This is a genomic window from Alistipes onderdonkii, from assembly GCF_025145285.1.
GTDB classification, from domain to species: Bacteria; Bacteroidota; Bacteroidia; order Bacteroidales; family Rikenellaceae; genus Alistipes; species Alistipes onderdonkii.
In genome coordinates this window covers 2,015,026-2,072,696 of the sequence record NZ_CP102251.1, presented here as the reverse complement: position 1 = coordinate 2,072,696, position 57,671 = coordinate 2,015,026, and the positions used below count along the sequence as shown (strand labels likewise).

The 57,671-nt window shown below is 57.7% G+C and carries 40 protein-coding genes, 1 tRNA gene and 1 pseudogene (1 of these 42 running past the window's edge); 22 read left to right on the top strand and 20 right to left on the bottom strand.

From position 1 onward, the window contains the following. Positions 1-38: 38 nt before the first annotated feature. Positions 39-1,652, bottom strand: coding sequence for a fumarate hydratase (locus NQ559_RS08490; protein WP_018696168.1), 1,614 nt, complete (start codon positions 1,650-1,652; stop codon positions 39-41). A gap of 372 nt (positions 1,653-2,024) precedes the next feature. Here NQ559_RS08490 and NQ559_RS08485 point away from each other — a divergent pair, with 372 nt between their 5' ends. The 5 genes and pseudogenes from NQ559_RS08485 to NQ559_RS08465 all read left to right on the top strand — a co-directional run bounded on the left by NQ559_RS08485 (position 2,025) and on the right by NQ559_RS08465 (position 6,265). Then, on the top strand, positions 2,025-3,017 hold the full coding sequence (locus tag NQ559_RS08485; RefSeq protein WP_018696169.1) for a class II fructose-bisphosphate aldolase: 993 nt from the start codon (positions 2,025-2,027) through the stop codon (positions 3,015-3,017). A gap of 357 nt (positions 3,018-3,374) precedes the next feature. Then, a pseudogene (locus NQ559_RS08480) lies at positions 3,375-3,903 on the top strand (transposase family protein); the annotation flags it as partial. A gap of 119 nt (positions 3,904-4,022) precedes the next feature. Then, entirely contained in the window at positions 4,023-4,394 is a 372-nt protein-coding gene (locus NQ559_RS08475) for a DUF4372 domain-containing protein (protein ID WP_015546452.1), read from the top strand. 243 nt (positions 4,395-4,637) lie between these two features. Further along, entirely contained in the window at positions 4,638-5,489 is an 852-nt protein-coding gene (locus tag NQ559_RS08470; RefSeq protein ID WP_026318415.1) for a metal ABC transporter solute-binding protein, Zn/Mn family, read from the top strand. After that, positions 5,486-6,265, top strand: a complete 780-nt coding sequence (locus tag NQ559_RS08465) for a metal ABC transporter ATP-binding protein (protein ID WP_015546453.1) — start codon at positions 5,486-5,488, stop codon at positions 6,263-6,265. The genes NQ559_RS08470 and NQ559_RS08465 overlap by 4 nt, the downstream gene beginning before the upstream one ends. A gap of 63 nt (positions 6,266-6,328) precedes the next feature. Here NQ559_RS08465 and NQ559_RS08460 read toward each other — a convergent pair whose 3' ends face one another. The 7 genes from NQ559_RS08460 to NQ559_RS08430 form a co-directional block, all read right to left on the bottom strand. Continuing rightward, positions 6,329-9,103: a fimbrial protein gene (locus NQ559_RS08460; protein WP_248605651.1), complete on the bottom strand. Its 2,775-nt coding sequence runs from the start codon at positions 9,101-9,103 to the stop codon at positions 6,329-6,331. A gap of 5 nt (positions 9,104-9,108) precedes the next feature. Beyond that, a complete protein-coding gene (locus tag NQ559_RS08455) occupies positions 9,109-10,134 on the bottom strand; it encodes a fimbrillin family protein (protein ID WP_015546455.1) in 1,026 nt (341 codons plus the stop codon). A 115-nt stretch (positions 10,135-10,249) separates the two neighbouring features. Then, positions 10,250-11,332 carry a fimbrillin family protein gene (locus NQ559_RS08450; RefSeq protein WP_015546456.1) on the bottom strand — a complete coding sequence of 361 codons (1,083 nt, stop codon included), beginning with the start codon at positions 11,330-11,332 and terminating at the stop codon, positions 10,250-10,252. Positions 11,333-11,376: 44 nt separating this feature from the next. Beyond that, positions 11,377-12,366: a DUF5119 domain-containing protein gene (locus tag NQ559_RS08445; RefSeq protein ID WP_015546457.1), complete on the bottom strand. Its 990-nt coding sequence runs from the start codon at positions 12,364-12,366 to the stop codon at positions 11,377-11,379. Then, on the bottom strand, positions 12,363-13,658 hold the full coding sequence (locus NQ559_RS08440; RefSeq protein ID WP_229107514.1) for a DUF3575 domain-containing protein: 1,296 nt from the start codon (positions 13,656-13,658) through the stop codon (positions 12,363-12,365). Before NQ559_RS08440 ends, NQ559_RS08445 begins: the two co-directional genes overlap by 4 nt. A gap of 1,076 nt (positions 13,659-14,734) precedes the next feature. Next, positions 14,735-15,937, bottom strand: a complete 1,203-nt coding sequence (locus tag NQ559_RS08435) for a site-specific integrase (protein ID WP_026318416.1) — start codon at positions 15,935-15,937, stop codon at positions 14,735-14,737. Between the two features lie 100 nt (positions 15,938-16,037). After that, a complete protein-coding gene (locus NQ559_RS08430) occupies positions 16,038-16,448 on the bottom strand; it encodes a plasmid mobilization protein (protein ID WP_026318417.1) in 411 nt (136 codons plus the stop codon). Positions 16,449-16,903: 455 nt separating this feature from the next. Here NQ559_RS08430 and NQ559_RS08425 point away from each other — a divergent pair, with 455 nt between their 5' ends. Then, on the top strand, positions 16,904-17,401 hold the full coding sequence (locus NQ559_RS08425) for a DUF3408 domain-containing protein (RefSeq protein ID WP_014774946.1): 498 nt from the start codon (positions 16,904-16,906) through the stop codon (positions 17,399-17,401). A gap of 296 nt (positions 17,402-17,697) precedes the next feature. Here NQ559_RS08425 and NQ559_RS08420 read toward each other — a convergent pair whose 3' ends face one another. Then, a complete protein-coding gene (locus NQ559_RS08420) occupies positions 17,698-18,927 on the bottom strand; it encodes a site-specific integrase (RefSeq protein WP_026318418.1) in 1,230 nt (409 codons plus the stop codon). A gap of 505 nt (positions 18,928-19,432) precedes the next feature. Continuing rightward, positions 19,433-20,971 carry a hypothetical protein gene (locus tag NQ559_RS08415; RefSeq protein ID WP_018696179.1) on the bottom strand — a complete coding sequence of 513 codons (1,539 nt, stop codon included), beginning with the start codon at positions 20,969-20,971 and terminating at the stop codon, positions 19,433-19,435. A 587-nt stretch (positions 20,972-21,558) separates the two neighbouring features. Here NQ559_RS08415 and NQ559_RS08410 point away from each other — a divergent pair. From NQ559_RS08410 to NQ559_RS08390, 5 genes are all read left to right on the top strand, one after another. Then, positions 21,559-24,546 carry a SusC/RagA family TonB-linked outer membrane protein gene (locus tag NQ559_RS08410; protein ID WP_230322155.1) on the top strand — a complete coding sequence of 996 codons (2,988 nt, stop codon included), beginning with the start codon at positions 21,559-21,561 and terminating at the stop codon, positions 24,544-24,546. 27 nt (positions 24,547-24,573) lie between these two features. Further along, positions 24,574-26,109 (top strand): RagB/SusD family nutrient uptake outer membrane protein, encoded by a 1,536-nt coding sequence (locus tag NQ559_RS08405; protein WP_018696182.1) that lies wholly within the window; start codon positions 24,574-24,576, stop codon positions 26,107-26,109. A 69-nt stretch (positions 26,110-26,178) separates the two neighbouring features. Continuing rightward, positions 26,179-27,096, top strand: a complete 918-nt coding sequence (rbsK, locus tag NQ559_RS08400) for a ribokinase (RefSeq protein WP_018696183.1) — start codon at positions 26,179-26,181, stop codon at positions 27,094-27,096. 19 nt (positions 27,097-27,115) lie between these two features. Next, entirely contained in the window at positions 27,116-28,648 is a 1,533-nt protein-coding gene (locus NQ559_RS08395) for an ADP-ribosylglycohydrolase family protein (protein ID WP_018696184.1), read from the top strand. 26 nt (positions 28,649-28,674) lie between these two features. Then, positions 28,675-29,676, top strand: coding sequence for a GRP family sugar transporter (locus tag NQ559_RS08390; RefSeq protein WP_018696185.1), 1,002 nt, complete (start codon positions 28,675-28,677; stop codon positions 29,674-29,676). Positions 29,677-29,802: 126 nt separating this feature from the next. On the opposite strand, the gene NQ559_RS08385 is transcribed toward NQ559_RS08390, so the two are convergent. From NQ559_RS08385 to NQ559_RS08375, 3 genes are all read right to left on the bottom strand, one after another. Beyond that, entirely contained in the window at positions 29,803-30,249 is a 447-nt protein-coding gene (locus NQ559_RS08385; protein ID WP_018696186.1) for a hypothetical protein, read from the bottom strand. 73 nt (positions 30,250-30,322) lie between these two features. After that, positions 30,323-31,282, bottom strand: a complete 960-nt coding sequence (locus NQ559_RS08380; RefSeq protein WP_018696187.1) for an alpha/beta hydrolase — start codon at positions 31,280-31,282, stop codon at positions 30,323-30,325. Positions 31,283-31,643: 361 nt separating this feature from the next. Continuing rightward, complete coding sequence (locus NQ559_RS08375) at positions 31,644-32,597, bottom strand: L-threonine 3-dehydrogenase, SDR-type (protein WP_026318419.1); 954 nt, start codon at positions 32,595-32,597, stop codon at positions 31,644-31,646. Positions 32,598-32,710: 113 nt separating this feature from the next. Here NQ559_RS08375 and NQ559_RS08370 point away from each other — a divergent pair. The 8 genes from NQ559_RS08370 (at position 32,711) to NQ559_RS08335 (ending at position 41,633) form a co-directional block, all read left to right on the top strand. Beyond that, positions 32,711-32,782, top strand: a tRNA-Thr gene (locus tag NQ559_RS08370). Positions 32,783-33,004: 222 nt separating this feature from the next. Continuing rightward, the gene (locus tag NQ559_RS08365) at positions 33,005-33,802 is read left to right on the top strand and encodes a hypothetical protein (protein ID WP_018696189.1); all 798 of its coding nucleotides are present in this window, start codon (positions 33,005-33,007) and stop codon (positions 33,800-33,802) included. Positions 33,803-34,190: 388 nt separating this feature from the next. Further along, entirely contained in the window at positions 34,191-34,967 is a 777-nt protein-coding gene (locus NQ559_RS08360; protein WP_026318420.1) for a lipopolysaccharide kinase InaA family protein, read from the top strand. 216 nt (positions 34,968-35,183) lie between these two features. Further along, a complete protein-coding gene (locus NQ559_RS08355; RefSeq protein WP_018696191.1) occupies positions 35,184-36,029 on the top strand; it encodes a prephenate dehydratase in 846 nt (281 codons plus the stop codon). A gap of 37 nt (positions 36,030-36,066) precedes the next feature. Continuing rightward, on the top strand, positions 36,067-37,131 hold the full coding sequence (locus NQ559_RS08350; RefSeq protein ID WP_018696192.1) for a bifunctional 3-deoxy-7-phosphoheptulonate synthase/chorismate mutase type II: 1,065 nt from the start codon (positions 36,067-36,069) through the stop codon (positions 37,129-37,131). Between the two features lie 93 nt (positions 37,132-37,224). Beyond that, positions 37,225-37,905, top strand: coding sequence for a two-component system response regulator PhoB (gene phoB, locus NQ559_RS08345; RefSeq protein ID WP_018696193.1), 681 nt, complete (start codon positions 37,225-37,227; stop codon positions 37,903-37,905). Continuing rightward, on the top strand, positions 37,883-39,331 hold the full coding sequence (locus NQ559_RS08340) for a sensor histidine kinase (protein WP_026318422.1): 1,449 nt from the start codon (positions 37,883-37,885) through the stop codon (positions 39,329-39,331). Before phoB ends, NQ559_RS08340 begins: the two co-directional genes overlap by 23 nt. 79 nt (positions 39,332-39,410) lie before the next feature. Beyond that, positions 39,411-41,633: an inorganic phosphate transporter gene (locus tag NQ559_RS08335; protein ID WP_018696195.1), complete on the top strand. Its 2,223-nt coding sequence runs from the start codon at positions 39,411-39,413 to the stop codon at positions 41,631-41,633. A gap of 432 nt (positions 41,634-42,065) precedes the next feature. On the opposite strand, the gene NQ559_RS08330 is transcribed toward NQ559_RS08335, so the two are convergent. After that, positions 42,066-42,458, bottom strand: coding sequence for a DUF2721 domain-containing protein (locus tag NQ559_RS08330; protein WP_018696196.1), 393 nt, complete (start codon positions 42,456-42,458; stop codon positions 42,066-42,068). A gap of 197 nt (positions 42,459-42,655) precedes the next feature. Here NQ559_RS08330 and pflB point away from each other — a divergent pair, with 197 nt between their 5' ends. The 3 genes from pflB (at position 42,656) to NQ559_RS08315 (ending at position 47,296) form a co-directional block, all read left to right on the top strand. Further along, positions 42,656-44,884 carry a formate C-acetyltransferase gene (pflB, locus tag NQ559_RS08325; protein WP_018696197.1) on the top strand — a complete coding sequence of 743 codons (2,229 nt, stop codon included), beginning with the start codon at positions 42,656-42,658 and terminating at the stop codon, positions 44,882-44,884. 165 nt (positions 44,885-45,049) lie between these two features. Next, positions 45,050-45,775, top strand: a complete 726-nt coding sequence (pflA, locus tag NQ559_RS08320) for a pyruvate formate-lyase-activating protein (protein ID WP_081918718.1) — start codon at positions 45,050-45,052, stop codon at positions 45,773-45,775. A gap of 363 nt (positions 45,776-46,138) precedes the next feature. After that, positions 46,139-47,296, top strand: a complete 1,158-nt coding sequence (locus NQ559_RS08315) for an acyltransferase (RefSeq protein ID WP_033395242.1) — start codon at positions 46,139-46,141, stop codon at positions 47,294-47,296. A gap of 33 nt (positions 47,297-47,329) precedes the next feature. Here NQ559_RS08315 and NQ559_RS08310 read toward each other — a convergent pair whose 3' ends face one another. The 6 genes from NQ559_RS08310 to NQ559_RS08285 all read right to left on the bottom strand — a co-directional run. Next, positions 47,330-48,727 (bottom strand): alanine/glycine:cation symporter family protein, encoded by a 1,398-nt coding sequence (locus NQ559_RS08310; protein ID WP_018696200.1) that lies wholly within the window; start codon positions 48,725-48,727, stop codon positions 47,330-47,332. An 80-nt stretch (positions 48,728-48,807) separates the two neighbouring features. After that, positions 48,808-50,067 carry a Gfo/Idh/MocA family protein gene (locus NQ559_RS08305; RefSeq protein WP_026318425.1) on the bottom strand — a complete coding sequence of 420 codons (1,260 nt, stop codon included), beginning with the start codon at positions 50,065-50,067 and terminating at the stop codon, positions 48,808-48,810. A gap of 201 nt (positions 50,068-50,268) precedes the next feature. Continuing rightward, positions 50,269-53,646, bottom strand: a complete 3,378-nt coding sequence (locus NQ559_RS08300; RefSeq protein WP_026318426.1) for a DUF1080 domain-containing protein — start codon at positions 53,644-53,646, stop codon at positions 50,269-50,271. 12 nt (positions 53,647-53,658) lie between these two features. Next, a complete protein-coding gene (locus tag NQ559_RS08295) occupies positions 53,659-54,939 on the bottom strand; it encodes a Gfo/Idh/MocA family oxidoreductase (protein ID WP_026318427.1) in 1,281 nt (426 codons plus the stop codon). Between the two features lie 22 nt (positions 54,940-54,961). Continuing rightward, a complete protein-coding gene (locus NQ559_RS08290; RefSeq protein WP_018696204.1) occupies positions 54,962-56,269 on the bottom strand; it encodes a 3-keto-disaccharide hydrolase in 1,308 nt (435 codons plus the stop codon). Positions 56,270-56,444: 175 nt separating this feature from the next. Beyond that, a protein-coding gene (locus tag NQ559_RS08285) for a DUF6377 domain-containing protein (RefSeq protein ID WP_018696205.1) crosses the window boundary here: on the bottom strand, positions 56,445-57,671 show its 3' portion. It continues 438 nt past the right edge of the window; the window shows 1,227 of its 1,665 coding nt (coding positions 439-1,665); its start codon lies off the right edge, out of view — the gene reads right to left on this strand; its stop codon occupies positions 56,445-56,447.

Below are 57,671 nucleotides of genomic sequence, written 5' to 3'. Positions count from 1 at the left end.
GTAAACTTTTGCCCGTTAGTATATCCGCGGGCTGGTTTTTAATGCTTGAAATCGGCAAAAAAATCGTTGCCTTTGTCATCGACGATGATGAACGCCGGGAAATCCTCGACGTAGATCTTGCGGACGGCCTCCATGCCCAGCTCGGGGAAGTCCACGACCTCGACCGATTTGATGGAGTTCTTGGCCAGGATCGCCGCCGGGCCGCCGATCGAACCGAGGTAGAACCCGCCGTACTTCTTGCAGGCATCGGTCACCTGCTGCGTGCGGTTGCCCTTGGCCACCATCACCAGCGAACCGCCCAGCGACTGGAACAGGTCGACGTAAGGATCCATGCGCCCGGCCGTCGTGGGGCCGAACGATCCCGAGGCCATGCCGTCCGGGGTCTTGGCCGGCCCGGCATAGTACACCGGGTGTTTCTTGAAATATTCGGGCATCGGCTTGCCCTCGTCGATCATCTGCTTGATGCGCGCATGGGCGATGTCGCGGGCCACGATGAGCGTGCCTTTCAGGTTCAGGCGCGTCTTGATCGGGTATTTCGAGAGGATCTCGCGAACCTTGTCCATGCCTTCGTCGAGGTCGATCTCCACGGCGGGCGACATGCCGGGCGCCTCCTTGGGCAGGAAACGCGCGGGGTTCTTCTCCAGTTCTTCGAGGAAGATGCCCTCCGGGGTGATCTTGGCCTTGATGTTACGGTCTGCCGAGCAGCTCACGCCGATGGCCACGGGGCATGAAGCCGCATGGCGCGGGGCACGGATCACGCGCACGTCGTGCACGAGGTACTTGCCGCCGAACTGGGCGCCGACACCGCTCTGCTGGCAGATCCTGAGCACCTTCTCCTCCCACTCCAGGTCACGGAAGCAGCGGCCGCCCTCGTTGCCCGAAGTGGGCAACTCGTCGAGGTAGCCGGCCGAAGCCTTCTTCACGGTCGAGAGGCACATCTCGGCCGACGTACCGCCGATGCAGATGGCCAGGTGGTAGGGCGGGCAGGCCGACGTACCGAGGTCGAAGATATGGGTCTTGATGAAATCGGTCAGCGATTTCTCGTTCAGCAGCGCCTTGGTCTGCTGGTAGAGGAAGGTCTTGTTGGCCGAACCGCCGCCCTTGGTAATGAAGAGAAATTCGTACTCCATGCCGGGATGGCCGCCGTAAATGTCGATCTGTGCCGGGAGGTTCGTACCGGAATTCTTCTCCTCGGTCATCGTGAAAGGCACGACCTGCGAATAGCGCAGGTTGCGGTCTTTGTAGGTCTCGTACACGCCCTTGGCAATGCATTTCGCATCGTCGGCGCCCGTATAGACGTCCTCGCCCTTGTGGCCGATGCAGATGGCCGTGCCGGTATCCTGGCATGTGGGAAGTTCGCCCTCGGCCGCAACGACCTGGTTGAGCAGCATGGTGTAAGCCACGAACTTGTCGTTGTCGGTGGCCTCGGGATCATCGAGGATGTTGCGCAATTTCTGCAGGTGGGCGGCGCGCAGGTAGAACGACACGTCGCTGTACGCGGCTTTGGACAAGAGTTCGAGGCCTGCGGGGTCGACCTTGAGGATCTTGCGGCCGTCGCACTCGACGACTTTCACATAATCCTTCGTCAGCAGACGGTACTGGGTTTTGTCTTCCCCGACGGGGAACGGCTCCTGATAAATGAAATCAGCCATAATCGTGATATGTTTTGTGTTTGTTAATGTCCGTTTGTCCCGTGCCCGGCATGCCGCGCGGCGCATTGCCGGCACATTACAGCAAGCAGCCCCGCAGCCGGCAGGCATCCCCCCCCCTGCCTACTTGCCGCCCTGCCGACCGCAGTCGGCCGCAAGCAAGCCGCACCGGGCAAATACCCTGCCCGCACGCCGGGGGTTAAGGCCATGCAAAAATACAAAAAACTATCCGGATTGCGCAACAATTTTCCGCCGGCTGTTATTATTTTCACAAAAAGAGAATAAAATAGCCGGATCGGACGCAATTAATTAGAATTTTTATTAAATTTGTGCGGTTTTTCGAGACAAACAATTCACTGCATAAATTAAATTATTATGGTATCGTACAAAGAATTGGGACTTGTGAACACCCGTGAGATGTTCGCAAAAGCCATCAAGGGCGGTTATGCCATCCCGGCATTCAACTTCAACAACATGGAGCAGATGCAGGCCATCATCTCGGCTTGCGTGGAGGCTTCGTCGCCGGTCATCCTCCAGGTTTCGTCGGGCGCACGCAAATACGCCAACCAGACGCTGCTGCGCTACATGGCACAGGGCGCCGTCGAGTATGCCAAGGAGCTGGGCAAAAACATTCCCATCTGCCTGCACCTCGACCACGGCAACTCGTTCGAGTTGTGCAAGAGCTGCATCGACATGGGCTTTTCGTCGGTGATGATCGACGGTTCGCACCTGCCCTACGACGAAAACGTAGCCCTCACCAAGCAGGTCGTAGACTACGCACACCAGTTCGACGTAACGGTCGAGGGTGAGCTGGGCGTGCTGGCCGGCGTCGAGGACGAGGTTTCGGCCGAGCACCACACCTATACCGACCCCGCCGACGTGATCGACTTCGTATCGAAGACCGGCGTAGATTCGCTGGCCATCTCGATCGGCACGTCGCACGGCGCCAACAAGTTCAAGCCCGAGCAGTGCACCCGCAACGCCGAGGGTATCCTCGTTCCGCCCGAACTGCGTTTCGACATCCTGGCCGAGATCGAGAAGAAGCTCCCCGGCTTCCCCATCGTGCTGCACGGATCGTCGTCCGTACCGCAGGAGTACGTGAAGATCATCAACACGCACGGCGGTGCGCTCAAGGATGCCGTAGGTATTCCCGAGGAGCAGCTTCGCCGCGCCGCCAAGAGCGCAGTCTGCAAGATCAACATCGACTCGGACGGCCGTCTGGCCATGACCGCAGCCATCCGCAAGATCTTCGTAGACCAGCCCGCAGAGTTCGACCCCCGCAAATACCTGGGCCCGGCCCGCGACGAGCTGAAGAAGCTCTACATGCACAAATGCGAAAGCGTCCTGGGTTCGGCCGGACAGGCTTAATCCGGAGTTCCCGACAGAAAAATCCCGGGCCGATAAGGTGTGGGATTATAATGATGTAACGACTTGATTTATCGGGTCGTTACATTTTTGTATAGGATAATAGGTAACGAAAAGGCAACGGTTTATTTTCAGTTAATTGCACGAAAATACCGCATTTCAAATAACCTACTGCAAGATACGAAAAATTTTCCGACCGGGCAAATTTCGGGACAGCCTTTACCAATGTCAAGTTCCGGAGTGATTTGCTCCGGTATCTGATAAAAAGTTTTGGTTCAAACATAGTTAAGTTTGTTTCTCCGTAGTTCTTTGAGTAAAATTATATAAACCCGTTGGCGGAATTAAAATTACAAAAGATTTATGCATAAAAAGTTATGCATAATACTAATTATTAACACATTAATAGTTTCCGATCAATTAATAGCTAATTCATATATGCACAACCTATATGCAATATTCGCAAAATTTCGCGACATCTGCAAGCAGTTTGCAGGGAACTTGATCAACGAAGAATATACCTCGATGTGGTGTCGTTCCCAGATTTTCCGACTTGGAAGTGGTTGCTCTCAATATGGCTTCTGAATCCATTGGTATTGACAGCGAATCCCTTTTATTCGTTAAACTGAGAGAATATAAATCTGAGATTCCTCATTTAATATCTCGTCAGTAATACAATGGCAGACGAAAGTTCACGGCTTCTCTTTGTGCTGCCATTCGAGAAAAGATGGCAGCAGCTATTGATGGTGGTGAAGACTACTTCTGTATAGATTCAAAACCGATAGAAATCTGTCGTCCTGCCTGTGCCAAGCGATGTTCCATGGGCAAAAATGAAATAGAAAAAGCTCCTTCGTTTGGATATTGTGCATCACAAGGAGTTTATTACTACGGTTCATTAGTGTCCACTAAAAAATCATAAGAGTTCTTTGAAATTATTGAAATTCAAATTGTTATAGCAGATTTTGAGGCGCAACGATTTGAAATTACTTTTGCAGTCTGAATCAGGCTGTTATGAATAAAGACAAATATGTTTTCGCCCAATTAGTCGGCTTCCTGGACAATTTTAAGTTCCTCCGCATTGTAAAGAAGTATGAAGGCGACAAGTATATAAAGAGTTATACTTGTTGGAATCAACTACTTACGATGATGTTCGGACAGCTGTCAAATCGAGAGAGCCTGCGGGATCTCATTGTTGCGATGGAAGCGCATGCCGGAAAACTTTATCACCTCGGCATCGGCAAATCCGTGACCAGAAGCAATCTTAACAAGGCTAACGAGCAGCGCAACTACCGCATATTCGAGGAGTTCGCGACCGACAGTAGTGATGCCAAAGAACAAAAAAATAACATTACCTTTACGGAACGATTTCGGGATTTGCCGTGATCCCAAAATCGTCCCGAATACAACCTCTGACACAGTTTATTTTACGATCCCATCAAGTTGAAGAATTCTTGCACATTCCGCTCCGATTTAGGGCAGACACATTCCTCGAACTTCATTCCGTCATTGAGACTGCCAAGAAGCACAACCATACTTCTTTTAGTGCCATTCAAGCCTTGTTTGAGGTCTGAAACCTTGACATGCACCTACCGCTGAATAGTTACTAAAAAACATTGATTATCAATCATGCGTAAAATTGCGACATATCTGTCAGCAATCATGCTGCTGACGGCCTGCATAACGAATAACCGGCAGAATAACAGAATTTTATACGTTTCGATACAACCGCTGCAAAGTCTTGTGGACAGCATTGTCGGCGGAGATTTCGAAGTCGAAGTACTCGTGCCCGCCGGAGCCAGTCCCGAGACGTTCGAACCTACGCCCAGACAATTTGTGGAGCTAAACGAAGCGCAACTTATTTTCAATGTGGGACTTATCGACTTCGAAACCTCGCTGTTGGGCAAAATCGAACAACAGGAGAAAGTCATCGACCTGAGCCGCGGAATCGACCTGATCGAAGGCTCTTGTTCGCACAGCAGCCACGGACACAATCATACGCACGGTGTCGATCCCCATGTCTGGACCTCCCCGAAGGCGTTGCAGAAGATGGCGGCAAACGCTTTCGAAGCCATTCGCAAAGCCTATCCCGATTCGGTGAAATACGAAACCAATTATAACCGGTTGCAGAAAGAGTTACAAGCATTGGACGCTCGCACGGCGGAGAAAATCGCACGGAGCGGCATCGAATATTTCATCGTCTACCACCCCGCCCTCACCTATTATGCCCGCGACTACGGGCTGCGGCAAGTCGCCATCGAAGCAGACGGTAAGGAGCCCTCGGCCAGGCAGTTGACGGCGATCATCCGGCAAGCCCGGGAGGATGGAGTCCGCCGGATATTCTACCAAAAGCAATTCCCGGCATCGACCGTGGAGGTCATAGCCCGAGACATCGACGCCGAATACGTGGCGATTGATCCGCTGGACCGGGACGCCATAGCGAACATCGACACGATAACCGACTTAATCACCGCAAAATGAATCTGGTAACGATGCGCGACGTAAGCGTCGCATACGACGGATACGAAGCCATTCAACATGTCGATCTGGAAATCGGCGACGACGATTTCCTGGGTGTCATAGGTCCCAACGGCGGCGGAAAGACGACGCTCGTGAAAGCCATACTCGGAACCGTGCCCCATACGGGCGAAATATGTTTGGCGCCGGAGTTGTTCCGGGGCAAGGAGCGGCTGATCGGCTATATGCCGCAGTTGTCGGATTTCGACCGGGAGTTTCCGATCTCGGTGCTCGAAGTCGTGCTGTCGGGATTGCAGGGCCGCCGCGGGTTCCGCTCCCCCTACACCCGGGAGGACCGCGAAAAGGCGATGGCGCTGCTGGCCTCGTCGGGGATTGCCGAAACGGCCCGCCAGCCGATCGGAGAGGTGTCGGGCGGCCAGATGCAGCGGGCGCTGCTGGCCCGGGCCGTGATCTCGGACCCGAAGCTGCTGATTCTGGACGAACCCGCGAATTTCGTGGACAACAAGTTCGAGAAAGAGCTTTACCGCACGCTGCACGAACTGAATACGCACATGGCAATCGTCATGGTGTCGCACGACATCGGCACGATCACGAGTGTCGTGAAAGAGATCGTCTGTGTCAACCGCCGCGTGCACCGTCACCGTTCGAACGTGCTGACCGAAGAGCAGCTGCGCAACTACGACTGCCCTATTCAACTCGTTTCGCACGGCCACATTCCCCACACCGTGCTGGAGCACCACCCGGGGGACGGATGCTGCGACCACGATTCTGTCCGATAACGACCACCGCGACAATGGTCATACAGCCGGGCGCATTAGGGCGGAGAATGCCTCCCTGCGGCGTTATTCGTTTATATCTTTCACGCAGCGCACGCCGCCATAATTGCCTGTGCCGGACAACAAATACAGTACGCCGTTATTCTGGCTAACGGAAAATCCGGGGCGGCCCGAGTCGAACTGGAAGCGGGTGCGCGAAAAATGGTTGTTGAGTGTCCAGTTTCCGTCATTGCCGATTCGGGAGTGCATCAGCGCCAGTTCCCGCTGGTTGGGGATACGGTATCCTGCCGGACACGGGGAGTTGCCTGCGCTTGCCGCGCTCCTCAGCGACTCCCAATTATATCCATGGCCTCCGGATGGCGTGTTTAGAACTTCGAATATCCTCCAAGGTTTGTTGGCCGCCTCGCGTTCGTGGTGCTCGGGCAGTTCGGCGGTCTGGAAATAGCCGCGGATGGATTGCTGATCGATTCGGGCAAGCGAGATCCTGCGGGTCATCGCATCGTAGGTGGCCATATCGTCGGGCTTGACGGTTCCGGCGGCCGTGCGTGGAATTCCCAGATTACGGACACAACGATAATAAACAGGAGTAGAAATCGAACTGGAATAATTTTGGGAAAGTTTTCCGGTCGAGGAGCCTTCGGATGACCATAGGATTATGGGGTTGTCATAGCCAAGGTACTTCTCGTGAACCGTACTGCTGGCGAAATACTGCTCCTGCCCCTCTGTCCAGGTCGTTTTCCTGTAAAGCCTGGCTCGCTGGTCGAAGGACCATTCGCCGATCCATAGATCCGTCAACTGGTTGATGGCCGCCAGATACCATTGCACCTCGTTCTCGTCGATCGTGCCGTCGCCGTCGTTGTCGCGGTTCATCCGCAGACATTTGTATTTGGCAGCCTCGTAATCGGACTTCAGGGTCCAGGTCGACGTCGTGACGTAATCGCTCCAGCGTTTGGTCGTACTGCCGCCCAGCCACATCCGGAGCGTATTCGCACGTCCGTTGTTCGAGTCGTTGTATGTCGGGTTGGAAACGTCGTTCGTGTTTTTTTCGAATGCGACCGGCGTTTCTTCCTGGATCATCTCCGTGCCCCAGGCCGTGAAATTCTCTTCGTCCATGATGTTATACATGGTCTGGATTGAGGACTGGCGGATCGAATAGATGGCGTTGGTCTTCGTGCTCTGGCGATCGGGGCTGTACGCCAGATTCGAAAGGATGTTCATGACCCGCGCCTGCTGGTTGACGAATTTCTTCCACAAGCCGTTCACGGCCGTTTCCGAAGGATCGGTCGGGCTCGTCTCGTAATAGTATTCGTCGACGAATGCCGTGAAGCGCATGTAGTCGCTACTGTCGAACAGGTGGTCGGAGCCCCCGCTTCCGCTGGTACGGTAACGCTCCTTGCAGGCCTGAAGGATATTCACCAGCTGGTCGACATACAGCAGTTTGTCCGTCCCGTTCGCCACGTCAGTCATATAGGTGTCCAGCGAGACCGTCCCCGTGTAGACCGCATCGTTGCCCGGATAGGCGCGGAAATCGGTGCTACTGTAGAAGTTGCTGCTGTTCTTGCTGTTGATCCGGAACTTTATCCACTTGTAGTCGGCCGGATGTTCGCCGGCGGCGCCCCGCGAGAAGGGGGTGTTGACGTCCCAGGTCATGGTCTCGTCCACGTTGCTCTGGTGGAAACTCAGGGTGAACACCTCGTTGTACGCGTCCAGCTCCTTGATCTGCAGCGCCATCACGACATCGCCCTCGACGCCGGGACGCCGCTCGTCCTCCTCGGTCTTCTTGCTCGAATCGACCTCGATGATGATTTTGTCCACCGACACGATTTTCACGTTATAGGTATAGTAGGTGTTGCGGAGCAAGTTGTAGTCGTCGACGCCTTCCACGCCTCCGAGATGGATCGTATAGACCACATCGGTCGATATTTCCACGCCCGACGACGCGTCCTTGTAGCGTATGTCACCCCGCAACTGGACGCAGGTTCCGGTCTTCGGCGCATAGGTATAGTCGCCGTTGGCGACCTCGATTCCCGCGCCGGTCGGGGTCTTGTCTTGTTTCTCGCGCAGCGCATACTGCTCCTCATAGGTGCCCGCCGTGACGGGAATCTCGGCCCGGGGCGTCAGGACGCTCTCCAGCGAATAGAAGGCGAAGGTCTTGCCGTCCTCCTCGAAATGAGCCCACTCCGTATCGAAGCACTCCGCGGGGTCGGTGCACAGGTCGGTGCGCGAAGCCATCATCCCCGCCTTGCGTGGAACCGACACGACGCGCCAGTCGTCGGAAGTGAAGGTGACGCCCGAAGCCTCGGTGACGCGGAAGCGGATTTTGGAGTCGACGCGTGTCAGCGGCACGGTAGCCGAGACGGGACTGCCGGCCGTGACGGTGACATTCTCGGCGACGCCCGTCATCAGGAAGTTGGTGCCCCGTTCGATGAACTTGCCCCGGAGGTTCACCACGCACGAATCCAACGCCGCACGCGAGGCGATGCCGTCGAGCATCTCGCGGGTAATGTCGACGACCGTATTGTCCGTATTGGCAATGGCGGCCACGCTTTTCCCCGTGCCGCACGTCAGGCCGCCGATGGTTCCGGTCCAGCTCGATGCGCTCAGGCTGGAGATATAGTTGCGGCAATCGACCGACCCGTCCGGGTTGAATATGAAGATGTAGAGGTTGTTGATCCGCTGTTCGTCGGCATCGGCCGACACGGCGCGGGTCTTCACGTCGTTCTGCGAAGAGGCGACGCTCAGCGTCAGCGAGGCAAACTCGCCATGCGTTCCGGGCAATTCATCCTTCGAGCACGCCGCGACGGCCAGACACATCCAGGCTATATGGAATAATCGTTTCATAATCGTCAATCGAAATCGGGGACATCAATGGTTTCCTGGTTCCAGTCCTGCACCACACAGGTCAGCGCCATCTCGCCGAACGGGGTGAACTTCAGTCTGAAAACATATCGCTTGCTGGCTTCGATGCTGCCGGAGACGACGAAATCGCCGATATTCCGAACTATTGCAGATTCCCGCGTCACGCCGTTCGACGTGTAGCGGACCGTGACGGTGAGCAGGTCGTCGTCATCGATCTGTTGCGGCCAAAGCATCGCGCAGCCCGTTGCGGAGGAGACCGGCTGGTAGACGGGATAGACGGCAACCAGCGAATTGCCCTGCAACGTGCCGTCCGCCTCCGAGAGAGCGTACTCCCTGTCGGCGGCGTCCGTCGCTAAGGTCTGCGTGATGGCGTCCGGCAGTTCGTGGTGGCAGGTGGCCTTATGCAGGAACTTTCCGAGACGGATTCCGGTTATGCGTATCGACTGTCCCTCGGAGAGCGTGCCGTCGACGCTGGCTTCGAAGACCACGGCCGCCAACGCATGGCGGAATGTCAGCGGCACCCTGCCGCCCTCTTTCGTCCGGTCGAGGGCCGGGGCGCTCAGCAGCAGGTCGCGGTGATCCGCCACGGCGTCGGGAACGGCATAGGTGACGCGCGGAGCGCCTGTCCCGCATGAGACGGAGACCGCCGCATCGGTGTCATACGGAGCATAGGCGAAGAAGCTGACCTTTCCCTGGGGCCAGTATTTCGTCGGAGAATAGGTCCAGTCCCCTCCGGCGGGGCGTGTCACCCGGACATTGTACATGTAATCGGGCTTCGAAGCGGCGGCATCGTAGCTGCCCTGGGGCGAATAGTAGGCGAAAACCCCGAAGTCGGCAAAGTTGCCGTCGTCGGTCTGTACGCCTTTCGTCCATGGAACGGCCGAATCCCCTATCCGGTCGTCGAACCGGATGGCGTCGTCCGCGGGTTGCAGGGCTTCATCCCCTCCCCTGCCGCACGATATAAGAGTCGTCAGGCTGAAAACCGCCCAAAGCCAATATCTTCGTGTTTCCATATCCGTAACTTGTAAATCGTATCGGACCGCCGGGCGGTCCGGTTTGTACTCCGGGAGGGACATTCAACCCTCCCGGAATTTCGTGAGGCCGGCGCATGCGTGCGGCCAGAGCGTCTTAGATCTCCATGTCTGCGTTGGAATCCTCCCAATCCACTACCGACGTCTTGAACAGGATAGGTTCGAGGTTGCCGGTGACGGTCAGCGTATAGGTAATGCGCTTGTTCATCTTCCAGATCTCTTCCCCCTCCGTATCGCCGGTAACTTTCTTGCTGCTGAACGGAACCGTGTAGTCGGCATACGTGTCGGCCGAACCGAACAGATACTGGGGGGTTGCGTTATTATCCTTGTAATAGATCTTGCAGGAAATCGTAAGGGTGCCGCCGGTCATGTCTCCGTCACCGGTTTTTGCAGCGAACTCCTGCGGAAGCAGTATCAGTGCCTTGTCCGCATCATAGAGATTTTTTGCTTCCACATTGGTGATTTCCTTGGTCTCGGGGAAAACTGCCGTATATTCGGTCAGGTTGCCTTCAGTAATGCTCCAGCTGGCAGCGCCGGCGGCCGAGAGGGTGAAGGTGCCCTTCGACTTGAGGTTGCTCAGCTTGATGCCGTTCTCCTTCACGTCGATGAAGACACCGTCGCCCTTGGCCTTGGCCTTGAAACGCACCTGCGTCATCGCGTGTTTGAACTGGAGGGGAACCTTCACGGCCGGACTTGCCTTGGCGACATTCAGCGCCGAGGCGTACATGAGGTCCACCTGGCCGGCATCGTCGGCAGGAACGGTATAGTCCGTCATGATCATTCCGTCGCCCTTCGTATATGCAACCGGAATCGCAACGCCGTTCTTGGTGTAGGGCGCATAGGCGTAAAAACTGAGGGTTTCTCCCTGGGTCGGCCAGTAGCGGATGTCGCTCGTGTTCTTGTAGTCCCATTTCGTGCCGTCGGAAACGATCTCGGTGCCGGCATCGGCCTTGCCCATGTAGGGGCTGTCCGAGGTGCTAATAAAGGCCGTTACGCCGAAGACGTTGCCCGATGCGGCGAACTCGGGGTTGTTGTCGAACGGATTGCCGCGGGTGATGTTCGAATAGGTGTTGAAGCCGATAGCGTTGCCGGCATTGGTCAGGGCGGAGTCGACCACGCTTTCCTTTGCGCAGCCGGCCAGTGCGAAGGCCGCCAGAGCGATGAGAACAGATCTTTTCATTTTTTTCTTTTTTTTATGGTGTTTGTAAAATCATGTTTCGTCGGTTACATCGGGATGTCGACATCGATGTCCTCCCATTCCTCCAGGTCGGGGTCGAAGGCGCCGTCGCCGTTGCCGATCACCTCGGGAAGTTCGATCTCCACCTCGATATGGATGATCTTGTGCGTCGCGCCCTGCGTCACGCGGATGGCATCGGTGACATCGAGCGAGACGGGATGTTTTTCGCCATTGAGCAGCACGAACTCCATCTCCATCAGGTAGCGCACGCCCGTCTCATCGTGCAGGCCGAACGTCGCCAGCTGTCTGGTGATGGTGCCGTTGCGCGGGTCTTTCGCATCGAAGCAGCGGTTGTTCAGCACGAACTCGTGGCAGACCTGCAGCGAATGCGGCTTGTCCGAATCGAGGTAATAGCCGCCCGAAAGATTCTTCAGGTGGGTGCGGGGCGCCCCCGCGGCATATTTGAGCCCCTTGACATGCACCCTGATGTCGGCCACCGAGATGATGCGGGTCGGAGCAGTCTGATAGACTGCCGCCGGGGCGGGTTCCATGCCGTGGGGTTTGGTCCGGAAATATTCGATCATCTTGCGGGTCACCTCGATATTTCGGACTACGCTTCCGGCCACCGTGTCGGGCTCCCCGATGAAGGATTCCGCTCGGGTGCCGCCGCCGAGCGACGTGAAGTTGGGGGACACCGCCCTGCCCATCAGGGCGAAGGTCTCCAGCCGGTCGGTTCCCGCGCTTTCGATATTCCTGTATTCATCCAGCGTATTGTTCAGCACGACAACACTATAGAAGCCTTCGGGCAGTGAGAGGTCCGCTTTCCGGGAGTCGTTGCTCCGGACCACGTCGAAAGCCGCGCCGTTGCGGTCGAACACGAATGCCGAAACGCCGTTGGGCGTCAGCCGCGCCGGAGTCCAGTCGGCCTCGATACGGACGGTGGCGCGGTCGACGGTGGCATAATAAAGGTCGTCGCGCCAGCAGGAGGAGAGCGCCAGAACGCCTGCAAGAGCCGATATAATCAGTATGTTTTTCATTTTGCAACCTCCTTTTTTCTGTAATGCAACAGCCATACCAGCGAAATCCGCGCCCTCGTAGGACCGATCCAGTTCAGCCGACGGGTCTCCCACGGGTAACGGACGACCTTGATGTCGCCGTACTTCGTGTCGCGCACACGGTCGTAGGCCTCATAGTTCGAACGCAGGTAACCGACTCCCAACGTGTATTCCATACGCAGGCTGCGGCTGCGTCCGATGCGGTGCGCATAGCCCAAGCTCAGCCCGGCATCGAAGAAGTCGCCCTGGGAACCGTCGTCGTTGAAGACCTGAAAGTCGAATTTTCCGCCGCCGCCGTACAAGCCGAGGTGCCAGCCCGTCATGACATCTCGTTTGGCGCGATCGCCCAGCCAATATCTTATTTCGCCATGTCCTGCCAGAAGCTGCATCGTCAGGTCCGACTTGTTGCTCCGCCACCACGGGAACATCCACTCCCCGGCAACGGACCAGCGTTTGCCCATCGGGACTTCGAGCTCGACGTTGAGCGCCGAGGCCAGGTCGAAGAGCAGGTTGCTCTTCACGGCCAGCAGGGGCTTGCGGACGAACGTCGGTTCCATGGCCGGCGACTCCGGAACGGGTTGCGGAGCCGGCATCTGCACGGTGTCTGGTTCTACGACCGGTCCGGGTTCTGACTCGGGTTCCGGCTCGACCGTCGGTTCGGGCGCATGGGGAACCGACTGGAACACGATGATGCAGGTTGCGCCGGCCCGCAGATAACGCAGATGGTTGTTTACGATGTGCCGCCATGCCGCACCGTCGCCCACCTGTTTTAGCCGCCACTCTTTGGTCGCGGAGTCAACGTCCGAATTGATGATCTCCAGAACTCGCGCCCGATGGGGACATCGGTCGTCATCGGCAATCCGTTGGGCCAGTCCCGCCCAATCTTCGCCGATAGAACATATCTGCACCCTCTCTCGCACGATGTCGGGATGCTTCCAATACACATAAGTGCGCGTAGCCCGAGCCCGTTCTTCCGCGAGTTTGATGTTGCGTTCCAACATGCCCTCGGGAGATGCCGACGCGATGATGACAATGGAATCGAGATTATCCCTGACTTCCGGTCTGTTAAGCATGGTGTCGAGTTTGGCGAGCGACTCCTCGTTTGTCAGATACTTCTTTTCGAGCAGAGACCGGTCGAAACGGAAATACAGACGAATGATCACGCTCGTATCCCTCCGCAGGGATAAATCGGATACGGCATGTTGCGCATGGCTGTCATTCAGACAACAAACGCACGCCAGCATCAATAAGAATATCTTCCGTCGCAACTCCATTGGACCTGTTTCGATAAAGTTTCTAAAAAATTCCAATCCGTCTCTGCCTTTGAGTTTTTCCTCCGCTCTCTTTTCGCTTTTGTAGGCCCGCATGACGAACCAGCGGGCTGTTTCCGATTCCTTCCGTATTGGGCGAGACGATATCTATACATGTTTATACTTGTTTTTCAATCAATCAGGGCGCATACCCGTAGTTCATGCCAATAGGTGTATTAATATGTATTACAATCGTTTATATCACCCCTCCCGGAATATCAATCATCTATTCCGTAAATCTGTAAACAGATATTCTGCTCGTTTTACGCTCTTTCTCTCCGCAAGAGAAAGAGCGATGGATATAATAGGTTGTAACTATCTGGTAAACAAACGGAAATCACACTCAACGGGCGGTTTATTTATATAACATTGTTGGATAAAAACCTTTCGGCGAGTTCAGCAGCCGAAAATTTCATCCGTTTTATACCGTTATTTCCATTAAATTACATAACTTTGTGTTTGTCAATATTTCTCTTGCGGAGAGAAGCAGTCTGTTTCACAACATTTTTCTTTCTACTCTCCCTATCAATCAGTCGGAATCATCCATCGAAAATGTCTCTCTGCTCCATTTTTACCGGTTGCAAGCCGTTTGCGATTTCCTTTGGAGGATTCCGTCAGCCGATACATCTCTTCATGAGAGAAATAGCGAAATGATTAGCGTTTATTCCCAGCGCCCTACGCACGAAAGCCTCCGAATTAGTTCAACAAATTCTCCCGATTGCTTAACATTTCGAATTGAAATGACCGGGATAATTTTATTTTTCACCGAATTCTGTTGCCGTATTTCATATTTTTCATAACTTTGCGGCAGTGAGATATTTCTCTCATGAAGAGAAGTTGCATCTATCAGTCAATCCGTTAAATGCTATTTTGAGGATTTAGCCGTCGTTTATTTCTTCAATTATCACTACCGAACCACCTATTCCTTCCGGAGAGAGATTTTCCGGTGGATTGATCTGTCGGAAAAAATATCTCTTTCAAGAATAAGCCTTGAAAGAGATTTCCGAATGAAAGCCGGCTGAACAAAAATCTTTGTACGACTACAATGCTTTCAGAATTCGGCTGTTAGCCTTGTCCACAGCCGATGTGTCCAAAGAGGCGAGATAGATCCGCGTGGTCTTCTCCGAATCATGTCCCATCGCCTCGCTGATGATCGCGAGCGGAATGTTTCTGTCCTTGGCGATGGAAGCCCACCCGTGGCGGGCGACGTAGCTGGTCAAGGGTATGTCCAGTCCCAACCGCTCGCCTAATTTTTTCAATTTGTCATTGACCAGATGCGCCGCATTCTTGTACTGCCGGCGAGCGTCGGCATGCATGTCCCGAATTACCGGCAGCAGATAAGGAGTGGCGTTCGTATCATATTTATCGACGATCTCCTGCATGGGTTTTTCCCATTTGACGAACAACTGCTGTCCCGTTTTCTGCCTGCGGTAAGAGAGTATGCCGTTTTGCAGGTCTTTCTTCTTCAGGTAAGCCATGTCGATGAACGACATTCCACGGGTATAGAATGAGAACATGAAAATGTCGCGGGCGAAATCCATCGCCGAAAACAGCGCCAAATCCAGATCCCGGATCTGGCGGATGACTTTCAAGGGTACAGCCCGCTTGACCGTTTTGCCAATGCCCGTGTAGACATACTTGAACGGATCGCGCTGCACGGTCATTTTCTTCTCGACGGCCCGGTTATAAATGGCACGCAGTCCCCTCATATAGTAGGAGGAGGTATTCGGGCATACACCTCTCGATTTGAGATAAGTCTCGTATTCGATCATCAGGTCGGAGTCCATCTCATCCCAAGACACCTCGGTATTCCTGCGGAAACGCCCGAAGCTGTTCAAGACGGTCGTGTAACGTTCGCCCGTGCGGATTTTCCCGATCTGTCTCAACTGCCCGACAAGACTCCGAGCGAAAGAGAAAAAGCCTCCGGCATCCGAAGGCGTAAGATAGCGTGCGACCACATCCCCGGCCGTATAACTTTCGCCCGTATGCTCCAACCGGGAGATAATGCACTCCAGGCGGGCGATGTCTTCTGCAATCCGGCTTTTCAATGCGACAAGGTAAGCGTGTCGGGGTTTGCAATCCGGCCGGAGCAATCCTGCACGCAGAGCGGCCCATTCCGACGGTAACAGTTTATGGCCGCTGTTGATCTGTCGGGTTACACGGTTATGCATGATCTGATAATACAGTCGGCCTTCACGATCCGCAACGGACGAGGCCCGGAATTTTACTTTTACGCTTGCCATACGTTTGTTGTTGTTAAAGTTGCCGGGTCAAGGTAACGAGCAAGCGTACAATTCTATATTGGAATCCGATAACGCTGCCGGTCGGGCGACAATCCAACTCTTATATTCGCAATCGCTCCTTAGCCTGTTTTGCAAGGTTGAGAATCTCAAGACTCAGAGCTTTCAGCTCGCGGGTCCGTTGCTCCAGCATAGCGATCTGATGCGGGATAGCAACGTTGGAAAAGTGTGCGTTGATGGCTTTTACAATCTGGTTATAGTTGTTCCCGAACTTTTGAAATTGGAAATAAAAATCATTCAGCCGGGCGATAAACTGCGTCTTTGACGGGTCGCGTTTGATGACGACGAACTCTTCGGCGAAGATGCGTTTGACGATAAACCGACTGCGGTTATGCTCAAGTCCGGCTTTGCAGAGCAACTCGTTGAAGCGGATGTTTTGCTCTTCATTGAGCCGGAAGGAGTATTTATAACTCGGAGTTCGAAATTGTTGTGTGTGTTTTCGGTCGGTATTCATAATATCGGTTAAAAAGGCGTTCGACTTGGGAGAACGCCCGGCCTCGCAGAGCGGGCACCTTTCGTATGCCGAAAAAATTTTCGGCATACGAAGGTACAGCTCGCTCCCATCTGGCGATGGGAAAAAGCCGCGCCGGAGAACTGCTATCGAAAGTTTGAAAACTCCTCCGCTACGGCTTCCGGGACTGGGGCTGTTCCCGGTGCAATATTACAACCGTCCGGTACGAAAAAAAAGCCCGCCGAACGGACTGGAGCGGTCGTGAGCGGACATCGGAATCGAGGTATTTCTGTCGGTTGTATCTTGCAGCATGAAAGGCAAGTTTTCTTATTCCGTTCATTATCCCGATATAAACTGTATTAAACAGAAAACGGTATTTTGAATGGTTTAAAACATAAAACCAAACACACGAGCTTTATGACCGTATAACGAATATTCAATCTCAAAAACATTGTACCATGGATTCATTAAAAGAAACTGACAAACCTGCAACAAACCTTCCGAAGCATCCCCGTATCGAAGTCGATGAGGAGTTGATGCGTCAGATGATCGCCGGACAAGCTCCTTTGGACTCGAAAGTCGTCCGTAGGATTCCCGAGCCGGAAGAGGAAAATACGGACGCTCCCGAGGGAAACACATCGGCACCAACTGCTGAAAAAACAAATGTCGACACCCAAACGACTACTGTAAAGGAGCCTGCTGGATTCCGACGGAAAAAGATCATACTGCCGGATTTCGAACGCACCTTCTTCGCTCCGGTAGATTGCCGTAACCGCTCGGCGATTTATGTCAGTGCGCAAACCAAGCGCAAAGTGTCGGAAATCCTCCACCTGTTGGGGAATGAAAGCACAAGGCTTACGGCTTTGGTCGACAATATGCTGCGCTTTGTCATGGACATTTATAGCGACGAGCTGAATTATCTCCATGAAAAGAAAAATAAAAGACGGCCGTTTTGAAAAAGCAGAGGAATTTCGACGGCAGATCACAGGACGGGATGAAATCCGCCGATCGCGGCTGAACATCAGAACCGGATCGTCAGGAGCCGCAGAATGTCGCCTTTTCCGACGGTAGCGACCAGCAAAACGCCGGGGATGGAAATATGCAAGGCTCGCCCCTCGGGCGATTCGCATGGCCTTGCATATTTCCATCTCTGACGATAAATTCCCTGCCGGCGGGAAAACTTACATCGAAAATTACCCTGCTATTGACGAAGTAAGATCGGGAATCGAATTAGCTGTAAGATAGGAGGCCATTACCGTGCGACCTTGAAGACGCTGCTGAGTTTCTCGCTTAATGCCGCCATATCCTGTCCGATTTTATCATTGGTGATCTTAGCATAGATTTGGGTCGTGGTGATCCGCTTATGCCCCAGCATCTTGCTGACCGTTTCCAGAGGTACGCCCTGCGTGAGCGTAACCGTCGTGGCGAAGGTATGCCGCGCGAGGTGGATCGTGGGGTTGAACGACAGACCGGCGTGTCTGGCAACATGCCGCAAGGACATGTTCAGCGTATTATAAGTGCCTTTGAGCGGAAAGACCCGGTCGCCTGAGAGGTGCATATCCTTATAACGCTCGTAGAGCATTCCGGCAACGGGAAGAAGTTTGACACGGAACTGCGTACCTGTTTTCTGACGCCTGTCGATAATCCAGCGCTCCCCGTTATCGTCCGTATGGATGTCCGCGTGGGTGAGTTTCACCACGTCCGCATGGCTCAGGCCCGTGAAAGCACAGAAGACGAAGGCATCCCGGTTGATACCCGTTCGGTAATTGGGGAGCCTGACATCTATCACGGCTTGTAACTCCGAAGCCGAAAGGTAACGGCGTTCTGAGTATTCCGGCCTCACGTAGAAACCTGCGAAAGGATCGGCGGCAATCCAGCCGTTCTTATACGCCGTGTAGGTCATCAGCTTCAATTTCTTGAGCGTAGAATGGATCGTCCCGGAGCGCATCCCTTGTACCGAGGAGAGGTAGACCACAAACTTTTCGATGAAATCCCGCTTCAGCTCTTTGAACGCAATGTCCTTGACGCGGTACTCGTATTCGAGGAAGGAGGCCAGACGCCGGCGGCGTTTGCAGTAGTCCTCATAACTGGAATAAGCGCGGTCTTTGCCCACGCGTTCGAGGAAGCCTGCAAGGTATTCGTCGAAGGTCTGCAACAGCAGGCGGCAGTCGTCACCCATACCGAGGAAAGCATTGCGGACCTTTTCGGCCGTAACGTATGAATCACGGTCGCAGAGACGTTGGTACTGCTTGCCGATATTGGTCTTGATGTTCTCCAACTTTTCATTGAGACGCTGGGCTTCAAGACTTCTGCCTGCGGCTTTGTTGGCTTTGGCATCCCAAAGGCTGGAACGAACGGAGAGTTTGCAGCTGAACTGCGACATCGTGCCATTGATGGTGATACGGCCCATAACGGGAACCTGACCGTGTTTTTCCGACTGCCTTTTTACATAGAAAAGGACTTTGAAAGTGCTGCGTTGCATAATAACTTGAACTTTGTGGATGGGTTAAACGTTAAGTCAAGTTATTTGTTATGCGGAAATCCGATGCAACAAACTGAAAACAAACGCCTTAATGCAAACAAAAGCATTTCGGGCAGGTAACGGATAAGTAACAAAACTCACCGTCGAACCTGCCCGATTCTGCTATTTTATTGCTTCGGGCACATGCGGAAAAGAGAATTAAATACTTATAAACAAGACATTTACTCTTTTCTGCATATTCCGTTACCTACAAATACCGAACCATCGCGGCCCGGGATTTTCTTTTATACCCGCAAGCCCGGTGCCCCCGGATCGGCACAGCCCGACAGACCGGCACAGCCGGCGTCCCGCAGATCGGCATAGCCCAGCACCTCGCAGTTCGGCACATCCGGCACCCCCGGATCGGCACTGCCGCCCCCGCAGACCGGCAAGGCCGGCACCCCGCAGTATACCCCGCCGCCGCGCCAGGCTCCGCCCAGGGCCACCGGCCGGGCCGGAAGGCCGCCTACACGCTGAACCGTTCGGCCTGCTGCCGGGTATTACGCCCCAGCACATCCGACAAAGCCGCCCCGGTCAGGCACGCCTCGATCCATGCCGTAAAATCGAAGTATTTGAGTAACGGCCGCTCGTATTTATCGGCCGCAACTGCCTGCACCGCACCGTACAGCCGTTCCCACAGGCGGCCCCTCTCCCGCCGGCTCCCGGGCAGCGGAAAGAGGCGTACAAACCTGAAAACAAGTTTTTCGACCGAGCTGTTTCCGATAGCGGTACTGCGGCGTATGGATTTGATTTCGTTTTCGGCGAAATCGAACCGCCCGCATTCGGCCTGCAGGAGCAAATTCACCAGCCGCGCAATACGGAAAGCCGGGAAATTATAAAACACGAGCCCGGTCGCCTGGATCCGGGTCATGGCCTTACGGGCTTCGCCACCCCGGCCGCACACCAGATGCAGCACGACCAGATTGAGTTGCAACAACAGTTGGACATCGAGTTTCTGCTGCGATAGTTTGCGGAACAGGGTCTCCTCATGCAGCTTATAAAGTTCCTGCGCATCGGCGAAAGCCCCGCAGTTGATGAGCCGGAACGAATCGTATATATAGATATAAGCCAGCACCTTGCGGACGAACTCCTGGGGGTAATCACTTTCCGTAAGCCGGTGCAGCTTGGCGATAAAAAAGGGCATCTCATCGTAAAGCCCCGCCGAAAGCAGGCTGTCCAATACCCCCAGCACGGCATCGAGATAGTGCAACGGAGGGTTGAGCATCCGGCCCGGATTGTGGTCAAACAATTCGAGCAGTTGCTGATAGATACGGATGGCAGCCTTGTAATTGCCCGACTGCAGGAAATAGGTCGACTGGAACAGCTGGTGGAGTTTATCCACCTCAAACCCGTTGTAAGTATTATTGGCTATCAGGTGCAGCTCACTGAGCACCAAATCGTTCAGACTCTGGCATTCCTGTTCGGAACGCACCTTGCTGCGGTAAAGCGCCCGATACTTGAGGATATCGTAAAGCTGCATGTGCTGGTTGGCGCTGCGCAAATGCTTGAACGTCTCGTTGACTTTCATCTGTTTTTCGACCAGCTGCTTTTCACTCATCCCCTGAAAATCCCCGGCACTCAGGTAACGCAATTCCGTCTGCCGGATCAGCATGAGCAGGGCCGTCATCTCATACTGCCCGGCCAGTTTTTTTGCCCGGCTCAGCTCCTCGGTCGCCGCCTGCAGTAAGCCGCAGCGGAAAAGGATCTCCGCCTCGGCCATGCGGTTGGAAATGCGGGCCTGGATATCGTAACGGCTCCGTAAATGCAGCAGGCAGTCAACAACTACTTTATACAGGTGCTTGACGGCGATGTCGAAACTGCTTTCCCCGGCATCGACGCCAAAACGCCGGGCAACCTCCTCGACCGAAGAGCACTCCTCCATCAGGGCGAACAGAGTCAGATAGACCTTATCGCCCTCCTGCAGGTTGCTGTAAAGTTTGAAATAGCGTTTTTCCGCCTTCGTCATCGAATGGATAAGCACAAGCAGCGAAATAGCTTTGTTCATGGCCTTGCGGGTTAGTTATACAAAGATAGGAATTATTTGCAGGAGATGAAATCCCGGAAATTCCTTATGAAAGATCCGGGTTATAAAGAAATATTCCCGGACAATTTCGCGGATATCCGGATAATCCCAAAGAGGTTGTTTCAGCACTAAATACACGCAAGACCGGCATTTCCACCCTATCTGGCAGCCCCCCGCAGCATTTATTACAGCCACGAATCCCTATAAACATTCATTTCAGATAAAATCATTTGAAAATAACCGGATAAAACATATGCCAATATACGAAATAATACATCTATATCTATAATATACAATATTTTATATCACGAGTTACAATATATATTATTTTTAATAAATCAATTTGGGTTTATCATAATTCAAGTAAAAATACGCCTCCCCATCAGAACTATTAAACTTATATTTGTATAACAAACGGCCGGACAAATACGCCAAACGATCCGCAAAATAAGGCGGCAAACGTACATATTCAACCATTACATTAACCCAAAATACGAATAACCATGTAACCTAATGCCTCGGGGCAAAGCCATCCCACCACCAGTCTAACCAACTAAACCTGTAAAACTATGACCCTAATTCTACGAAAGCACATGCTGCGCACCTGTTGTCTGGCCGCGCTGCTCGGTACGCTGCCGGCCGTCACGCATGCAGCCGGTACCGGAGATTACGACACCTTGCAACAAAACGACACCCGCCGGATCTCCGGCCGGGTAACCGACGACACGGGCAAGCCGCTGATGGGCGTAACGGTCGTCGAGAAAGGTACGACCAACGGTGTCAGCACCACTGCCGACGGCAGCTATACGCTGCGTCTGCAAAATGCGGAAAATGCCGTCCTCGAATTCTCATTCATCGGCTACCGGAACACGGAACTTCCGGCAGGAACGAAAACAACGCTCGATGTGCAGCTCACCGAGTCAGTCACGACGATGGACAACGTAGTCGTGATCGGGTACGGTACCACCACGAAAAAAGAGCTGACCGGCTCGGTCTCCTCCCTCAAGAGCGATGATTTCAAACAAGGGAACATCACCAATCCGCTGCAACTGCTCCAGGGACAGGTTGCAGGCCTGAATATCGTACGCGCCGACGGCGGAGACCCCAACGGCGACTTTGAAATCCAGTTGCGGGGCATGACGACGATGGCCGGCGGCGCTTCGCCGCTGGTAGTCATCGACGGTGTCGTGGGCGGCGATCTGTCGAACGTCAGCCCTGACGACATCGCCTCGATCGACGTGCTGAAAGACGGTTCGGCCGCTGCGATCTACGGCACCCGGGGTACGAACGGTGTGATTCTGGTGACGACGAAAAAAGCCCATGCGGGGGAGAACCGTATCGAATTCTCGGCTTATGTCGCCATGCAAAGCGTGGACAAAAAACCCGACGTGATGTCGGCAAGCGAATACCGCAACACGATCCGGCAATATTTCCCCGACAAAGCGTCATCGTACGATTTCGGCGGATCGACGGACTGGTTCGACGCCGTCACGCGCAAACACCCTGTAAGCCAAAATTATAACGTATCCTCATCGGGCGGCTCCGCAAAACTCAACTACCGCGCCAGCGTCTCCTACACCAACGACATCGGGCTGGTGAAAAAAACCGGGAACGAGAAACTCCGCGGACGTCTGAACGTGAGCCAGTCGCTCATCCGGGATCGGCTGAAAGTGGATTATAATTTTGCGTACACCACCGGAAAAGGCTCCTATGCCGACAAGTTCATCATGCGGCAGGCCGTATTGCGCAACCCGACCGAACCCATTTACGAAACCAGCGGCAACAACCCCCAGTACGGCAAATACTTCTTCTCGCCGGGAATCGACTACCACAACCCCGTGGCGATGCTCGAACAACGTGACGACGAAGGCATCCGCAAAGAGTTCTCGGGCAGCGTCAATGCTTCGCTGCGCATCATAGACGGTCTGAAAATCAGTGCCATGGGCGCCATCATCGAGCGTTCGGAACGCTATGGGCACTATTACGGCCGCTATTACCCGGTAAATATCGGCAACAACGGGACGGCGGAAACTTACAACGACCACTACAAGAACAAGATGCTCGAAGCGACGATCGATTATTCGGGCACGTTCGGCGACCACAAACTGCAAGCCATCGCCGGTTACTCGTTCAGCGAGGAAAGTTCGGAAAGCTACGACCAGATGAACTACAAGTTCGATACGGACATCTTCGGGTTCCACAACATCGGCAGCGGCGGGGCGCTCAAGGAAGGGCTCGCCTCGATGGGCAGCAGCAAGGAAGACAACCGGCTCATCGCCTTCTTCGGCCGCGTGATGTATAATTACAAGGAAAAATACCTCTTCTCGGCATCGGTGCGCTATGAAGGTTCATCGCGTTTCGGCGACAACCACAAATGGGGAACCTTCCCGGCCGTGAGCCTCGGCTGGCGCATATCGCGCGAACCGTGGCTGAAGGACGCCAAATGGCTCAACGAGCTCAAGCTGCGCGCCGGCTTCGGCATCACGGGCAACCAGGAAATCGGCAACTACCGTTCGTTGTCGATCCTGCGCAAGGGTTCGTCGAATTTCTATTACAACAAAAAGTGGATCAGCACCTATGAACCCGGCAGCAATCCCAACCCCGACCTGCGCTGGGAGAAGAAAAAAGAGTTCAACGTCGGGCTCGACATGAGCGTGCTCGACAACCGGCTCAACGTCACGGTCGACTACTACAACCGCCGCACCAAGGATCTGCTCTACACCTATACCGTACCCGTACCGCCCAACCTCTACCCTTCGAAATTCGCCAACGTCGGCACGATCGACAACAAAGGTATCGAAGTGACGGTCAACGCCACGCCGATTTCACGCAAGAATTTCAGCTGGAACCTCGCGGCGACGATAAGCCACAACAAGAATAACCTGGTCAAATTCTCCAACGAGGATTACGAAATGGTACAGATCCAGACCGGCTACTTCCCCGACGACCTGAAAATGTATACCATGCGCATCGTCGAAGGCGGCTCGCTGGGCAACTTCTGGGGCCCGAAATTTATGGGATTCAACGATAACGGCGGTGCCATCTACGAAGACCTCGACGGTGTAGAGGGCATTACCGAAGCGGATTACCAGGTTATCGGCAACGCATATCCCGACGTGCTGCTTTCGCTGCAGAATACCTTCAGCTACAAACAGTGGAGCCTGAGCTTCCTGCTGCGCAGTTCCATCGGCAACGACGTCCTGAACCAGAGCCGTGTCTATTACGAAGGGTTCGGTTACTTCGGCACCCGCAATATTCTGCGCTCGACACTCGACCATGCCAACTACAAGGACGGCGCATACTATTCGTCGCGGTTCGTGGAGGACGGTTCCTATCTCAAACTCGACAACATCACGCTGAGTTACGATTTCAAGCTCAAATCGAAGGTCATCTCCAAGCTGCGCTGCTATGTCACGGCACAGAACCTCTTTACCATCACCGGCTACAAGGGCATCGACCCCGAAGTCAGCATCTCGGGCCTGCAACCCGGCATCGACTGGTATGATTTCTACCCCCGTACGCGTACATTCGTTCTCGGAGCAGCCATCGCATTCTAAATCATCCGACCAACAAACGAACCTATTATGAAAAAGATAGTATCAATCCTGTCCACGATATTCCTGCTAAGTGCAATACTGAGTTCCTGCACCGACCTGGAAGAGAATCCCTACTCCTCGATCCCGTCCGACGAATTCTTCAACAACGAAGAAGAATTCCTTATGAGCGCCGGGCGTATTTACGCTTATCTGGTACGCTATACCTGCTACCGCTGTATCTGGGGCACGATTTCCGTATCGACGGACGAGGCGGTCAGTCCCCTGCGCGAAGGAAACCAGTGGGTCGACGACGGCGTATGGCGCGACATGCACGCACACACGTGGAATTCGCAGATGCAGGATCTGCAAACGATCTGGGAGTTCCTTTTCGGCGGCATTTCGCTCTGCAACCAGATACTCTATGAGTTCGACCAGTCGTCGGTCGATTTCGAGGCCAAACCCAGCCTGGTAGCCGAGGTGCTGGTCATGCGCGCATGGTTCTATCTGAATGCCATGGATCTGTTCGGCAATGTTCCCTTCACCACCGACTTCTCGGACACGAGCCTGCCCAGGCAGGTGGATCGCAAGTTCCTCTTCTCGTTCATCGAACAGCAGATCAAGGATAACGTCGGCCTGTTACAGGACGTGCCTACCGCCTCGAACTACGGCCGCGTAACCAAGGCGATGGCTTACACCACGCTCGCCAAACTGTACATCAATGCGCAGGAGTGGATCGGCGAGGCCAAATGGGACGAAACCATCGCTGCCTGCGACCAGGTGATCGGCTTCGGGCAACTGGAGATAGAACCCGACTACTTTTCGAACTTCAAGGTGGACAACACCTCGTCGAAGGAGAATATATTCGTCATCCTCTATGACAAAGTTTACACGTCGCAAAACTGGTGGCACGTCTTCCGGTTCCACCAGCTGACGCTCAACAGCCTCTCGCAACAGACCTACGGCATCCTCGACTTTTGCTGGAACGGCTTTGCCGCAACCGAGTCTTTCTATAACAAGTACGATCCGAAAGACATCCGGCGCAGGCAATGGCTCGCGGGCCCCCAGTACGACATGTCGGGCAATCCGCTCCTGATGCAAAACGGGCAGCAGCTCGACTACACGCCGCATATCACCTCGCTGTTCGACTTCTCGAACCCGGCAAAATCGAACGAAGGCGTCCGCTCGGCCAAATACGAATATGCGAACGGGCTGCAAGGCGAATGCATGGACAACGACTATGTGGTCTACCGTTATGCCGACGTGCTGATGATGAAGGGCGAGGCGCTCGTGCGCCAGGGGCATGCCGATCTGGCCGTTCCCCTTTTCAACGAGGTGCGCCGCCGCACGGGGCTGGAAGACTACAAGGCCGCCGATCTGACACTCGATGAAATTTACGACGAACGGGGCCGGGAATTTGCATGGGAAGGATTACGTCGCCAGGATATGATCCGGTTCGGCAAGTGGAGCGAAGCACGCGACCTGAAACCGGCCGTCAGCCCGGCATACACGAAACTTTACCCTATTCCGGCCAACATCCGCAAGACCAACACGAACCTCAAACAAAACGACGGATATACCGATTGAACACCACCCCGCCCTGCCGGTTTGTAGGAACCGGCAGGGCGGGATAAACAGCCACACAGAAAAAACACCATGTCAGAATCAAAAATTCTCGTAATCGGCAGTTCGAACACCGATATGGTCATCTGCACCGGACACTTACCCCTTCCCGGCGAGACGGTCATCGGGGGCACCTTCTTCATGAACCCGGGCGGCAAAGGCGCCAACCAGGCCGTCACAGTGGCGCGTCTGGGCGGAAGGGTCTCCTTCATCTGCAAAACAGGCAGCGACATCTTCGGACACCAGGCCAACCAGTTGTTCAATGAAGAAGGGATCGACACTTCGTATGTATTTTCCGACACGAAAAACCCGTCGGGCGTGGCCCTGATTACCGTAGATACCGACGCTGAGAACTGCATCGTCGTCGCACCCGGAGCCAACGCACATCTCACCCCGAACGACCTCAAACGGTCGGCCGAGGCGGTCGAAGCGGCCGATATCATCCTGTTGCAACTCGAAATCCCGATGCAAACCGTGGAAGCCGCAGCCGCCATGGCATACCGGCTGGGCAAGAAGGTCGTCCTGAACCCGGCCCCGGCCTCGAAGCTCTCCGCCGGACTGCTCGAAACGCTCTACGCGATCACCCCAAATGAAACCGAAGCCGAAGCCATTTCCGGAATCCGCATCACCGATGAACACACGGCCGAAGAAGCCGCCCGTAAAATCGCGTCGATGGGCGTGTGCAACGTCATCATCACGCTCGGAGCCAAAGGGGCCCTGGTCTTCGACGGGGAACACTGCGAAGTCGTCCCGGCATATAAGATACAGGCTGTCGACACGACCGCCGCGGGCGATGTGTTCAACGGGGCGCTGGTCGTAGCCCTTTCCGAGGGGCGGACACTTCCCGAAGCCGTGCGTTTCGCCTGTAAAGCCTCGGCCATATCGGTGACACGCCCGGGTGCGCAAAATTCCGTACCTTACCGTACCGAAGTCGACGTATTCAACCTATAACGCTAAAACAGACCCGACCATGAAAAAAACCTTTTTGTTACTCTGCACGGCCGCGACCATCGTCTCGTGCAATGCCCGCCCGGCGCCCCGCGAGCTCCCGGAACAGGTCACCCTCACCAAAGAACGGCTGCTCGACAAAATCAAGGGCGGCTGGGCCGGCCAGACTATCGGATGCACCTACGGCGGCCCGACGGAATTCAAATTCAACGGCACGATGATCCAGGAATACACCCCGATCCCGTGGCCGGAACACTACATCAAATGGTGGTATGAAAACACCCCGGGACTTTACGACGACGTATACATGGATCTGACGTTCGTCGAAGTTTTCGACCGCCTGGGCATCGACGCCCCGGTGGATTCGCTCGCCGCAGCCTTCGCCAATGCCGGCTACGTACTGTGGCACGCCAACCAGGCCGCACGCTACAACATCCTCAACGGCATCCGCCCGCCCGAATCGGGGCACTGGATCAACAACCCCCATGCCGACGACCTCGACTTCCAGATCGAAGCCGATTTTGCGGGGCTCATGTCCCCGGGCATGCCCAACGCGGCCTCGGAGTTCTGCGACCGCGTGGGACACATCATGAACTACGGCGACGGCTGGTACGGCGGAGTTTACGTGGCAGCGATGTATTCGCTTTCGTTCGTCTCGGACGACATCGGATTCATCGTCGAGGAAGCCTTGAAAACCATCCCCGAACAGAGCCGCTATTACCGGTGCATGAAAGACGTCATCGCCTGGCACAAGCAGTATCCCGGCGACTGGAAACGCACCTGGTTCGAATGCGAAAAGAAATGGAGCTCGGATATCGGCTGCCCGGACGGCGTATTCGTGCCGTTCAACATCGACGCCGTGATCAACAGCGCCTACATCCTTATCGGCCTGCTTTACGGCGAGGGCGACTTCTCGAAGACACTCGATATCGCCACCCGCTGCGGACAGGATTCGGATTGCAACCCGGCATCGGCCGGCGGTATCCTGGGCGCAATGCTCGGGTACGGCAACATCCCGGAAAAATGGATGCGCAACCTGCGTGAAGTGGAAGATATGGACTTTGCCTATACCGACATCTCGCTCAACCGCACCTACGAAATGAGTTTCTGTCAGGCTTTGGAAGTGATCCGCCGCAACGGCGGTTCCGTAGGTGAAACCGACGTGACCATCGCATGCCAGCAACCCGTACCCGTCCGTTTCGAACAGTCGTTCGAAGGGCATTATCCGACCGAACGCCGTTCGATACACAAATCGCTTCCCGAAGCCGGCGGAATCGAATTCGACGGCATCGGAGCGGTATTGACGGGCGCCCTGCGCTGCCCCGACGAATCGTACGTCGCCGAAGTAACCTTCTCGATCGACGGACAACCGGTCGAACGGGTCAAGCTCCCGGCGCTTTACCGCACCCGCCGCCATGAACTGTTCTGGCGTTACCGGCTCCCGTCCGGCCCCCACCGCATCACGGCCGAATGGCATAACCCGCGCAAGGATGCATCGCTGCAAATCCGCGACCTGTTGGTATACGGCAGCACTCCGCAAGCTGCCGGGAATTAATCCGAACCCCGTAAATTCGACGCATTATGTTTATCGTTCAAAGTTATCCCCTGGCAATCGCTTTTTGCTTCATCACCATGCTGTGCTGGGGCTCCTGGGGCAACACCCAGAAACTGGCGGCCCGCACGTGGCGCTATGAACTCTTCTATTGGGACTACGTGGTCGGTGTGCTGCTCTTCTCCTTGCTGTCGGCCTTCACGCTGGGCAGTTTCGGCGCCGAAGGGCGCGGTTTCCTCGCAGACCTGGCACAGGCAGACGCAGGCAGCCTCTTCTCGGCATTCATGGGCGGCGTGATATTCAACGCTTCGAACATCCTGCTTTCGGCCGCCATCGCCCTCTGCGGCATGTCGGTAGCTTTTCCCGTGGGTGTGGGGCTCGCGTTGGTACTGGGCGTGCTGATAAATTATTTCAGCGCAGCCAAAGGCGACCCGACCTTCATTTTCATCGGGGTACTGCTCATTGCCGCAGCGATCGTCATGAACGGATTCGCCTACAAGAAAGCCCAGACCGAAAAACGCAGGCTCACGACAAAGGGCATTCTCATTTCGGTTGCGGCCGGCATCATCATGGCATTCTTCTACCGTTTCGTGGCCGCTTCCATGGATCTGAACGATTTTGCCGCCCCCGCAGCCGGCAAAATGACACCCTATACAGCCGTATTCATCTTCGCCGTCGGGGTTTTCGTCAGCAATTTCCTGTTCAACACCGTCGCGATGAAACGTCCGGTGGACGGAGAACCCGTGCGGATCGCCGACTATTTCAAAGGCGGCCTCAAAACCCACATGGTCGGCGTGTTGGGCGGTATGATCTGGTGCCTGGGAGAATCGTTCAGCATGATCGCTTCGGGCAAGGCCGGGGCGGCGATCTCCTACGGCCTGGGACAGGGTGCTACACTCGTATCGGCACTCTGGGGAATACTGATCTGGAAAGAATTCAAGGGGGCTCCCAAAATCTCCCGCAGGCTCAACCTGGGAATGTTCCTGCTGTTCCTCACCGGGCTCGGAATGCTGATCTATGCGGGCGCTTAGACGGCTGAATACCCTATTGAAAAATCCCGAAGCATCGGCTTCGGGATTTTTATTTTGGCCGGCAGCCATCGGCACCCCACGCCCGCACACCGGACGCGGCCGGGAGTAGCCAGGCGCCGTAATGAGCTACCCGACAATGACCCGGAAACGGCATTTCTCGCCGCCCGACAACACGGTCTCGAGCTCTTCCACGCGGATGTCCCTGCCGGGCAGCAGCTCCTCCAGGACATAGAGGATGCTTTGGCGGGAGCATTCGCAATGGGCCGCAGAGTCCACGAACCCGGCATCGACCTGCGGGCAGAGGCACCGGGGATACCCGACCTCGTAGACCCGCCCCGGCTCGATGACGTCCGCAAAAAAATACTCCGAACGTCCGTATTTCGTATACTGCCGGTCGAGGTCGCAGCCGCATTCTTCGAATTGCCTGCGTAGTTCCGTCAGGACGACATCCTTGACACAATCGACGGCACACGGCCGGTAAAGCGCCCCGCGCACATCGGCCGGGAGTTTTGCGATGCCCTCCTCCAGAATCCGGTAGAAGGACTTGACTTGCTGTTGATTATCGTTTTCCATAGTATATTTCATATTATCAGGAGGGGCATACTCCGAGCCGACGGAAGCGCCCGGAAGCCGCCCCGGGCCCTTTTCAAGCGGGCCCGATATATTTTCCGACGAACTCCCCGACGCGGCGCGTGTATTCCTCCCGGTTGTCGCGGTACGAAGCGGCATGTCCGGCACCCGGCACGAGCCACAGCTCCTTGTCGCCCGGTTTCGCCTCGAAAAGCGGGCGAACCATCCAGGTGGGGACATAATCGTCGGCATCGCCGTGGATGAAGAGCATCGGCAGGCGGCATTTTGCGACCTGCGCCAGCGAAGAGGCCTCGCGGAAATTCCACCCGTATTTCAGGTCGCACAGCCAACTGGCCGCATACAGCAGCGGGAATGCCGGCAGCCCGAACGACGACTTCAGTTCCTTGGAGAACTCGTCCCAGACGCCCGTATAGCCGCAATCTTCGACAAAGCACCTGACGTAGGGCCGTTGGGGCTCGCCCGAGGCCATCATCGTCGTGGCAGCTCCCATCGAGATGCCATGCACGGCCATCCGCGTATCGCCGCCGAAAATCCCGTCGGCAACCTCCATCCAGTGCAGCAGATCGAAGCGGTCGAGCCACCCCATGCGGATTGCCCGCCCTTCGCTCTGCCCGTGGTAATGCAGATCCGGCAGCAGGATGTTATACCCCAGGTCATGGTTATAGAGATAGCCGATCATCAACATCCGCACGGCGCAGTCCGTATAACCGTGGACGATAACCGCCGTGCGGTCGGTCGGCACGGGAGCCGCCGCATAGAGGGCATGCAGCCGGACGCCCCGGGGGTCGGCGATCACGGTGTCGCGCAACGCCCCGGCCGTCTGTAAACTGTCCACCCACGGGCGCAGGAAAGGGTATTCGGCATACATGTATTCATAGGCCGTGGCATTCTTTTCCCGCATCTTGGCATCGGGCCGCAGCGAGAACGCGAGCATATAGAAACTGCCGCCGATAACCGCAGCTATCGGCAACAGGATAAAAACGGCTATGATTCGCCTGATCCGCTTCTTCTTCATAATAAAAAGTTATACTGCGGTGTTCCCCGGCAGGAACACCCCAATAGTCCCCGGCACAGGATACCGCCAGTCCGGTCTCCGCATCGCCCGGAATCCCCCGTTACGAGCCGTACCGGCCAGCCGCCCCACACCCTCGCCGGCACGGGAAAACCATCCGGCAGCCGGTTCCGGGAGCGCGGTCACTCCTCCCGCAATACCGTGCCAAGATGCGTGAGCATTGCGACGTCCGTACGAGGCAGCACCGGCGTTCGCGGATCCCGCAACTTCGGCACAGCCTGCGGACAGGACGCCAACGGCGTGCCGTCCCGGCTGGCCGGGCTCCCGGCGACACGAGTTATGACAACGCCATCGTCCCCGAACGTTACTTCGCAACAGCCAGCTTCGCCCGGATATGCGCCAGCATGTCGTCCGTCATGCGCGAGAGATCCCACTCGGGTTTCCAGCCCCACTCCTCACGGGCGCAGGTGTCGTCAAGCGAATTGGGCCAGCTCTCGGCGATCTCCTTCTTCACGGGGTCGACGTCGTAGTCCATCTTAAAATCGGGCAGCCGTTTCCGGATCTCGGCACAGATGATCTCCGGGGTGAAACTCATCGACGCGATATTGAAGCTGTTGCGGTGCACGAGCTTCGCGGGGTCGGCCTCCATCAGTTCGACGCAGGCACGCAGCGCATCGGGCATGTAGATCATGTCCATATAGACGTCCGACGGCACAGGGCAGGTGAACCGGCCCGACCGGATCGCCTCGTAGTAGATCTCGACGGCGTAGTCGGTCGTACCGCCGCCCGGCAGCGTGACGTTGGAGATAATGCCCGGGAAGCGTACCGAACGGGTGTCCACGCCGTATTTATGGTGGTAGTAGTTGCCCAGCATCTCGCCCGTGACCTTGCAGATACCGTAGATGGTCGTCGGCTGCATGATCGTATCCTGCGGGGTCTTGTCCTTGGGGGACGAGGGGCCGAAGGCGCCGATCGAGCTGGGCGTGAAGAGGGAGCAATGGTGCTGGCGCGCCACCTCGAGCGAGTTGTTGAGCGCCCCCATATTGACGTTCCAGGCCATCTGCGGGTTACGTTCGCCCACAGCCGAGAGCAAAGCGACCAGGTTGAAGATCGTATCAATATGGTAACGCGCCACGACCGAAGCCATTGCCGTCGCATCGAGCGCATTGAGCACTTCGAAAGGGCCGGCCTCGCCGAGGGCCTTGCATTCGCGCATGTCTGTCGCCACGACATTGTGGTCACCGTAAATTTTGCGCAGATAGACTGTCAGCTCGGAACCAATCTGGCCTCCGGCACCTACTATTAGTATACGTTTCATGAGCATGGGTTATAATTCAAAAGTAAAGGTAGAAAATAATTGTGAATTTTTCACAATTTTTTGGTCTTTTCATTTTTCTTATGTACTTTTGCACCACTCGAACGGGAAATGTTGCTGTTGTAGCTCAGTGGTAGAGCACTTCCTTGGTAAGGAAGAGGTCACGAGTTCAATCCTCGTCAACAGCTCTGAAAATCAAGCGGTTGCCAAAACAAGGCAGCCGCTTTTTTCGTGCCGATCGGTGAAGAAATAACAGGCAGAACATACTGATTAGGCGCTTGGACTTTTGGAGGCATTAGCCGAATAATACCACTTAATACAAATAGTTACATAAATTTGCGCAGGGGGGGGGTAACTTTTGGATATCCATGGATAAAATAGTATATTTGACAGAATAACCATTCAAGAGCATGAATGACATTATTGCACAGGTAATTGCCATTATCGGATACGGCAACGATTATTTGCAAGTGGGTAACTTGCTATACGATTTCGATTCGAATTGTATTTTCCAATATTGTAAATCTGTCGACTTTATATATCAAAAGAAAAAAGGCCTGTTTTCCAAGAAAGTCGAGATGCTGGTAGCTGATAGTCCAACCGGATGGTTTAAATATCTTAACGAAAAAGGATGCTTGAAACTCAGGCTGCACTTCAAGTCGCAAAGGCCGGACGATTATATGACGGCAGGTTTTGTCGGAGGTGGAGGGATTTGGTTAATAGAAACTGTTTTCGAAGATCATTCAGACTTTTGGAATGCCGAATGGAGTAGTATAAATCAAAATGCACCCGACAATAAAATATGGCAGGTAAAATACAAGTGCATATCTAAGGATCGTCCGACGATCGACAAACAATATGACTTATTAGAAATTAAAACCCGACTTAAGGATTCTTTGACTCGAATTGAAAGTTTCGCTCTTGAAGAAAATTTGGAATATTGGGGTAAGTTATTTGAAAGCGCAAGACGGCTATTAGATGAAAAGAACCCATATAAGGATTCATATTTGCAAGATATACTACCAAAGAATAACTATTCAATCGACGCGCTCCAATTATTATTCGCGGCTTTTTCTTCCTTTGTTTTCGGAGGAATGGGGTCATGGAATGATGGAGTTGCAAAGAACCACAAGAAACATAAAGAGCTTTCAAAAATCTTATACGAAGATATTGTCGATGCAATAGTTAGCGCAGTCAATTCATTCTGATAAATAGTAAAATCCTTGTAACATGGGTTACAAGGATTTTTTCTTTTTCGGCGACAAGGTGAAGTGCCAGACCATGCCGCCGATTTACAACTAAAATGCAACCATCATTCGAACAGCGGCGCCACGCACCTTCCGATAGCAATAACGTGTAAAAACCGAAAAACAAATGACCGGGGTAAAACAGATCTCAGTCACGACCGCCGCAATTCTGCCCCACCTCTTGAATAATTAAGTAAGGAATCCGATATTACCCGGTACGATACCGGCTACGACCGGCAAAACCGACGACCGGCACGCCTTTTTCCATCTATTTCACCAATATTATTCCCAAACTGGACTATACGGGAACAGTGTTTGCCGTAACTTTGCCTGGTAAACGGACGCCATCATGAAAATAACGGTCAATCCCGCAATACGGCACGTGCAACCCTTTATCGAACGGCTCCCGGAGGTTTTCCACGTCTCGGGCGAGGTGCTCCACGACGGGCGCAACCAGATCCGGGCTTTCGACATCGGGGGCGAACGCCTTGTCGTCAAACGCTATAAGCGCCCCAATGTGTTCAACAGGTTCATGTATTCGTTCTTCCGCAAGAACAAGGCCTGCCGCGCCTACGAGCACGCCCTGCGCCTGCGCGGGATGGGCTTCGACACCCCGGAACCGGTGGCATGGAGCGAATACCGCAAGGGCGGCCTGATCGCCGACGCCTATTTCGTTTCCCGCCGGTCGGAGCTCACCCCGCTCCCGCAGACCATGAAACAGTTCCCGGCGCCGGACACGCTGCCCGTACTCGAAGCCTTCGCCCGCTTCACCGTCCGCCTCCATGAGCAAGGGATCTGCCACGAGGATTTCAACCAGACCAACATCCTCTGGGAATACGACGGTGCGACAGGCAGCTACCGTTTCCAGCTGATCGACATCAACCGCATGAGATTCCACGCCCGGCCGCTGCGCCCCGACGAATGCATGATCAACCTGCGGCGGCTGAGCTGCCCGGCCGTCCCGTTCCTGTACATATTGGATCGCTACGCCGACATACGCGGGTGGGACATCAACGACACGCTGCTGCGGGGGGTTTTCTTCCGTCTGCTCTTCGGCCGCCGCCAGCAGTTCAAAAAGCGGTTCCGGAAACGGAAATCGGCCGCCGCAGGCAAAAAACAGGGCTGAAAATTTGGATTCCGCAAATATTTTACTACATTTGCCGCTGTTAATCCCCACGAGAGATGAGACTTTACGGTTTTGCATATTACTTTTTTTACTTTTTCTTTTATAGCAAGAGGAAGAGCGGGGTTGTATGCAATTAGCTGTATGATACAATAGAGTGAAAACACGAAGGATCCCGTTCTGCAAAGAGCGGGATTTTTTAATGCCTAAAATTCGATTATGAAACGCATCACCATACAAGGACAACCCGGATGTTTCCACGAAACCGCCGCCAGGTGCAGTTTCCCCGGCGAGCAGGTCGAAATCCTGCCCTGCGACAGCTTCGACCAGCAGTTCGCCCGCATGGCCGCCGACCCGACGCTGCTGGGCATCGCGGCCATCGAAAACACCATCGCAGGCAGCCTGCTTCCCAACCACGAGCTGCTGCGGCGCAGTTCGCTCGCCGTCATCGGCGAATACAAACTCCGCATCTCGCACGTACTGGCAGCACTGCCGGGGGAGGCGCCCTGCGACATCGGCGAGGTGCACTCGCACCCGATCGCCCTGATGCAGTGCGGCGATTACCTGAAAGCCCATCCGGCGATGAAAGTCGTCGAACGCGACGACACGGCGGGCAGCGCCCGCGAAATCGCCGAACAACGGCTCCGCGGCACGGCCGCCATCTGCGGCGCCGGGGCGGCGGAGCTCTACGGGCTCGAAATCCTGGAACGGGGCATCGAGACCAACAAACACAACTTCACGCGCTTCCTCCTGCTGGCCGACCGCAGCTGCGCCGCAGGGTTCACCGACCCGGCGCGCACGAACAAGGCATCGCTGGTCTTCTCGCTGCCCCACACCCAGGGAAGCCTTTCCAAGGTGCTCACCCTGCTCTCCTTTTACGAAATCAACCTCTCGAAAATACAGTCGCTGCCGATCATCGGCCGCGAGTGGGAATACCGCTTCTACGTGGACGTCACCTTCGACGACGCGGTGCGTTACCGGCAGGCCATCGAAGCGGCGCGGCCGCTGACGAGCGACTTCCGCATCCTGGGCGAATACGCCGAATGCCCCAACCCGGTAATCTGACAAGGAACAAACGATAAAAACGAAAAACATAAAAACCATGAACGACTTACAACCCATCAATCTCCCGGGGCTCGACCCCCGTCGGCCGCTGGTCATCGCGGGGCCGTGCAGCGCCGAAACCGAAGAGCAGGTAATCGAAACAGCCCGCGAACTGGCCGCGGAGGGCTTCAAGCTATTCCGCGCCGGACTGTGGAAACCGCGCACCAAACCGGGCGGGTTCGAGGGCGTAGGCGTCGAAGGCATAGCCTGGCTGCAACGCGTAAAACGCGAAACGGGGATGTATACCGCCACGGAGGTCGCTACGCGCAAGCATGTCCTGGCAGCGATAGAAGGCGGCATCGACATGATCTGGATCGGGGCCCGCACGACGGCGAACCCGTTCGCCATGCAGGAGATCGCCGATGCGCTGCGCGGGCACGATATCCCGGTGCTGGTGAAAAACCCCGTGAGTCCCGACCTCGAATTGTGGATCGGCGGCGTGGAACGCATCTACAACGCCGGCATCCGCCGCCTGGGTGTCATCCACCGCGGGTTCACGTCGATCGACAAAAGCCTCTACCGCAACCACCCGATGTGGTCGATCCCCATCGAGCTGCACCGCCGCCTCCCGGGGCTGCAGATATTCTGCGACCCGAGCCATATCGGCGGGCGCCGCGAGCTGATCGCCCCCCTCTCGCAGCAGGCCATGGACCTGGGGCTCGACGGGCTGATCATCGAGGCCCACTGCTCGCCCGACTGCGCATGGAGCGACAAGGCGCAGCAGGTGACGCCACAGGGACTGGCCTACATCTGCCGCAACCTCGTGATCCGCGAAACCAACGCCACGACCGAAAGCCTGACCGAACTGCGGTCGCAGATCGACAAGCTGGACGACGAACTGCTCGAACTGCTCTCGCGGCGCATGCGCGTCTCGCGCGATATCGGGCAGTACAAGAAGGAGCACAACATGCCCGTGTTGCAGGCGCAGCGCTACGAGGAACTGCTGGCCCGGCGGGCGGATCAGGCCATCCGGATGGGGATGGACCGGGAATTCATGCGCTCCGTCCTGCAGGCCATCCACGAGGAGTCGATCCGGCAGCAGATGGCCGTGCTGGGTGAGTGAGAGTCTGTTACATTTCGGTTAAATATGCGGCACGGGAGGTGCAAAAAGCGGTTTGTTACGTACTTTTGAGCCGGATTCCAATCCGTAACAGTTATGACAAAGTACAAAATCCTGGTAGTCGACGACGAAGAATCGCTGTGTGAGATTCTGCAGTTCAACCTCGAGGTCGAGGGCTATGAGGTCGACGTGGCTTACAGCGCCGAACAGGCGCTCGACATGCATCCCGAACGTTATTCGCTGATTCTGCTCGACGTCATGATGGGCGAAACGAGCGGATTCAAGATGGCGCGGCAGCTCAAGTCCCGCCCCGAGACGGCAGGCGTGCCGATCATTTTCTGCACGGCCAGGGACACCGAGGACGATACGGTGGCAGGACTCAACATCGGGGCCGACGACTACATCGCCAAGCCCTTTTCCATCCGCGAAGTGCTGGCACGCGTACGCAGCGTGCTGCGCCGCACGGCACAGCCGGCCGCCGAAGAGAAGGCCGTGGCGTTCGAAGGGCTGCGGATGGATCTCACGCGCAAGGTCTGCACGATCGACGGGGAGCCGCTGGCGCTGACCAAAAAAGAGTTCGAGATCCTGGCGCTGCTGCTCTCCTCGCGCGGCAAGATATTCTCGCGCGAAGAGATCCTGCGGCAGGTGTGGAGCGACGAGGTAATCGTGCTCGACCGCACCATCGACGTGAACATCACGCGCCTGCGCCGTAAGATCGGCCCCTATGGGGAACACATCGTAACACGCCTGGGCTATGGCTACGGTTTTGAGGAATAGGTTTTCCTACCACAGGCGGCTGTTCCTGCTGCTGTTCGCCTTCTCGTGGGCGCTGGTGGCCTGCTTCGTCACCTTCCAGTACAGCCGCGAAAAGCGCTTCAAGGCCGAGCGGCTCGATGCCCGGCTGCAACTCTTCAACCTGCGCCTGCTCGACGCACTCGGCGAGGGCACCGCACCCGGGGCATTCCTCACCGGACATCCCCTTCCTTACGGCGACCTGCGCGTAACGGTCATCGACGACGACGGGCGCGTCCTGTTCGACAACTCGGCCGACTCGCTGCCCGCAGCCAACCACCTCGGGCGCCCCGAAGTCACTGAAGCGATCGCCCATGGCACCGGTTACACCATCCACCGCCACTCGGAAAGCACCGACCAATACTATTTCTATTCGGCCATGAAGGGCGACGGGATCATCGTCCGCTCGGCCGTCCCCTACTCCGTTTCGCTGCGCGAAGTACTCGCGGCCGACTGGGAATTCCTGTGGTTCATGCTGGGCGTCACGCTGCTGATGAGCATTGCGGCTTACTTCACGACCCGCCGCCTGGGGCACAACATCACACGCCTGAACGAATTTGCCGAGCACGCCGAGCGGGGCGAGCGGATCGACGACAAAGAGACCTTCCCCCACGACGAGCTGGGCGACATCTCGAACCACATCATCCGCCTCTACGCCCGCCTGCAACGCACGACGGCCGACCGCGACCGGGAACATGCCCTGGCGCTGCACGAAGAGCAGGAGAAAATCCGTATCAAGAAACAGCTCACCAACAACATCAACCACGAGCTGAAGACCCCCGTGGCCGCGATACAGGGTTATCTGGAAACGCTGCTGGCCAACCCCTGCCTGACGGCGGAGAAACGCACGGCGTTCCTCGAAAAGAGCTGTGCGCAGGTCGAACGGCTGCGGCACCTGCTCTCCGACGTGGCGACCATCACGCGCATGGACGAGGGCAGGGAGCTCATCGGCAAGGAACCCGTGGTGCTGAACGACCTGATCGACGAGGTCAGGGCCGACATGGAGCTGCGCCCCGAGGGGCAGCGGCTGCGCGTGAACTGCGATTTCCGAGGCCCGGTCGAGGTCGAGGGCAACCCCTCGCTGCTGAGTTCCGTCTTCCGCAACCTGGCGGACAACGCCGCGGCCTACTCGGGCGGGCGCGACATCTTCATCCGCCTGCTTTCGGACACGGCAGAGGCATGCACGATACTTTTCGCCGACAACGGCATCGGCGTCGACGAAGAACACCTCCCGCACCTCTTCGAGCGGTTCTACCGTATCGACAAGGGGCGCTCGCGCAAGCTGGGCGGCACGGGACTCGGGCTTTCGATCGTCAAAAACGCCGTCGTGATCCACGGCGGGACGATCACCGTACGCAACGGCGAACGCGGCGGACTGGAATTCGTCTTCACCCTGCGCAAACATTCATAAGGGCGCAACCGGACTGTAACGTTTTTGTAATATTTGTTTCAGACCTTTACGGCGGAAAAATCCAGAAACAGAACAAACCATGAGTCCCCTATTCACTTGTATCGTAATCATCATGGGCCTGCTGGCCGTGATGGGCATCGTCGTGGGCGTGGCCAACGACGCGGTCAATTTCCTCAACTCGGCCCTGGGGTCGAAAGTCGCCCCGCGGCGCGTCATACTTTGGATCGCGGCCGCAGGCATCCTCGTCGGGACGCTCACGTCGAGCGGCATGATGGAGGTCGCCCGAAGCGGCGTATTCTACCCCGGGCAATTCTCCTTCCAGGAGATCATGATGCTCTTCCTGGGCATGATGCTCGGCAACATCCTGCTGTTAGACCTCTACAACACGCTCGGGCTGCCGACGTCGACCACCGTGTCGATGGTCTTCGGGTTGCTGGGCGCCGGGGTCGCGGCGGCGCTGTTCCATATTTGGGGCGACGCCGGGGCTTCCATAGCCGACCTTTCGCAATACATCAACACGGGCAAGGCCATGGCCATCATCGCGGCCATCCTGCTCTCCGTGGCGCTAGCATTCGCCGCCGGGTCGCTGTTCATGTACGTCTCGCGGCTGATCTTCTCGTTCCGCTTCGCACCGGTGTTCCGCCGCTGGGGAGCCGTATGGTGCGGCATCTCGCTGGCGGGCATCCTCTATTTCGCCCTGTTCAAGGGACTGAAAAGCTCGGGGCTGATCCCCACGTCGGTGGCGGACTACGTCGGGGAGCACGTGCTGGTAACGCTGCTGGCATTCTGGGCCGCATCGTCGGTGGTGCTGTGGCTGTTCCAGCGCATGCGGCTCAACATCATGCGCATCACGATCCTTTCGGGCACCTTCGCGCTGGCGCTGGCATTCGCGGGGAACGACCTGGTGAACTTCATCGGTGTGCCGCTTGCCAGCTACGACGCATGGCAGATCGCCCGCGAAGCCGGCAGCGAGTCGATCATGATGGGCGAACTGGCCGAACCGGCACGCGCCAATTTCCTGCTGCTGCTGGCATCGGGGCTGGTGATGGTGCTGACACTGTTCTTCTCGAAGAAATCGCAGCATGTCACCGAGACCGAGCTGTCGCTCGCCTCGCAGCACGAGGGTGAAGAGCGCTTCGGCTCGACGTTCATTTCGCGCAGCCTGGTACGTGCCACACTGGTACTCAACACGATGTGGACGGGGCTGATCCCCGTCCGCATGCAGAAGGCCATCGACCGGAGGTTCGAGCCGCTGCCCGCAGAGGAGCGTTCGTCGGCACCGTACGACATGATCCGCGCCGTCGTGAACCTCACGGCCGCCTCGATCCTGATCGCCATCGGCACTTCGTACCAGCTGCCGCTGTCGACGACCTATGTGGTATTCATGGTGGCCATGGGTTCGTCGCTGGCCGACCGCACCTGGGGACGCGAGAGCGCCGTATACCGCATTACGGGCGTGATGGCCGTCATCTCGGGCTGGTTCATCACGGCGCTCGGCGGATTCCTGATCGCCTTCGGCGTGACACTGCTCCTGCTGTGGGGCGGCTGGATCGCCGTGACGGTGCTCGTCGCACTCTGCGCATGGCTGCTGGTTCGCAGCCACCGCAACGTCGAGCAGATCAAGGCCGCCGAAACCAAAGAATTGCCCGTCGTCAAGGCCGAGACCCCGGACGAGGTGCTCTGCGTCTGCATCGGCGAGGTCTGCACGACGATGGAGCACGTGACGCGCATCTACAACCGTACGCTGGTGGCGGTATTCAAGGAGAACCGCAAGGTACTCAAAGAGATGGTACAGTCGTCGGACAAGCTCTTCGAAGAGGCGCGCGACCGCAAGTACGGCATCATGCCTACGCTGCGGCGCCTGCAACAGTGCGACATCGACACGGGACATTTCTACGTACAGGTGGTGGATTACCTCTCGGAGGTGACCAAGGCGCTGATCCACATAACACGCCCGGCATACGAGCACATCAACAACCACCACGAGGGGCTCACGAAGGAGCAGATCGTAGACCTGATGCGCGTGAACGACCAGGTAGAAGCGATCTTCGACAAGATCAACGACATGCTGCGCACCAAGGATTTCTCCGACCTGGACATGGTGCTGGAGATGCGCGACAAACTCTTCGACACGATCGTCGAGGCCATCAAGAGCCAGCTGCGCCGCATCAACGGCGACGAGACGGTGAGCACACGCGCCAGCGTCCTCTACCTGACGATCCTCAACGAAACCAAAACGATGATCCTGCAGGCCCGCAACCTGCTCAAGTCGCAGCATTATTTTTTGGAGCACAAAAAATAGCACGGGGCTCCTATACGAAATCCACCCGAACCCTCCTTTTCGAAGGAGGGTTTTTTGAACGCCCCGGCAAACGCAGCCGGAATACGACAGGCCGCCCCGCAAAAGCGGCGCCCGGGAAAAGCGGCCGGCAATCCGCCCCGCCGGAGGATTTTCCCGGACAGGGCGGCATTTGTCGCCGGAACGTAACGGGGCCGTCATTCGCCCGTAACGACGGCCCCGTATCTTTGCAACGTGGGAACCGGAAGAAGGTTTCCAAGTTGGTTTTAGGTTACATAAGTAGGTTAGTGGGAGATGCAGTGACGGGATGTCGCGGCATCTTCGTTTTTTCAGGGATATGGCATGGGAAGCGGAACCGCTGCGGTCATAGGGACAATTCCCCGGTGTCTCCCTGTGGAAAGGGAGGCCAGCGCGCAACCGGACAAGACCGGCGAATTATTTCTCCATGTCATGCAGGTGGATCTCCAGCGCACGCACCGAAATCTGGATTTCCCAAATCGACACGCCGAGCGACCCGATCAGCAGCAACAGCGCCGCACCGAAGACATAGGCGGAAAGGAGGATCAGGCCGATGTAGAGAAGGAACATCGTCACCACGCACAGGAACAGGCTCGTGACACCCAGGATCTGCATCGTACGCGTGAGGTGCAGGCGGCGGCGCAGGTTGTCGATCTGCGCACGGGTGACTTTCGAGGGGTGTTGCAGGTGTTGTTCCTTGAGCGTGCGAACCAGCTGGGCATAAGAAAGAAACCGGTTGGTATAGGCCAGCAGGATCAGCGAAACGGCGGAGAACAGCAGCGCCGGGGTGGTAAGTGTCAGCTCTTCCATAACGGGGATATTTTACTCCCGCAAAACTACGCAATAATCCCGCCCCGTGCAAACCCGCGGGCGGAAGCTCCCTATTGTTAGGTATTTTTTAAGTTTTTTTAAGAAAATACTCCGCAGGGTTCGGTATTGTGATAAAAATAACATACCTTTGTGGCTCCCAAATACGACAATTTTAATCTCATTTTGAATAACATTCTATGGAATTGAACAAAACCTTTATCGACGGGCTTTGGAGCAAGGAGATCAACGTCACGAGTTTCGTGCAGACGAACATCACCCCCTACCTGGGCGACGCGTCTTTCCTGCAGGGCCCGACCGAACGTACCAAGCACATCTGGAACCTCTGTCTCAAGGCACTCGAAGAGGAGCGCGCCAACAACGGCGTCCGCTCGCTGGACAACGCCACCGTCTCGACCATCACCTCGCACAAGGCGGGTTATATCGACAGGGAACAGGAGCTGATCGTGGGCCTGCAGACCGACGAGCTGCTCAAGCGGGCCATCAAGCCCTTCGGCGGCATCAACGTCGTATCGCGCGCCTGCAAGGAGAACGGCGTGGACGTGGACGAGAAGGTCAGGGATATTTTCACCCATTACCGCAAGACGCATAACGACGGCGTGTTCGACGTCTACACCGAGGAGATACGCTCGTTCCGTTCGCTGGGTTTCCTGACGGGCCTGCCCGACAACTACGCCCGCGGCCGCATCATCGGCGACTACCGCCGCCTGGCGCTCTACGGCACCAACCGCCTGATCGAAGCCAAGCAGCAGGACTTGCGCAACCTGACCGGCCCGATGACCGACGCCCGCATCCGCCTGCGCGAAGAGGTCGCCGAGCAGATCAAGGCGCTGAAGGAGATCCGCACGATGGGCGAATACTACGGGCTCGACCTGAGCCGCCCGGCGCATTCGGCACAAGAGGCCGTGCAGTGGGTTTACATGGCTTACCTCGCAGCCGTGAAGGAGCAGGACGGCGCCGCGATGTCGCTGGGCAACGTGTCGTCGTTCCTCGACATCTTCATCGAATACGACCTGGCGCACGGCAACATCGACGAGGTGTTCGCACAGGAGCTCATCGACCAGTTCGTCATCAAGCTGCGCATGGTACGCCACCTGAGGATGCAGTCCTACAACGACATCTTCGCCGGCGACCCGACGTGGGTGACCGAAGCCATCGGCGGGCGTTTCAACGACGGCCGCACGAAGGTGACCAAGACCTCGTTCCGTTTCCTGCAGACGCTCTACAACCTCGGCCCGTCGCCCGAGCCCAACCTCACGATCCTGTGGAGCCCCGACCTGCCGCAGGGATTCAAGGATTTCTGCGCCAAGGTTTCGGCAGACACCAGCTCGATCCAGTACGAGAACGACGAGCTGATGCGCGAAGTGCGCCATTCGGACGACTACGGCATCGCCTGCTGCGTATCGTACCAGGACATCGGCCGCCAGATCCAGTTCTTCGGCGCGCGCTGCAACTTGGCCAAGGCGCTGCTGCTGGCCATCAACGGCGGCCGCTGCGAGAATACCGGCACGCTGATGGTCAAGGGCATCCCCGCCCTTTCGGAGGGCCCGCTGCGCTTCGAGGAGGTGATGTGCAACTACAAAATGGTGCTGACCGAAATCGCCCGCGTCTACAACGAGGCGATGAACATCATCCATTACATGCACGACAAGTACTACTACGAGAAGGCGCAGATGGCCTTCGTCGACACCGACCCGCGCATCAACCTCGCCTACGGCGTAGCGGGGCTTTCGATCGCCCTCGACTCGCTCTCGGCCATCAAATATGCCAAGGTGACCACCCGCCGCAACGCCGAGGGGCTCAGCGAAGGCTTCGACATCCAGGGCGAATTCCCCTGCTTCGGCAACAACGACGACCGCGTAGACCACCTGGGCGTAGACCTCGTGTACTTCTTCAGCGAGGAGCTCAAGAAACTGCCCGTCTACAAGAACGCCCGCCCGACGCTTTCGCTGCTGACCATCACCTCGAACGTGATGTACGGCAAGAAAACCGGCGCGACGCCCGACGGACGTGCCAAGGGCGTGGCCTTCGCACCGGGTGCCAACCCGATGCACGGACGCGACAAGAGCGGTGCCATCGCCTCGCTCGCCTCGGTGGCCAAACTCCGTTACCGCGACTCGCAGGACGGCATCTCGAACACCTTTTCGATCGTCCCCAAATCGCTGGGCCCGACCGAAGAGGAGCGGATCGAGAACCTGGTGACGATGCTCGACGGTTACTTTACGAAGGGCGCACACCACCTGAACGTCAACGTGCTGAACCGCGCGATGCTCGAAGACGCCATGGAGCATCCCGAGAACTATCCGCAGCTGACGATCCGCGTATCGGGCTATGCCGTGAACTTCACCAAGCTGAGCCGCGAACACCAGTTGGAGGTCATCAGCCGCAGCTTCCACGAGAGGATGTAAATTTTCAGCCGCCACTGCCGCGCCACACCACGCCGGATTTCCGCCGCAGGCGGACACAAGCCCCTCCCAAGGGAGGGGTGCGGAGTGGGGTCGGATTTATAAATTGCGGCCTGCAGGCCGCAGATTACGCCGACCAACCGCGAGCAGGGCGACAATATTCAGATTATGCTTCGAATACATTCCTACGAATCGATGGGAACTTTCGACGGGCCGGGACTCCGGCTCGTCGTTTTCCTGCAAGGCTGCAATTTCCGCTGCCTCTATTGTGCCAACCCCGATACGATCGACGCCTGCGGGGGAAAGCCCACGCCTGCGGAAGAGATCCTGCGCATGGCCACAGACCAGAAACCGTTCTTCGGACGGCGCGGCGGGGTGACCTTCTCGGGCGGCGAGCCGACGTTCCAGGCCGCGGCGCTGGTGCCGCTTGTGCGGCAGCTGCACGGGGCGGGCATCCACGTCTGCCTCGACTCGAACGGCGGCGTCTGGAACCCGGCGGTCGAGGAGTTGCTGGGGCTGGTCGACCTGGTGCTGCTCGACGTCAAGCAGGCCGATCCGGAGCGCCACCGCACGCTCACGGGGCGCGACAACGCCCAGACGCTCCGCACGGCGGCATGGCTCGAAGAACACGGCAAGCCGTTCTGGCTGCGCTACGTACTGGTGCCGGGTTACAGCGACGCCGAGGCCGACATCCGCGCGCTGGGCGAACGGCTGGGCGGCTACAAACAGGTAGAGCGGGTAGAGATACTGCCCTATCACACGCTCGGCGTCCACAAGTACGAAGCAATGGGCAAAGAGTACAGGCTCGCAGGCGTACAGGAGAACACCCCGGAACAGTCGGAACGTGCCGCGGCGCTTTTCCGCGAATATTTCCCGACGGTCGTCGTGAACTGACCGGCAGGCGGCACCGGGCGCGGCGAACCGTGCGTCCCGGCGCAAGGACAGCCGGGAGACAAGGGCTCCGACGCAAGGGCGGGGTAAGAGCCGAGACGAAAGGCAAGGGCTGGGACGTAATGGCTGAAGCGCAAAGGGGGGGGGCAGGCAAGAGCTCTGACGAAAGAGCCGGGAGGCAAAAACCGAATGCCCGAACAAGGACGCAATGGCGGGCGAGACGGTGTATTCCGGCCCCAAACAGGACGGCAGGGCATAAAAAACCGCACGTCCCGGCACAAAAAACGGCGCACCGCTGCGAAAAAAATCGTGGCGGCACGCTTTTTTTCGTATCTTCGCAAAAATCCGATTAACCCCGACAAACAGATGGAGACCCGACTTCCCAACCCGAACGCCCCGGCCCGCGAACGCATCGGCTGGGTAGACCTGTTGCGCGTGACCGCCTGCTTCCTGGTGGTCTTTTCGCACTGCTGCGACCCCTTCGTCGGCCAGTTCGACAACGACCGCGCCGCATTCCTCACAGGAGCCTTTTCGGGCAGTTTCGTGCGCTGCTGCGTGCCGCTGTTCGTCATGATGACGGGCGTATTGCTGCTCCCGGTGAAAACCGGCCTCGCCGGCTTCTACCGCAAGCGCATCGGACGCATTCTCGCGGCACTCGTTTTCTGGTCGGTCGTGCTGCCGCTGCTTTATTACGTCTACCTCAATTACGTCACCGCAAGCCAGAGCCCGGCGATCGACCCCGAAAATTTCACCTGGGGCGCCACGCTGCACAAACTCTGGACATTCGTATTCAATTTCACGTTCGACACCACGCCGTTGTGGTACCTCTACATGCTCGCAGGGCTGTATTTGATCATGCCCGTGGTCAGCGCATGGCTCGAGAGGGCCTCGCGCAGCGAACTCAAAACGTTGCTCGGCGTATGGGGCGTGACCCTGCTGCTGCCCTACGCCAAGATGTTCGCGCCGATGCTGGGCTACACGGGGAATTTCGGAAACATGGGGCTCTACGGCGTCTGCGACTGGAACGAATTCGGGACGTTCTACTACGTCTCGGGCTTCGCGGGTTACCTCGTGCTGGCATACTACCTGGTGAAATTCCCGCCCGCATGGGACTGGCGCCGGACACTGGCCGTCTGCATCCCGATGTTCATTGCGGGCTACCTGATCACGGCCTTCGGATACGTCGCCCTGCAAAACCACTTCCCGGGCAACTACGCGTACCTTGAGATCGTATGGTATTTCGCGGGCATCAACGTCTTCATGATGACCTACCCGGTCTTCGTGATCGTGCGCAAGCTGGACTTCAAGCCCCGCGCATGGCTCTCGCGGCTGGCGGGCGCGACGTTCGGCATCTACCTCTGCCACTTCATCCTCGTGCAGGCGGGTTATGACCTCGTCGCCCGGATTCCGGCACTGCCGACGCTCCTGCGCATCCTGCTGATCGCATGCCTCGCCTTCGCCGCAAGTTACCTCGTGGTGGCGGCCATGCAGCGTTTCCGCGTGACACGGCGGTTCGTACAATAGCCCGGTTCCGGGCATGCCGTACGGGGCGGGGTGCTACCAGCACTCCGCCTTGTCTTTGAGTGAGGGGATACGGTCGCGGGTATAGACCGGGTTTTTGATGCCGCGGCGCCGCTGGCCCACGTAGTCGACCAGCAACAGGAATGCCTGGCGCCCGAGCAGGATGATCGCCACGAGGTTGATGAGGGTCATGAAGGCCATCGTGATGTCGGCCAGGCTCCAGGCCAGGTCGAGCGTGGCGAGCGCCCCGAACAGCACCATGCCTCCGACCAGCACCCGGTAAAGGGTCAGCACCCAGGGGCGGCGGGTGATGAACCGGACATTGGCCTCGCCGTAGTAGTAATTCCCGATAATGCTGCTGAAGGCGAAGAGGAAGATCGCCACGGCGACGAAGATGCCGCCCGCAGGGCCGATTTCGCCGACCAGCGCCGCCTGCGTAAGCTGTATGCCCGACAGCGAAGCATCGGGGACGCCGCCGAAGAGGATGATGAAGGCCGTGCAGGTGCAAATCACGAGCGTGTCGGTAAAGACCCCGAGGGTTTGGATCAGCCCCTGCTTGACCGGGTGCGACACATGGGCCGTTGCGGCTACGTTCGGCGCCGAGCCCATGCCTGCCTCGTTGCTGAACAGGCCGCGCTTGATGCCCTGCATGAGCGCTGCGCCGGCACCGCCGCCCAGCGCCTGCTCCCAACCGAAGGCATTGGCGACGATCAGCTCCACGACCTCGGGCAACCGCCGGAAATTGAAGAGCACGACGCCCAGCGCAAGGACGATATACCCCAGTGCCATGACCGGGACGACCACTCCGCTCACCCGGGCGATACGGTGGATGCCTCCGAAGATGACCAGCAGCGTGAGCAGCGCCAGGCCGGCGCCGACCCAATGATGGTCGAAGCCGAAAGCACCCTCCCAGGCCGCGCAGATCGTGTTGCTCTGCACGGAGTTGAAGGCGAAACCGAATGTCACGGAGATCAGCACGGCGAAGAGGACGCCCATCCAGCGTTTGCCCAGTCCGCGTTCCATGTAGTAGGCCGGGCCGCCGATATAGGAGTCCCGCCCCTTGCGTTTGTAGAGTTGAGCGAGGGTCGATTCGACGAAGGCACTCGACGCACCCAGCAGGGCGATGACCCACATCCAGAACACGGCGCCCGGCCCGCCGACGGCGATCGCCGTGGCGACGCCCGCCAGGTTGCCCGTGCCGACGCGGCTGGCCAGCGACACGGCGAATGCCTGGAACGACGAGACATGCCTCTCGCCCCGGGGGCCGCTGCCGGCCGACTCGCCCAGCACGCGCACCATCTCACCCAGCATACGGAACTGCACGCCGCGCGTACGCAACGTGAACCAGACGGCGCACCCCAGCAGGAGTGCGACCAGCAGGTATGACCACAGCACGTCGTTGATGCCGTCGATCCATCGATAGAGGATTTCCATGGGAGGCCGTTTCCGGCAAAGGTAGCAAAGACGGTGCTAAAAATGGAAAAGGCCGGACATCCGGCCTTTTCCGCAGTGCGTTATTTCGTCCCGTCGACGCGGATCGTCGTCCCGGTGCGCCTGCTGCGCTCGGCGTCGTAGCAGATACGGTGGCTTTCGATCGAATCCTCGATGGTCGTCAGGAACGGATAGCCCGGATCGCGGAGCGCCCGGATGAAATCCCCGATAAGGTGCAGGTCGGCACCGGCATGGAACGGCTGCCCTACGATATCCGAGAAATCGTAAGTCCGCTCTTCGCCGCCGCGGAACCTGCGCACGCGCAGCGTCCTCTCGTCACCGTCGATCTCGCCGCCCGTCAGGCGGACGTGCGTCTTGCGGAAATCGTCGGCCGTGAACATCTCCATCGAAAGGCTCACGGTCACCTCGCCCTCCATCTCCATCGCAAGCAGCTGGTGATCGACCACGTCGTTGTCGCAGTGGTAGACGCAACGGCCGTAGATCCCGGTGCGAAGCTCCTCGAGGATGGTCTCATCGAGGGTCTTGCCTTCGGGGACATCGAAGTTCGCCACCCAGTCGCGGCGGACATAGTAGAGGTCGCGTGCCGAAAAGGGACAGGCGGACTCTATCGCGCAGTCGAGGCAGCGGCGCCCCGCACCTGCGGGGGCATTCTCCGCACGGAACCAGCGCAGCGAGCCGAAGGACGACAGGCTGCGGCAATGCGCGCCGGTGAGCCACAGCAGGAAGTCGATGTCGTGGCAGCACTTGGCCAGCAGGATCGGATTCGACTCCCGCTCGCGGCGGAAAATCCCGCGCACGTAGCTGTGCGTGGCACGGTCGAGGCCGACGGCGGCGGTATGGTTGACCGAGACGACCTGCCCCAGCTCGCCCGAGGCGACTATCTCGCGGATCTTGGCAAAATAGGGATGGTAGCGCAGCACATGGCAGACGCCGACCATCACGCCCCGTTCGCGGGCGCGGCGGGCGATTTCGCGGCACTCTTCGAGGTGCTGGGCGATCGGCTTTTCGAGCAGGATGTGGTATCCCGCGTCGATGGCCTTGACCGCCGGGTCGAAATGGACGTTCTCGGGGGTCGAGATCAGCACCATGTCGGCTTCGACATCATCGGCGAAGAAGTCGTCGTAATGCGCATAGCTCCTGCAGGCAGGCAGTCCGAAATCCCGGGCGAAGGCATGGCGGCGCAGGTCGTTCACATCGACGACGGCGACGGGCTGCAGCCGGTCGGGATACCGGCGGGCATATTCGAGGTACTTATTGGCCCGGTTCCCGGCTCCTATCACCACAATCCGCACGGGGCGGGAAACGGTCGGTTCGTTTTTCATCGGAATCCTCCAAAAGGTTATATCGGGCGGCGCGGCAATTCGCACGGCCGGGGCTCAATCTCCGCCCGCGGCGTACCCGCTGCGGCGCGGCACGCCCGACAGGTTACAAGTTTCGGGATCGGGTGCGGAGAGTTCCCGCGCCGTCCTCCGGGGGTCGCCCGTCCGGAAAGAGATCCGGACGGGAGGCGACCCCGGCGGTTGTTATTTGCGGCCTGCGCCCAGATCCAGCACACGCAGGTTGCGGAACTGGATGCCGGCACCATGGCCCAGCAGGCCGATATGGCCCGACTTGTTGAAAAGCCCCGGGTGGTTGCGGTGGTCGGCCGTATAGGGATTGACCTTCGAACCGTCCTCGGAAACATTGTGCCCCCGGCAGGCTTCGCGAATATTGCCGTCGAGGATCACCCGGCCGTTGACCGTGACCGTAATGCGGTCGCCCACGGCACGTATCTCCTCGGTATTCCACTCACCCAGCTCGCCGAACTTCACGCGCTCGGCCGGGATGACGCCGTAAACCGAACCGTGCTGCTGGTAATCGCTGATGCCCTTGTAGATCGGCGCATCGTGGTCGAGAATCTGTATCTCCATCCCGTGGAACGCGGCATCGACGCCCATCGGCGTACGGATACCGATGCCGTTGTTGACGCCCTCGGTGAGGAACCGGAACTCGAAGCGCAGGATGAAATCGCCGTATTCCCCGACGGTGTAGAGGTTCCCCGAACCGCCGTAGGTGGCCGTCACGTCGATCGTACCGTCCAGCGGCACATAATTGGTCGTATTGCCCGTCCACTTGTGGAGCGAACGCCCGTCGAAGAGCACCTCGTAGCCCGCGGCAGCCTCGTCGGCCGGGAGGGAGAAGACGGGTGTCGACGGCAATTCGTTGATCCAGAGGTTTCGGAAGGCGACGGGAGCACCCTGTCCGGCCAGTTCGATACGGCCTTGTGCATAAACCGGCTCGCCAGGTGCGCAGAGGTTCGTCATCACGGCATTTTCGGCAACTTTCACGCCGTTCTCCACCAGCGTGATACGATCGTCTACGACCTTAACATAAAGCGTATTCCACGTCCCCGGAGCGTTGTCGGCAACGGTTCGGGCGGCCTTGCCGTCCGCGAGCCCCGTCCCGGCGGCACCGCCCAGGCGGATCAGCGGCATCGAGCGCACGGCCATGCCGGCCTCGCCCTCGGAACGCCATTCGATCCAGAGTTCGAAATTCTCGTATTCCTTTTCAGTCCCGATCGTCGCGGGAGCCTTGGCGGCAAATTCGAGCAGGCCGTTCGCAGCGCCCCAATTGGCAGCCACCGCCTCGTCGGCGGCTTTGCGGAGCTTCGCCGCCTGACGGGCGGGCAGCGTCTTCGCCTCGGCAGGATTCACGGCCACGGCCGTCCATCCCGCGAGCCCGTCGGCCGGCAGCACGGCGAATCCGTCCGCCGGGATCTTACCGAGCAGTCCCGTGATTTCATCCACGGCATACCCGGCGTCGGCGTCGGATTTGGCGAGTTCCTTATAGACCTCGTGCGCCCGCTCCAAAGCCTTGCGGACAGCTTCGCCGCCGGGCATCGGGTTGCACTTGGCAACGATGGTCTTCACGGCCGCGGCGGCCGGGGCGGCAGTCTGCGCATCGTCGAGGTATTCGGCGGCCAGCATCAGTGCCGGGAGGGCATATACGCCCGAAAGGTAGCCGAGCAATTTGGCCTGCACGGCGGCCGAAGGCCTGAGTGCGAGAGCCTGTCTGTAAAGCTGGTAGCGGCGGATCGGGGTCACGACGGACTGCGAAGCCAGGTCGGCATAGCGCATGAGGGCGCGGTCGGTGAGCGTCGGATGCTCGGCAGCGATTCCGTAAAGGATATCGGTCATGGCAGGATTTTCGACCGTCAGCAGGGCGGCGAAAGCCGCGTCGCGGTTCCCGGAGCGGAACCCGTCGAGCAGGCTGGCGACAGCCTCCTGCGTGCCGCTCTGCGCCAGCACGGGATAGTAACGCGCAGGGGTTTTCGAGGCCTTCATATAACCTGCGACGGCGCCGTACCGCCTGTCGGCGGGGAGCTGCCCCGAGGTGCGGATCAGCGCCGACTGGATCGCGGCCGTATGGGCCTCATCGGAAGCGTCGAGCAATTCGGAAAGCCGATCCATGTGCTGCGGCTGGGCGACGAAGGGAAGCGCCCCGTACGCGGCGGCACGAACCTCCGCGTCGGAGGAGCCGAGCAGTGCGAACACCCGGTCTGCGGCCGCGGACATGCGGCGCGCAGCGGCCAGCTTGAGCGCAGGAACGAGTGCCGCGGCATCATCCTGCGCAAGCAGCCGCCCCACTTCGGGGTTGATCTGTCCGTTGAATGCCAGGAGGGCTTTCATCGCGGCACCGGCATGCGGGCCTTCGAGCGCCCCGGCCAAAGCCTGAAGCGCCTTCCCGCCGCCGATACGGCCCGAGGCGGCAATTGCGGCCTCGGCCACGCGGTCGTCGGGCGACGCTACGGCGGCCGTAATCACATCGGCCTGCGACACGGCGCCGCACTCCCCGAGCCATCCGATAACGGCGGCCTGCGCGGCGGCATCGTAGCGCGGCATGCCGGCTGCAACCTGTGCGAAAAGTTTGTCGTCGCCTTTGCCGAGCGATTGCAGGGCGGCATAACGGTATTCGGCAGGCCCCTCCTCGACGGCCTTCAGCACGTAAGGCATCGCCTTCCCGGCACCGAGGGCATCGACCAGAATCGCGAGCGCACCGCCGCGGATGTACTGGAGGTCGCATTTGAGCAATCCCCTGGCGGCCTTTACGGCCCGGGCGTCGCCTGCGGCGGCAAGCCTTGCGAGCAGGCGCAGGTAAGCGTCCGCAGCGCCGGCATCGTTCCATGCGCAGCCGGTCTTGGCAGCGGCAGCGGCCAGCGGCTTGACCGAGGCCTGCGAACCGCAGGCGGCCAATGCGTTATAGATCTGCTCCGCAGTCTGCGCATCGGCACCTTCGAGCCATGTCAGGAGAAACGGTTCGGCAGCGGCAAGCCGCTTTTCAGCGAAAGCGTAGGCGAGCGCCTGTTTGCGGGCGGCGGTAAGGTCGTCCTTGCCGGCCTCGGCGAGCAGCAGTGCTTCCGTACCCGGGGTCGAGACCAGCGCCCGGAGGGCATAGCCGGCCAGGTAGGGATCGTCCAGATAACGGGCCATGGCGGCGGCATCGGCGGCCGTCGAACAGAATTGCAGCTGCGAGAAAAGGAAAGCCCGGTTGGCGTCGTCGCCGCAACGGTCGATAGCTGCCAGCAGGCCCTTGCGGACATCGTCACGAAGCGCTTCGTGCGCCGGGTCGGTCACATAGGCCACCACGCCGTTAAGGGCGTATTCGAACGTGGCGTTCTTGCCCTTGTCGGCAGGGACGAGCATGGCGGCGATCATCTCGACACCCTTGCTTCCGGTGGCGGCCAGTTCGCCCATCACCTGGTTGAAAACCTTGGCATCGGCTGCGGGAAGCTGTGCGAGTCCGTCGGCGACGATGGTTTCCGTCGTGCGCTGGCGGGCATCCGATTGCTGGGCGGCGGCTCCTGCGGGCAACAGGGCGGCCAATGCTCCCAGCATAAAAAGTCGTATGATTATCTTTTTCATGGTAACTGGTGCTTAAATATGCCACGGGCCGCGCATCGGCTGGTCGATCAGTCGGTTGGCGGCATCGTCGCCGATGAAGAGTTGTTTGTCGGGGTCGAAATGCAACGTGCGGTTCAAACGCAGGGCGCAGGCACCCAGGTTCACGAGCGTCGAGCTGCGGTGTCCCTTCTGCTCGTCGAGCGCAAACCTGCTCCGCGTGCGGACGCACTCCAGGAAGTCGGTGTTCTGCGGCGCAGGGTCGGGCATCTCGGCCAGTTTCTCCATGATGTCGGGGATCGTGCAGCGGAACCCTTTGTAGACCTTGCCCAGCGGGCCTTCGATATAAGGCGTGTCGCCGCCGCTTTCGAAGCCTTCGCCTTCGAGGACGATCTGGCAGCCGTCATCGTAGGTATAGACGATCTTACGCCAGATACCCACGGCGTCGGGGTGCTGCTCGGGGGCGTCGACCTCGACCTTCACGGGCGAAGTTTCGTCCTTGCCCAGCAGGTACTGCACGGGATCCATGTAGTGTTGCCCCATGTCCGTCAGGCCGCCGCCGTCGTAATCCCAGTAACCGCGGAAAGTCTGGTGCACACGGTGTTCGTTGTAAGGCTTGTAGGGGGCCGGGCCGAGCCACATGTCGTAGTCGAGATTCGACGGAACCCTCTGCGGAACGAGGTTCTCCTTGCCCACCCAGAAGAATTTCCAGGTGAAGCCGGTGGTGCCCGAGATGGTCACCTTGAGCGGCCATCCCAGCAGGCCGCTGTCGATCAGCTTCTTGAGCGGCTCGACAGTGGTACCCAGGCCGTAGAAGGTATCCGTGAAACGGAACCACGTATTTAGGCGGAAGATGCGGTTGTTGCGCTTGACGGCCTCCACGACGCGCTTGCCCTCGCCGATGGTGCGGGTCATCGGTTTCTCGCACCAGATGTCCTTGCCGGCCTTCGCGGCCTCGACGGCCATGATGCCGTGCCAGTGCGGGGGCGTGGCGATATGGACGATGTCGACATTGGGGTCGGCGATCAGGCGGCGGAAATCGCGATAGGACTGCAACGTCTCGTTGAAACGCTTTTTGCCCAGGTCGAGCGCGCTTTGGAGATGCTTGCTGTCGACGTCGCAGACCGCCACCAGACGGCACTCCTTGGTGCTGGTGAAATGGTAGCTGCTCTTGCCGATGCCGCCGACGCCGATGATGCCTTTGGTGAGCTGGTCGCTCGGCGCCACGTGTTTCGGGCCGCCGAGCACATGGCGCGGGACGACCGTCAGCAGCGCCATGCCGCTCAGTGTTTTCAGAAAATTCCTGCGGGTACTCATATCGTGTTCAGGTTAGTGGTAATTATAAGGTTGTCAGACGGAAATTGCGCCAGAGCACCTTGATCCCGCCGCCGTCGTGGATCTGCAGGGCGATGCGCCCCTGTGCGGCGCCGATCCTGGCATCGGTGATGTCGACCATCTCTTCGCCGTTGAGCCACGTCTGCACGCGGTCGCCCTGGACTTTCAGGCGCAGCGTATTCCACTCACCCTCCCGCAGGATGTCCTCCTTCTCGTCGGGGATCTGAACCAGCCAGCCGCGACCGTAGGACTCGTAGATACCGGCCGTATCGAAGCCCTTGGGGGCCACTTCGCACTGCCAGCCGTGGACTTTCACGGGAGGCTCGACGAACGAGCGGAAAAAGACGCCCGAGTTACCGTTGGCCAGCTGCTTGAATTCGAGCGTCAGGTCGAAATCGTTATAATATTCGCGCGTGGCGAGGTAGCCGTACTCCTTGTCGGGGCCGCTCTCGCAAACCATGTTGCCGTCCTTGTCGACATACCACTTCTCCGTGCCGTAGGCCTCCCAGCCCGTCAGGTCTTTGCCGTTGAACAGCTCAACCTCGCGGCCGGCCTTGCGGGGCAGCTCCTTGATCTTCAGGTTGCGGAACGAAGCGGGCGAACCGTGATCCTGCAGGCAGATCACACCGCGGCGCGCAAGGCCGTATTCGGGTGCGGTCTCCCATTTGCCGCTGTGCTTGCGGGCGAACCAGTCGTCCGTCCAGGCTTCGAATTCGAGGATCTTGTGGCCGTTGAGCCAGTGCTCGACATGGCCGTTGTCGAAGACGATGCGCGACGAGTTCCACTCGCCCTGCGGGTTGACGAACAGCGAATCGGGATCGGGCAGGTGCATGGCGTAGTCCACGCCCAGTTTCTGCCACTCTTCGAGTTTGTTGGGGGCATTGACCTCTTCCCAGCCCTCGTTGTCGATCAGCTGGTATTCGGGGCCGGTTACGTAGGGTACCTTGAAATAGGGGTCTTCGACCACGTGGTAGATCATACCGCTGTTCCCTCCGTGGGAGAGTTTCCAGTCCCAGTCGAGGATGAAGTTTTCGTACTGTTTCTTCGTAACGATGTAGCCTGCCAGGTCGCTGCCGTCGCCCTTGGCCTGGATGCAGCCGTCGACGACATGCCACGGCATGGTCAGCTCTTCGCCGTTGTAGTCCTTCCACTGGTCGAGCGTCTTGCCGTCGAACAACAGCTGCCAGCCGTCGGCAATCTCCTCTTTGGTCAGCACATTCTGTTGCGGCGCACATGCAGCGGCAGCGCAGAGCACGAGTCCCAGCCCGCACGCCTGCGCGAGCTTTCTGCGAAAATAAGTTTTAGTCAGCATAATTATGATTGGTTAAATGGTTCCGTGGCCGGGGTTAGGACAAAAATACCTATTATTTATGATTATTCCAGCGCACGTATAGAACTATATAGAGGTTTGACAATCTATATATCATTACAAATCAGCATTTTACAAACCTAATCCACACCCCGGATTATATAGACTATCCGAAGGTTCAGAGACCGATCCGCGACACCTGCTGCTCGAAATTGTCCCGATCCAGCGCCGCATTGCGGAGTTTGGTGCGGTAGGTATAGACCGTCGCCGAGGCACAGTTGAGCAGCGAAGCGATGTGTCCGCTGTCGGTAATCCCGAGCCGGATGGCCGCCAGAATCCGCAGCTCGGTGGTCAGCGATGCGTCGGCGCGGGGCGCAAAATGCGACTCGGGCTGCAGGAGGGCATTGACCTGTTCGATGAATTGCGGGAAGATGTCGAGGAACGAGGAATCGAACGACTGGTAGAACTTCGCATATTCGCCGCTGACGGCCTGCGAGGTGTTCAGCCAGCGCACCAGTTCGTCGACGCCCTTGTTGCGGGCGACGCGGCAGACCTCGCGGCGGAAAGTGTCGATCTGCTTGATGTAATGGACGGAAAGGTCGATATAGTGGCAGACGTAACGGTCTTTGATCCGGTTGGAGTCGACCAGCGCGCCGTTGATCTCGCGGATATGGTCGTTCTTCGCCTGCATCTCGTCGTTCTTCGCCTGTAACTGGGCGCTCATGTCGATCAGCTGCCGGTGGTTGCCGCGCAGGCGGCGGTGCTGCCACAGCACGCACCAGAGGATACCGATGAGGACGACCAGGAAGACACCGGCCAACCAGATCGTCGTGGTCATCATGGCCTGCCTTTGGGCGATGTTCGAGGAGATGGCCTCGCTGATCTTGACGGCCGCGGAAGAGGAGACCGGTATGCGCACCATCGACCGGCAGTGCATGGCGTCATCGGACGCGCTGCCCATATAGGCTGCCGCACGGTCGTAATCCTTGCGGTCGAACAGCAGCAGCGCAAGGTCGTACAGCGAGGCATAGGAACGGGTGCCGGCACGCAGGTCGGCGACGGACGATTCGGCCAGGTAATAAAGCCGCAGGTCGTCGTCGCCCCACGCCCGCGCGATGCCTGCGAGGCCGTAATAGAGAAGCGCCAGCTCCTGGTAGTCGGGATTCCTGGCCGTATAGGGCTCGAGCAACTGTACGGCCTCGGCGAAGCGGCCGCTGTCGCGCAGAGCGGCGGCGGCGATCCGCGCCTGCGTCCACTCCGACTGCCCGGGCACGGACATGTGCCTGACGCGCATCACCGTATCGCGCCATGCCGACCGCGAAGCCCCGTCCTCGGCTTCGGCCGCACGCCGGGCAGCGATCGAGGAGTAGCGCGAATGCCATGCGGCATACTCCGAAGGGGACAT

Excerpts from the sequence above, each read along its gene's own strand:
- NQ559_RS08315 (WP_033395242.1), top strand. The coding sequence starts at position 46,139 with ATGGAGACCCGACTTCCCAACCCGAACGCCCCGGCCCGCGAACGCATC.
- NQ559_RS08305 (WP_026318425.1), bottom strand. The coding sequence starts at position 50,067 with ATGAAAAACGAACCGACCGTTTCCCGCCCCGTGCGGATTGTGGTGATA.
- NQ559_RS08385 (WP_018696186.1), bottom strand. The coding sequence starts at position 30,249 with ATGGAAAACGATAATCAACAGCAAGTCAAGTCCTTCTACCGGATTCTG.
- NQ559_RS08395 (WP_018696184.1), top strand. The coding sequence starts at position 27,116 with ATGAAAAAAACCTTTTTGTTACTCTGCACGGCCGCGACCATCGTCTCG.
- NQ559_RS08475 (WP_015546452.1), top strand. The coding sequence starts at position 4,023 with ATGAATAAAGACAAATATGTTTTCGCCCAATTAGTCGGCTTCCTGGAC.
- NQ559_RS08390 (WP_018696185.1), top strand. The coding sequence starts at position 28,675 with ATGTTTATCGTTCAAAGTTATCCCCTGGCAATCGCTTTTTGCTTCATC.
- NQ559_RS08410 (WP_230322155.1), top strand. The coding sequence starts at position 21,559 with ATGACCCTAATTCTACGAAAGCACATGCTGCGCACCTGTTGTCTGGCC.
- NQ559_RS08465 (WP_015546453.1), top strand. The coding sequence starts at position 5,486 with ATGAATCTGGTAACGATGCGCGACGTAAGCGTCGCATACGACGGATAC.
- rbsK (WP_018696183.1), top strand. The coding sequence starts at position 26,179 with ATGTCAGAATCAAAAATTCTCGTAATCGGCAGTTCGAACACCGATATG.
- pflB (WP_018696197.1), top strand. The coding sequence starts at position 42,656 with ATGGAATTGAACAAAACCTTTATCGACGGGCTTTGGAGCAAGGAGATC.
- NQ559_RS08415 (WP_018696179.1), bottom strand. The coding sequence starts at position 20,971 with ATGAACAAAGCTATTTCGCTGCTTGTGCTTATCCATTCGATGACGAAG.
- NQ559_RS08420 (WP_026318418.1), bottom strand. The coding sequence starts at position 18,927 with ATGCAACGCAGCACTTTCAAAGTCCTTTTCTATGTAAAAAGGCAGTCG.
- NQ559_RS08440 (WP_229107514.1), bottom strand. The coding sequence starts at position 13,658 with ATGGAGTTGCGACGGAAGATATTCTTATTGATGCTGGCGTGCGTTTGT.
- NQ559_RS08485 (WP_018696169.1), top strand. The coding sequence starts at position 2,025 with ATGGTATCGTACAAAGAATTGGGACTTGTGAACACCCGTGAGATGTTC.
- NQ559_RS08340 (WP_026318422.1), top strand. The coding sequence starts at position 37,883 with ATGGCTACGGTTTTGAGGAATAGGTTTTCCTACCACAGGCGGCTGTTC.
- NQ559_RS08355 (WP_018696191.1), top strand. The coding sequence starts at position 35,184 with ATGAAACGCATCACCATACAAGGACAACCCGGATGTTTCCACGAAACC.
- NQ559_RS08335 (WP_018696195.1), top strand. The coding sequence starts at position 39,411 with ATGAGTCCCCTATTCACTTGTATCGTAATCATCATGGGCCTGCTGGCC.
- NQ559_RS08295 (WP_026318427.1), bottom strand. The coding sequence starts at position 54,939 with ATGAGTACCCGCAGGAATTTTCTGAAAACACTGAGCGGCATGGCGCTG.
- NQ559_RS08350 (WP_018696192.1), top strand. The coding sequence starts at position 36,067 with ATGAACGACTTACAACCCATCAATCTCCCGGGGCTCGACCCCCGTCGG.
- NQ559_RS08310 (WP_018696200.1), bottom strand. The coding sequence starts at position 48,727 with ATGGAAATCCTCTATCGATGGATCGACGGCATCAACGACGTGCTGTGG.
- NQ559_RS08425 (WP_014774946.1), top strand. The coding sequence starts at position 16,904 with ATGGATTCATTAAAAGAAACTGACAAACCTGCAACAAACCTTCCGAAG.
- NQ559_RS08455 (WP_015546455.1), bottom strand. The coding sequence starts at position 10,134 with ATGGAAACACGAAGATATTGGCTTTGGGCGGTTTTCAGCCTGACGACT.
- NQ559_RS08405 (WP_018696182.1), top strand. The coding sequence starts at position 24,574 with ATGAAAAAGATAGTATCAATCCTGTCCACGATATTCCTGCTAAGTGCA.
- pflA (WP_081918718.1), top strand. The coding sequence starts at position 45,050 with ATGCTTCGAATACATTCCTACGAATCGATGGGAACTTTCGACGGGCCG.
- NQ559_RS08450 (WP_015546456.1), bottom strand. The coding sequence starts at position 11,332 with ATGAAAAGATCTGTTCTCATCGCTCTGGCGGCCTTCGCACTGGCCGGC.
- NQ559_RS08375 (WP_026318419.1), bottom strand. The coding sequence starts at position 32,597 with ATGAAACGTATACTAATAGTAGGTGCCGGAGGCCAGATTGGTTCCGAG.
- NQ559_RS08380 (WP_018696187.1), bottom strand. The coding sequence starts at position 31,282 with ATGAAGAAGAAGCGGATCAGGCGAATCATAGCCGTTTTTATCCTGTTG.
- NQ559_RS08330 (WP_018696196.1), bottom strand. The coding sequence starts at position 42,458 with ATGGAAGAGCTGACACTTACCACCCCGGCGCTGCTGTTCTCCGCCGTT.
- phoB (WP_018696193.1), top strand. The coding sequence starts at position 37,225 with ATGACAAAGTACAAAATCCTGGTAGTCGACGACGAAGAATCGCTGTGT.
- NQ559_RS08445 (WP_015546457.1), bottom strand. The coding sequence starts at position 12,366 with ATGAAAAACATACTGATTATATCGGCTCTTGCAGGCGTTCTGGCGCTC.
- NQ559_RS08435 (WP_026318416.1), bottom strand. The coding sequence starts at position 15,937 with ATGGCAAGCGTAAAAGTAAAATTCCGGGCCTCGTCCGTTGCGGATCGT.
- NQ559_RS08290 (WP_018696204.1), bottom strand. The coding sequence starts at position 56,269 with ATGCTGACTAAAACTTATTTTCGCAGAAAGCTCGCGCAGGCGTGCGGG.
- NQ559_RS08360 (WP_026318420.1), top strand. The coding sequence starts at position 34,191 with ATGAAAATAACGGTCAATCCCGCAATACGGCACGTGCAACCCTTTATC.
- NQ559_RS08430 (WP_026318417.1), bottom strand. The coding sequence starts at position 16,448 with ATGAATACCGACCGAAAACACACACAACAATTTCGAACTCCGAGTTAT.
- NQ559_RS08490 (WP_018696168.1), bottom strand. The coding sequence starts at position 1,652 with ATGGCTGATTTCATTTATCAGGAGCCGTTCCCCGTCGGGGAAGACAAA.
- NQ559_RS08460 (WP_248605651.1), bottom strand. The coding sequence starts at position 9,103 with ATGAAACGATTATTCCATATAGCCTGGATGTGTCTGGCCGTCGCGGCG.
- NQ559_RS08365 (WP_018696189.1), top strand. The coding sequence starts at position 33,005 with ATGAATGACATTATTGCACAGGTAATTGCCATTATCGGATACGGCAAC.
- NQ559_RS08300 (WP_026318426.1), bottom strand. The coding sequence starts at position 53,646 with ATGAAAAAGATAATCATACGACTTTTTATGCTGGGAGCATTGGCCGCC.
- NQ559_RS08470 (WP_026318415.1), top strand. The coding sequence starts at position 4,638 with ATGCGTAAAATTGCGACATATCTGTCAGCAATCATGCTGCTGACGGCC.